Raw genomic sequence first — 55,828 nt, forward strand, 5'->3', positions numbered from 1 at the left:
CGAATTAATCGCTCCCAGAACAAAGACACCATCTTCAATAATCTAATCATCAGAATGGTAAAAGCAGATAAAATGTATATCTCAAATATGATATGATGTTAAGCGGACACCTCTATATATATATATAAATCGCAAACTTTTAAAAAAAGGTTATAAGATTCATTTTGGAATCGGTGTAGAGCGTATCCTCCCTATCATCTCTCCAGCGATCGAGCAAATCGATCTATTAAGACAAGGTAAAGTAAGAAGAGCTCGTCTATTCTACCTAAGAGGACGTCAGGGTAAAGCTGCACGTATCAAGGAAAAAATCAGAGTGAGAAAGTAAGATTTCACACGCTTGAAATCAAAAAGGAACCTAGCAATGGGTTCCTTTTCTGGTTTTTGATACTAACTTAAAGCTCAATAAACTTATTTAAGGATGGAAACTGTAAACTTTGATCCCGGCCTAGCACTAGGAAAAGTTGCACTCAAAATTATTCAACTCTTTTTGGCTTTCTGCGTGGCAGTTTTTGGTGGATTGACTTACCTCGCCTACCAGGGTGGACTTAATGACTGGGTTATTCAATTCAACTTTTCTTTTTGGAAATATCAACCTGAACCAGGCTCTATCTTCTGGTCTACGTTAGTTTTCGGAGCAGCTACGGGCATTTGTCTGACCGCATTTTTCCTTTCCAGATGGCTGGAAAAAAAGATCTGAATTCAAATTATCAAATTGAAGTTTTACTAAATCCAGATTTTTTATAGTTTTTAGGCTCAATTTATCAACATCCCCTTCTCTTAGCCTTACCGGACAATTTCCTATCTTTGCCCCCTGATCCAAGATTAATAAAGCCAATTCAGTTTTGGCTAATGAGATAAAACATGACGAAAGAAGTTCGCTTAAGATTTGCCCCATCACCTACAGGGCCATTACACATCGGCGGGGTGAGAACCGCCCTATACAATTACCTCTTTGCAAAAAAAATGGGAGGAAAATTCCTCCTACGAATTGAAGATACCGATCAAAATCGATTTGTGCCTGGAGCGGAAGAGTACATCAAAGATTCCTTGGAATGGTTGGGAATCACCTTTGACGAAAGCCCTTGGAAACCAGGAGACTCTGCTCCTTATCGACAGTCAGAGCGGAAAGCAAGCTACATGCAGTATGCGCTGGATCTAGTAGAAAAAGGTCATGCCTATTATGCATTTGATACTTCAGATGAATTGGAAGCCATGCGTGAGCGATTGACTGCTGCCCGTATGGTACAACCTCAATACAACAGCATTACCAGAACTCAAATGAAAAACTCGCTTACACTTCCTGAGGATGAGGTGAAAGCAAGATTGGAATCCGGTGAGCCGTATGTCATTCGTGTAAAAATTCCCAGAAAAGAGGAAGTACGATTAAATGACATGATTCGAGGATGGATCATGGTTCACTCCTCTACACTGGATGACAAAGTATTGATGAAATCAGACGGGATGCCTACCTACCACCTGGCGAATATTGTAGACGATCACTTAATGCGAATCACCCACGTGATTCGTGGTGAAGAGTGGCTTCCGTCCGCCCCACTTCACGTATTGTTGTATAAGTTTTTTGGCTGGGAAGATACCATGCCTGAATTTGCACACTTACCGCTATTACTAAAGCCTGATGGGAACGGTAAACTCTCCAAGCGGGATGGAGACAAATTGGGATTCCCGGTTTTTCCGATCAATTGGATCAATCAGGAAACAGGTGAAACTGCTGCAGGATTCCGGGAGCAGGGTTATTTACCAGATGCTTTTTTGAATTTCTTGGCTTTCTTGGGATGGAATCCCGGAGATGATCGAGAAATTTTCTCTCTTGAAGAATTGATAGAGGCCTTTTCGATCGAACGAATTGGAAAGGCAGGTACAAAATTCGATATCGCAAAAGCCAAATGGTTCAATGAGCAGTATATAAGAGCCATGTCAACAACCGAGTTGGCGGATTTTCTAATAGCAGATGCAAAGGCTGAAGGAGTTGAAGTTTCTAGAGAAAAGGCAGAAGCAATTGTCCAACTGACAAAAGATCGGGTTACTTTTCCAGCTGATTTTTGGAGTCAGAATAAATTTATCCTTCAGAAGTTGGAAGCTTTTGATCAAGCTATTGCATCCAAAAAATGGAATCAGGAGGCAGTAAAAGTGTTGACCGCCTATGCTGGTGAATTAGATCAGTTTGATGGCACTTTTGATGCTGGATCTGCGAAAAGTCTTTTGGAAGCAACTGCAGAAGCACAAGGAATCAAGCTAGGAAAAGTCATGCAAGCAGTTCGCCTGTCAGTAACTGGTTCGGGCGTCGGTCCGGATTTAATGGAAGTTTTTGCGATTTTAGGCACAAAAGAAGTAGCCAATCGGATCAGATTTGCGTTAGACACCTTAGAAATAATCGACTAATCATATGACGAAGAAGAAAAAAACGGAAGCAGATCCCAAAGTTCATGAGGAATTGAAGGGATTCAAAATGCAAATCAATTCCTTCGGCGAGATTTCATCTTCCTTCCCAATTGATAAAATCAATGAGTTTCTCAACAAGAATGTTGAAGATAAAAAGTTGAAAGATCGGGATGATTTGGATGAGTCAAAAAAAGGCAAAAAACCAAAATCTTAATTTATTTGAAAATTTAAAATTAAAAGCTCCGTTATGGGGCTTTTTTTATTATTTTGATAAACAAATCAGTATTTCAAAAACATGCGTATTATTTTTTTTTCATTGCTCTTCCTCCTTTTGTCAGAAACTTTGTCAAACGCACAATCCAGTGACTTCAGTGGGAATATTGTTGACGAAATTACTGGTGATCCAGTCGCAGGAGCTCATATTTTTGTGCCTAGTACCAGTTACCAAGCTTATACAGATAGCTCTGGGAACTTTATTATGCCAGAAATGCCATTGGGATTTTGGCAGATAAAATTCTTTCATCCAAATTTTCATTCGAGCACGGCCGACATTATCATCGAAAAGTCTCAAACAAATCAAAACTATCAGTTAAGGCCTTTGACTGATTTCGCTCCAATTCCACAAGAACTATCCAAAAAGAAAAGAGAAAAATACACCGAGCTTTTCATAAAAGTATTTCTAGGGTTAAAGGATAATGATAGCCCGGTTCTATTAGTCAACCCTGAAGTTTTACTTTTTGAGGAAACGGGAAAGAAAGTAAAAGTCTCTGCTTCTGAAGCTATATTCTTTAGAAATTTAGAATCAGGTTACCTGGTGACTAGCTATTTTGAGCCATTTCATTTAAATGAAAGTAAGGTGAGTCTTAAAGCAGATTATACTTACTTTGAAATTGAACAACTTACATCTCAGGCTAAGCAAGCAACTCGGTCGACTCAAATGGCTCTATTTGAAAATTCGATAGAGAATCAAATGGTCCGCTTGCTTTCTGGCGAAACAGCTAATTTTAATCCAGAGCCTCAACCCAAGGTTTACTATGGAGACAACCCCGGAGAATACAAACTGATCTTTACCAATCCTACCCAGCTTACTTTACCCAATTCCAAAAAAGTCACTTTTTCATATTCTGGTGAATATGTTTCGGTCAAGTCAAATGGTGCGTTAGTCCATCCGGAAGAACTCCAAATCTCAGGAGAAATTGAAGAGAAAAGCCCAGTTCTTCTTCTCCCTAGCAATTTTGAAGGAGAAAAAATCATTCGGCTGAAAAATCTCGAAAGGACAGCCGAGGGGATGCAGGAGCGAATATATCTCCATACTGACAGAGGATATTATTGGCAAAATGAGCCTATTTTTTTCAAGGCATATATTCGATATGGAGATGTAGCTTTTGCAGATGAGTTGAGCAAAGTCTTGCATGTAGAGCTGCTGGATGATGCTGGAAAATTAATTTTTCATCGGGTATTTCGAATCGAAAATGGTTTATCTCAGGGTGTTTTGGAACCTAAAGATATGCTGAATCAAGGCAACTATGTGCTCAAAGCCTACACCGCATGGAGCACAAATTATGGAGAGGATGGGGTGTTTTTCCAACCCCTTCAAATCATTGGTTTAGAGAATTTTCCTCCTTCAAGAACTTTGAAAGATATTTCACAGGGTGTTTCATTTTTTTCAGACAAACAAAACTATGGCCCAAATGAGGAAGTAGGCATCAATATCATGGTAAGAGATGACAAGGGAAACCCGATTAATGCTAATCTGTCCGTAGCTGTGTTAGATTTAAATCAGACCCAACCATCTTCCGAACCACAAGGTATAATGGAAGCCTTGGAATTGAAGAAACCTGACTTATCTAGTAAAAATTTTCTAATCGATAGTGAATTTGGTTTTAGTCTTATAGGAAAAATTTATGATCAAGATGGAAAACCTATTCGGGGGTCTGCCGAATTGCTTCTAAATGGGCTAGAAGACCGAGTACAAACAGCCACTGGATCTGATGATGGTGCATTCATGCTATCGGATAGGCAGTTTGAAGGTTCGTTTGAGATAGCAATGAAAGCGACCCCCAGAGATGGAAATGTTCGGAGTTCTAAAAGTCTTGAAATCAAGCGCTTTGGTGAGGAAATAAAAATCCCAGAATTTGAGTATCCAAAAACCATTTTAGCTGAAAACACTTTTCTGTCAAAACAAGAAATTATTTCCGGAATGCAAGGCGGCGAGGTATTGATGGAAGAGGCCGTAATCGAATCCACTCGGGAAAGAAAAGAAGGGCCAGTACCATATGGAACACCAGATAATATCGTGGATCCATCCGAACTACAATTAAATGGTGATTCCCAGCAGTTCCTTTTTCTATTAGCCTCAAAAATTCCCGGAATGCAAGTAGGGGGAACTCCAACCGCTGTAAAATTCCGAGGCGGGGAACCACTAGTAATGATTAATGGCATTCCTGCAGCTCTCGCCGGCACGCCTGTGATCGATGTGTTAGCACGGATCAACGTATTTGCTATAGACCGTGTCGAAGTGATACGGAGATTAGTCCCTACGCTTGGTGACCAAGGTAGAAATGGCGTGATATCGATCTTCACTAAAACAGGGAAAGAATATGAAGAAGCAATTATGGCTAACATGAATTCATTCCAATCCTTTTCTATTGAAGGATTTCCCAAAAAGGAATGGCTGCTTGAGAAAATCAAAAAAGCCACTGATACCAATCAAACTCAGCGACCAGTTCTATATTGGAACCCAAATCTAATCAGCACAGAAAACACGCTTAGTCAAAAAATCCTGTTTACCACAGGAAATCAAGCTGGACCAATATGGTTGGAGATTAAAGGAATTACAAATTTTGGTGAACCCGTCTATGGACATTTTGTTTTGAATGTAAAATAATTGAGTCTTTTACTTTTGAAAACAAGGCACTCAGTATATTTATTAATATGAAAAAACTATTTCTCTCTCTAGTATTATTTTTAGAAATATCCCTTTTGGTTTCAGCGCAAACCGTAACAATCACCGGGGTGGTCACCGATGCTGAAACTGGTGAGACTCTCCCCTATTGCAATGTCTTTATCAATAATACCACTATTGCTACTGTCACTGATTTGGATGGAAAATATACCATCTCAGGATTAGAACCGGGACCTGTGGAGATTGGCTTCTCTTTCTTGGGCTACGAAGCTATAACCAAGAATGTAACCCTGAATCCAGGAGGAACAACGACGGTCAATCACAACATGAACCCCTTTGCTCAAGAGCTTTCAGATGTAGAAATCAAAGCTTCAAGGGATAAATCCTGGGAAAGAGACCTTCGGAAATTTCAGAACTTATTTCTCGGAAATGATGAAGTAGCAGCACTATCCAGTATCGAAAATCCTTGGGTCATTGACTTTGCCGAAGGCGAGGATAAAAATTCTTTTTTGGCGTCAGCCTATGCCCCGATTGAAATCATTAATAAATACTTGGGCTATAAAATCAATTTTGATTTAAAGGAATTTTACAACTCACCCACTAATTACCGTATCGTAGGCGCAGCAAGATTTGAAGAAATGGTACCCGATTCTGAAACCCAACGTGCCGGATGGGAGCAAAACAGAGCTTTGGTCTATCAAAAATCTCCGATGAATATGTTTCGGGCAATGATCAAAGGGGAACAGGAGAAAGAAGGATTCTACCTCTATGGAGACAAACCGGGAGGATCACCAAGTATGAACATGCGGACAGATGTTTTTGCAAATGAGCTTGGGAAGTCTGTAGTGGCATACAAACCCGAAAACCTGATCAGTCCAGCTGATAAACCCGGAGAATACCTCATTAATATGAAGGGTAGGATTGAGATTCATTATCAAAAAGGTTATTCGCAAGTCAATACTTATGTGGATGCTCCTTACCCTGTTTCTTGGTTGGAAGTGAACAAATCCATAGTAAGAGTTCGCGAAAATGGAATGGTACTCAATCCACAGGAATTGGTCTTTTCAGGAGATATGGACAGAAAGCGGATTTCAACGCTTTTGCCTTTGGATTACGATGCAGAAAAAGCAATCCAGCTCCAAAATTTGGAGCGAACAGCTGCTAATTTTCAGGAAAAAATCTACGTTCATACCGACAAACCCTACTATTACGCTGGCGACCAGTTGTATTTCAAAGCTTATTTCAACTATGGGAACCCCTATCTAAGAGACGAATTGAGTAAGGTGCTACATGTAGAAATAATCAATGGTGATCGAGATTTTATTGTAGAAAAAAAGTTTAAAATCATGAATGGAATCGTAGTTGGCGATTTCAGATTACCAGATACGCTAAGCCAGGAAAAATATTACCTCAGAGCCTACACCAACTGGAACAGAAACTATGGGCCGAATCATTATTTCACAACAGCAATTCGTGTTTTGACTCCTTATCAAAGAGTTGTGGAAAGTGAAAAAGCATCTTTCCCAGGTATGGACCGTGTGAAAATCCTTTCGGATAAGCCTCAATATGGACCAAAGGAAAAAGTCACCTTAACGATCCAAGCGAGAAATGAAAGAAATCTTCCTGTTCAGGCAACGCTCTCGGTATCAGCTCTCGATCAAAATCAAATCATCCCAATCCGTGAATCGAAATCCATTCAAAAAGAATTGGCTTTAGAAAAAATCCCGGAAACCATGGGGCTGGATCGCTTTTCCTACGAAGTGGAAAAAAACTTAAATCAGAAGGGAATCATCTACGATGAAAAAGGTAAACCTACTTCTGGACAGGTGGTGATCTTTGTCAATGATTTTGAGGGAATGTTGGAGATGGAGACCAACCGGGATGGGGAATTTGCCATGCAGGAAATGGAATTTTATGGCAAGATGGATTTGGCGATCCAGGCAACTGACCGTAAAGGAAAACCAGTTTCAAATGTAGAATTGGTTGAGCCGCTTAAAGCTCCGGTTGCTTTACCGGCTGGCGCATATTTTCCAGAAGTAAAAACCGTAGCAGATCCCATTCGGTCTTTGGGAATGGACCCAGAATATCAGGAGTTAGATTCGGTGACTGTCGAGGAAAAAGGAACTCCAAAAACGCCTAAGGCAATTTATGGAACCCCAAGCTACGTCGTCAAAGGAGACAAATTACTCGGAACTGGCAATACCACAGACTTGGTAAATAGCCTTGCAGGAAACGTACCTGGGATGCGGGTGACCGTAGAAGGCTCCAGCGGAAGACAGCAAATCCGAATTCGATCAGGCGCCACTTCAGTATCAGGGAGTATGGAACCAATCGTCATGCTCAATGGAAGTATGATGGTCACCACAGGAAGTACAACTGCATCAGACAATTTGAAGAGCATTAACCCATTTGATGTAGATCGAGTAGAAATCGTATCAAGAACGGTATCCATGCTGGGCGATGATGGTCGAAACGGTGTAATTGCAGTTTATTTGAAAAACTTTGATCCAAACGCTCCGCAGATTGGGGAAGCCAAATCGACAGGTTTTAGAGAATTTGAAATCGAAGGGTTCCAGCCGACATCTTCTTTTTATCAAATGGACTATTCTCAAGAAACAGATCAAAGCTTAAAGGATCTCCGACAGACCTTGTATTGGAATCCCTACCTGGTAAATGATGACTCTGGGAATGTTACAATTTCGTTTTATACCAATGAAACAGGAGGACCCATAACCATCCATGTTCGCGGCTTGGGACTTGACGGTTTACCGGTATCCGGAAGCATCACGATCAATGCTAAATAAACCCAATCCCTCAGATAAATTATTACTTTTGGACATGCGATTGATTGGTATTTTCATTCTTTTATTGACTTCAATGTCGGCTAGCTTTGCCCAAACCAGCATTGGAATCCGAGGTGGGTACACGACTTCTTCTTATAGCTATCGTTCTACGCCGGGATCAAGAGCGAGTTCTGTGCCAGGCATTGGGAGGCAGACATTTGCCTTAGTGTTTGAGCATTTCAATTCGAAAAATGCTGGAATTGAGGCTAATCTTCAGTACCTGAGTATTGGATTTGCAGAAGAGAATGGGGTGGATGATCCTATCTTGATCAATGAAACTGAATTCAATTATTTGAAAATGCCTTTGGTTTCCAGTTTTTTTATAGGAAAGTCCGGACGCTTTCAAATCAAAATTGGTCCTCATTTCGGCTATTTATTAAACGCTCAGGATCTTCGAAGGGAATTTGAAAATTCAAATTCCACCATTCTTCCTACTTACGGAGGTGAGGACGATCAACCTAAAAAGTTGATGTATGGAATCACCGCAGGTGCAGGTATTTCCAAACTTTTCGGAAAAAGCACCCTAGCGGGAGAAGTCCGTTTTGCATACGATTTCACCAATCCTGAGAATCTGGACCGAGTATTCGAAATGTCCTCTACCAATCTGGAATTTACTTTGGCCTATCTTTTCCAGGTTAAAAAATTAAAACAGAAGGCAGTGGACAGTGGGCAGTAGACAGTGGGCAGAGCACTCAGATCGAAGTAAGTTTTCAGACTTCTGACTTTATATTTCAGAATTTTTTAAAAGACTTGTCCTATATTTTACTTTTTCTCCGACATATAGCTGTAAATGAATCGAACCTCACTTCAACAACTGCTCGAGTCCCACCATCGGGAAGCCTATATCTGGGCAAGGCAGTGTTGCGGTTTTGATTCTGAATTGGCTAAAGATGTACTCCAACTCACTTACTTGAAAATCTTGGAGGGAAAAGCAAAACTTAATGATGCTGCAAAAGCAAAGACTTGGCTTTTTTCCATCATCCGATATACTGCGGTAGATGAGCTCCGAAAAGGCGGGAGAATGCTCCCATTAGCTGAAGATCATGAGTTGATCGATCTTCCGGAGGAAGTTGATTATACCGATTACGATGCGATCATCAAATTGCTTCCAAGTATGCAGCAGCAAGTGATTTTGATGGTGTTTTATCATCAGATGACCATAGAACAAAGTGCAGAAGTGCTACAGATCCAACTCGGCACGGCCCGAACGCACTATGCCAGAGGCAAGAAAAAATTAAAAGAATTGATTTTAAAATCACAAACAGAAGCGAACCATGGAAAATGACGAATTGATCAAAAGCTTCTTTGAGGACATGCGAACCAAAGATCAAAATCTGGAAATTCCTGAATTCCCCAAGCCAAAAACCCGCTCCATTAATTGGATCATTCCAGTTGGAATAGCCGCGAGTTTATTTCTGGCAGGATTCCTCTTCTTTGAAAAAGAACCTGTGTCGGAAACTCCTGCCGAAGTGATCATAATCACCCTAGAGGAGGGCCCAAATGATGAACAGCAATTCAAAATCAAAGAAAGCTCCTACTTGGATACCTGGGAGTCTGGTACCTCCTCCTTGTTAACCGAATTCTAAACCAACATCTTATGAAACATTTACTGCTTATCGCGCTCCTGCTCTGCTCCACTCTAACTTTTGCTCAGGACATCTATCAGAAAAATCTGTATTCCGCAGACCGGATCATGGAGAACAGAGAGAAACTTGGACTAACTGATGCACAAGCTGCGAAAATCAAGAAAATACATACCGATAACGCAAGTGATTTCAGTACGTTGAAGTGGGATCTGGATGCAGCAACAGCCCGTTTGAAATCTATGCTTGAGGAATCGAAAATCGATCCTGTTTTAGTCAATAAGCAAATGGATGAAGTACTCCGATTAGAGGGGCAGCTGAAGAAAAAGCAACTAAATACACTAGTGGCGATCAAAAATGAGTTGACAAGTCCACAGCAAAAAATGTTGGAGTACGAAAGGGTCAAAGGTTTAGCAGGAACAGGGACTTTTTTTGCAAAACCCACTCCCAGCCCCCTAGGAACTAGCAATATTCGAATAGGTCAGCCAGCATACGGTTTCGAGCCTAAAGTCACTATCGAAGCAGAAAATGGTAACCCAGATACTACACCACTTTACATCATCAAAACTAAAGATGGGGAAGTAGAGAAAACTGATCTCAAGGATATCAATCCCAATGATATCGAATCCATTAGTGTAATAAAAGGCCCTACTGCTACATTTGAATATGGTGACAAAGGAAAAAATGGAGTAATCATCATCACTTTGAAAAAGAACAGCAAATACTACTTACAGAAAAAATAACTATGGTTTAAATCTAAAAAAGGAAGCTCAAATGGGCTTCCTTTTTTTTTGACACTAACTCTTTCTGAATTCCTTCCAGGTTTTCCAAGCGTAGTAAAAAACCAACCAGAAAACCGCAATTATAAATGCGAACTGGATGCCCACAAAAAGAAGATATCCGATAGTTTCCAAACTTGTCATACTCATTTATTTTTTGAATTAGGAATTTAGTGTTTTTTCTTTGATGAGCAATTAGGCTTCTTATTTCTAGTCACGACGCTGCGAGAAATCAAAACCCACCACCATCTCCGACTTGGTCCACCGAAAAAACCTCAATCCAAAAACCTCCAGCTGGCCTTATGATCTTTCTTAAGTGGTTTCCCAGTTACTTTCGCTCGTAAAATCTCCACTGGCATGGTATTCTGAGTCAGAATCAAATCATGAAATTCCTTCTCTCCCATTTTCCCTGAATCGACCATTTCCGCCCGCATCGCATAAAACTCCAAAGCGCCAATCATATAAGCAATCTGGTAAAGCGGTCCATAGCTTCCCTCAAAAGAACGTCGAACCTCAGCTTCCGCATTCGCTCGCTCATGCCCTACTTTGTCCACCAAAAGATCGATACATTCTTGTGGAGTCATATTTCCTAGATGATAATTCAACGAGAATATGATTCGTGCACAGCGGTGCATTCTCCAGAAAAGCATCCCCACTTTATCCTTGGCATCCCTCGGAAAATCCCGATCCCACAACACAAATTCCCAATACAGTGCCCAGCCTTCTGTCCAGAATGGCGTACGGAATATTCGACGATGCGTCATGTAGCGTTGGTTCATAAACTGTTGCAAGTGATGTCCCGGAATCAATTCATGCTGCACGGTCGCTCTCGAGAAATGTGGGTTATTTCCACGCATGGACATCATTTTGTCCTCAAAACTCATCTCCGTGGTCGGATAAGCAATCTGAATCACTTCCCCTCCTAGAAAGAAGGGACTCACCCGCTGACGCTCTGCCGAAATCATAATGGTTCTCCAAGTCTCTTTTGCCAAAGGAGGCACGGTTACTAGGTCGTTAGACTCCACATAATCCGTCGCTTCCTCTGCCAATCGAATCACCTCTGCTGGCCATTCTCCTTCTGGCAGATAGGTTTCCTTGACCATTTCCAAAGCAGCTTTCCAATCATTTCCGAAGCCCAACTCATTCGAAGCTTTGAGCATTTCCTTCTCGCACCAAGCAAACTGTTTTTCAGCTTCCTTGATCAATTCCTCCGGAGAATAAGCAATCATTTCAAATGCCAATTGGTTTTCTAAAGCTTCCCTACCGATTGGTCTTCCTATAATTCCACTTCCATCGTCTTTTACCGAATTGGTATAATGCTCACGCAAGCCTTTGGCATAGGCTTTCATTGATGCGTCTAGCTTTTTCCAAGAGGCAGGCATCCACCAAGTAAACTCAGGATCATAATCATAGTAATAGCTATAGGCCTCAGCAGTTACTTTATTCAAGGATTCAACCCCCTGCGCAGCAAGATCGGCTTTCTGCCAGCTGGTATATTTCGATTGAGCGGGTAAAGCTTTGAGCTGCTGATCGATTTGCAAAGCCACCTGATTCCAACTCGCAGCCAAGTCCTGTGCCTTAGGCCTCACGGCTCTTCTTCTTCCTTTTACAAACTCTTCCAAAGGAGGAGCAAAAGCTAAAACAGAAGAAATCTCTCCGAAAGCCCTTTTATCTAAGTCTAATTCCGCGAGTTCCTTTTCTAAATAGTTGCGAAAAAGCACATAATCGATCTTTCCGTCTTCGGAAAATGAATCATAATTATAGAATTGCAAAGACTTCATATACTCTTGGTTGAAGCGTTGCATCCGCTGAAAATACTCCGCTGAAAGGGGATTCGAGTATAAGCGACGCAAAGCGCCATAATCCGCCTGATAGGTGTTGATCAGTTGCACCAGCTCAGTGGCTTGCGCCAAAAAACCGGTAAAAACAAAAAGGATTACAAATAGAGTTTTTTTCATGACAGGAAGCCGCTTGGTGGTTTGTGCTCTAAAATACTAATTAAACCAAATAGTCACATTTTTAAATTAAACCACATAGTCACATAGAAAACATAGTTTTTAGATTATTATAGAAGAGGTATGAAAGTGATTTTCTTACTAACTTTTAAAGAAAACAATGATTCCATCTAAGAAAGCGCTAGATAATCTATCCTACAAGATTATGGGAGCCGCAATTGAAGTACATAGGCATTTAGGTCCAGGTCTATTAGAGAGCGTTTACCAAAAATGCTTGGCAATAGAATTTAAAAATCAAGAAATTATTTTCCGTCAAGAATTAAAAGTCCCTCTGGAATACAAAGGACAAAGGATAGACACTGAATTTAGATGTGATTTTCTTGTAGAGGAGATGATTGTTGTGGAGCTTAAATCGGTTTCGGAATTATTACCAATTCACCAAGCTCAAGTAATCAACTATATAAACCTTCTTAAGGTCCCAAAAGGGCTTTTGATAAATTTCAATGTTGGTAATGTTTTCCATCAAGGCCAAAAAACCTTTGTAAATAAATATTATGACGCTCTAGACCCATTTTAAAGGGATTGAGTTTAGAGTTAATTAGCTAAGCTATGTGACCTATGTGGCTATGTGGTTTTATTAAAAAGTATTTTACGGTTAAAATAATCGAAATACATACCCTCCCAGATCCTTGAACGTTCCAGTCATCCGAGTCGAGTCTTTTGAGGTTTTATTCAAGTATTCTTCCCAGCCTTTTGAATCTTCTAAATCAAATTTCACCTCTACCAGTTTCTCCTCAGAAAAACTATTCATCCCACGCTTTTCATCCACCAATCCCAAATAGCTGTTTTGTGATGCCTTATAGATCTTGGCCCAGCCTTGATCCGCGGACAACTCCAATCCCAGCTTTTCGGTTACAAAGTTCTCCATCGGAAGCATGTCTTTGTAGTACAACCAGGTAATGCTTGCATAAAAATTAAACTCAGCGCCCAAATTCGTCGCTTGTGGCGTGAGTCCTTTCAGCTCAGGAATAAATCGCTCATTCTCGGGATGCATTCGGAACATTTCAAATTCCAACAAATAGCCCTCTGGATCTACCGCAACAAAACCATCATGAGCTCCATCTGGCTTGACCTTTAAGGTATATTTGATTTCAACTTTTTCGTCTTGAAGATGCGTATACCAAGCTTCCAGATTATCTGTCAAAAGTGCTAAGGCAACCGACTTGTCTTCCTTGCCAGTATAGGCACTTCCTCCCATACTTCTCAAAACCAACTTCGAATCTCCTGCAATTTGAAAAGTTGCAGAATGATCATCTTCGGCAATCATTTTCAAGCCTAGTGTCTTTCCATAAAATAGCTTAGCCGCAGGCAAATCTTTGTAAAACCAACTCAATTCTTGCCCTTTAATTCCAAAGTCTTCCAAATCCCTGAACTCCGAATTTTGCGCCAGCAAGTCATTGATTCGGGAAGCTGGGTAGCCGAGGAGTCTACCAAAAGCTCTGGAAATGGCTTCTTTCTTAGCGCCAGAATAAGCTCCTTTTACAGCCAATTCATTTGCCTCGGCTTTTAGTAATTGATAAGCATCAAGACTTTTCCCTTTGTATAAAATCAGCACTTCCTTTCCCTCCACCACAGCCGAATCAAATAGACTTGTTCCAATCAATGCAGGCTCTCTGAAAATCTCAATTTCATATTTCTCGGCCAAGCGCTTTGCCTCCGGCAGAAACAAATCGAGCTCAGCCGAACTCATAGGCTCACTAAGCGCGATAGGTTTTACCCCTGCTTGGACCATTTCTGCAAAAGATTCCAACTGCCCTGACTCTCTTAGAAAATCCATTTTGGTACAAGAGGAAACAGCAAAAATGAAGAGAAGTAGTACTAGGGGAGTTGAGCTTTTCATAAAAGGAAGGATTCTAATTGAGTTCAAAGATAAGATTGAAGTTGCAGGAGTTTATTGAACCAGCGATTAAAAAAACCAAGCAAGAGCAACTTCCTAGTATAAATCCGCATCTAACAGTTGAAATAGAATTTGCTACCAACTTAAAAGTGACATTAAAATCATTTTCTTATATTCAAAGTGCTAAGAGTCAAAGTGATTCTAATTTTTCAAGAAAATCCAAACCACCATCATCTTTAAAAACCTCTTAAAATGGAACTAATCATCAAAAATCTTTCAAAAACTTATGCCAATGGCGTTAAGGCTTTGAATGACATTTCTTTAACTATTCCACAGGGAATGTTCGGCTTACTCGGACCAAACGGAGCAGGAAAATCAACACTCATGCGAACCATAGCAACCCTCCAGGATCCGGATTCTGGGACCATTTTTTTGGATGATATCAATGTCATCGAGAATAAGCAAGCCGTACGCGAACGCCTAGGGTATTTGCCACAGGATTTTGGACTTTATCCGCGGATCAATGCAGAAGTGATGCTGGATCACATCGCACAGATGAAAGGAATTGGAAGCAAAAGCGAGCGAAAAGCCCTCGTGGAAAACCTGCTTCAAAAAGTAAATCTTTACTCCCATCGAAAGAAAGGGCTCGGGACTTATTCAGGCGGAATGCGCCAGCGATTCGGGATAGCCCAGGCTTTGGTTGGAAATCCTTCTTTAATTATTGTTGATGAGCCAACTGCTGGATTGGATCCATCTGAGCGAAACCGATTCTATAATTTGCTCTCTGAAATCGGAGAAAATACCATTGTGATTCTTTCCACTCATATCGTAGAAGATGTGAATACCCTCTGCTCCAACATGGCGATTATCTGCCAAGGGGAGGTGCTCATGCAAGGAAAGCCGGCAGATGGGATTGCCTCGGTCAACGGGAAAATCTATAAGAAATCCATCGAGAAATCTGATTTGGGAATCTACAGAGAAAAGTATTCTGTGATCTCCACCAAACTTTTGGAAGGCAAGCTCAGCTTACGAATTGAAAGTGAAGAAAATCCTGGTGATGGATTCGTGCCAGTTCCGGCAGATCTGGAGGATGTTTACTTCAGCCATATTTCTAAGAAAGTAGATCCTATCACCATATAAGCCTGCTATGTTTTTAGATATATTCATTTTTGAACTGAAATATAGATTCAGTCGCCCGGCGACTTATATCTATTTTGGGATGCTGCTAATCGTACCCTTACTGTTGGTAGGATTTGGTAATACCCCAGCCTCGGAGAAGGTTTATCACAATGCTCCAATTGTGATCGCTAACCTTCAGTTATTGATTTCAATTTTCGGAATTTTGATTGCATCGGCTGTGATGGGAGTTCCCATCTACCGAGATCTAGAGCATAAAACAGGCACCTTCCTCTTTAGCTATCCGATTTCAAAGTTTGCCTACTTTATGGGAAGATTCTGGGGTTCCTTTGTGACCCTAATGTTTATCTCTTTCGGTAGCATTGTGGGATTTTATTTAGGGACGCTTCTCGGGCCTCTCTTTGGTACAGATGCGCTCCGTTACGGTCCAAATGTGCTGATGAATTACTTGCATCCTTGGATCACACTTTCCATTCCTAACCTTTGGTTGGCAGGTTCGCTGTTCTTTGCCTTGATTGTTTTTACCCGAAATATCAAATCCATCTATTCCGGGGGAATTGTGGTGTTCATCATTTACCTCTTGGCCAATTTTCTGGCGCAGGATATCGAAAACAAGAACTTGGTAGAAATTATGGATCCTTTTGGGATCAATACCTTCAATTTCCAAACGCGCTACTTGACTCCTTATGAGCAGAATAGTTTTATCCTTCCTATTGCTGGAAATCTCTTGATCAATCGACTTCTATGGATTGGGATTGGATTTATCTTTTTCATTGCCGCTTACATGCGATTTAGCTTTACCTATTTCTTCCAAACACAACAGAAAAAGTCAAAAGCTGAGAAAGAAGAAGCGAGCACTCCAATGCTTCAAAAAGTAATTGCAAAATCAAGCTTTGCCGGAAATTACCAATGGAACAGCTTCAAAACGCTTTCCAAAATCGAGTTCCAAAATATCTTCAAGGACATCTACTTCAAGTCGATCTTACTCGGAGGATTAGTGTTTTTGATTCTGGATTTTTGGATTGGAAATACACTCTATAGTGTTCCAAATTTCCCCTCCACTTCCTTTTTGATGGAGTACAAGACCTTTGATTACAATCTCTTTGTATTTATTATCATTGTGTTTTTTACCGGAGAGAGTTTACACCGAGATAAGTCTTCAGGCTATTCGGTCATCAATGATACCTTTCCTGTAAAGGACGGTACTGTAATCGCCTCAAAGTTTGCCGGAATGGCATTTATCTGTTTGATGCTGGCTACTATTCCAATTATTGTAGGATTGGCAGTGCAGACACTGAAAGGCTATTTCAATTATGATATCGGGGTTTACCTTGTCGATAGCTATTTGATTTCCCTTCCTGATTACCTCCAAATGGTGATGCTGGTATTTGCTGTCCACTTAGTGGTGAATAACAAATTTGCGGGCCATGCTGCTGCCATCGGAATTTGGCTGGTGATGATCGTTTTCCGTGATTTCGCAGGATATAATTTCAATATGTTCTTTTTCTCCTACAAGCCCGGCTACCGTTGGAGTGATATGAATGGCTTGGGACATTTTGGAGAACCTTTATTCTGGTTTAATCTTTACTGGACTGCGATCGGCCTATTCCTGATTCTTTTCTTCAGCATATTCTATAGCAGAGGCACAGAGAATTCCTTCAAAAACACCTGGAAAACTGCTAAAAGCAGAATGACCCAAAAAACCTCTATTGCGGCATATGTCTTCTTAATTATAGGTTTTGCTGCAGGAGCCTATATTTTCAATTCGGTCGTGTATGAAAATGGATTCATCACAGGCGACGAAGGGGAACTACGACAAGTGGCCTATGAAAAGCAGCTGAAGCAATATGAATTTATGCCTCAACCAAAAGTCACGAAAGTGAATCTCAAAGCGGATCTCTATCCAATGGAGCGAGATGCCTATTTCGAAGCGGAAGTTCAAATGGTTAACAAAACCAATGAACCCATCGACTCGGTGCATTTCAACAGCACGAGCTTAACGGATTTTGAGATTCTTTATCAAGGGGAACCGCTAGCCTACCGCTTTCCACTAGTCTATGATGCTCCCAAATTCCAGATTTTTGGGAAAAAGCCAAATCGTGAATGGTATAAAATAACCGCTTTACCTCAGACGATGATGCCAGGCGATACACTGAATCTTGTGGTCAAAAGCAAAGTCATCAATGATGGTTTCCCAAATTCCGGCTTCGGACGTGAGCTCGTGTACAATGGAAGCTTTATTGCTGGCGGAATGCCAGAGATTGGCTATTCTGCTGACGGGGAACTGAGCAGCGACGAGAAGCGCCGAGAATATGAACTTCCTGAAAAGCCTGAGGATCTTCCTCCACATGATGATCCTTATGGAAGAAACACACTCTTATTCGCTGATGAAGCAGATTTGATTCAGTTTGAGGCGACAGTAAGTACCATCCCAAGCCAGATTGCCATCGCCCCAGGTTACTTACAGAAAGAATGGATCGAAGGCGATCGCCGCTACTTCCATTACATTCAAGACACTCCAATTCAGGCTTTCTTCTCGGTTCTTTCTGCCGAGTATGAAGTGCTTCGAGACAAGACCACCTTGCCGTCCGGAAAGGAAATCGACATCGAAATCTATTACCAAAAAGGACATGAGTACAACTTGGATCGCTTTGTCAGTTCCTACAAAGACGGCTTGACCTACTTCTCTGAAACCTACGGTGATTTCCAATTCAGACAGATGCGGATCTTGGAATTCCCACGCTATGCCGGTTTTGCACAGTCTTTTCCGAATACGGTTCCCTTTGCAGAAAGCTTCGGTTGGGTGGCAGACTTCTCCGACCCGAATAGCTTTGACTACGTGTATTACGTGACTGCGCATGAGCTGGCACACCAGTGGTGGGGACATCAGATCACGCCAAACTATACACGGGGATCGAATTTGACTTCCGAAGCTTTGGCAGAATTCTCAGCCTTGATTCTTTCGGAACGCAAATACGGCAAAGAGAATATGAAACGATTCCTGAAGGACGAACTGGATGATTATCTCAGTGGTCGATCGAATGAAGGCAAAAAGGAAAATGTCTTTATCAACTGTAACCGTCCCTATCAGTGGTACAATAAAGGAAGTTTGATTCTTTATGGACTTCGTGACCTGATCGGTGCAGATGCGATGGACTCGGCGCTATATAATTTCAACAAGGAATTCGGATTACGTCAGGCTCCACCATTCCCAGGAAGTTCGGATCTCTATCGACACTTGGCAGCGAAGACTCCCGACAGCTTGATGTATTATTTGGATGATACCTGGAATAAGATCACACTTTATGATAATAAAGCTCAAGAGGTAAATGCCACGAAAATCGCCGATGGAGAATATGATGTGACGATCAAGTTTAGCTCTCAGAAATTATATGCAGATGGCTCCGGGATGGAAAGCAATGCCACTTACGATGGTGACTATATTGATATTGGGATCTTTGCCGCGGATGACAAAGATGAGCAAGGAAAAGATCGCGTAAATACGCTGTACTTGCAGAAATACAAAATCAAGCCCGGTGAAAACACGTTAACCATTAGAGTCAAAGGCGAACCGGCAAAAGCAGGCATTGATCCGCTTAATAAGCTGATTGATCGACTCCCGGATGACAATACAGTGACGGTGGAAATCGAGTAATAAAAAAAGCCATGTTCAATCAATGTTGAACATGGCTTTTTCTTTTGGCTTGGTTTATCTTTTTTTCCTAAGGATTGCCACTAAAACAAGAATAAATACTGCGGCTCCTACTATCCAAACCCAAGTCTGTTCATACCATTCAGGTTTACCGATATTTATATCAATATCAAGTCCACCATTCTGAGCATAAGTAGTTAAGCTTACAGACATTGCTAGAAAAAACATGAATATATTTTGCGAGTACTTGATCAGTTGATTTTTCATGGTTGTTTATTTAGATCTAAGAAAACCAAACCAAATGCCTTGATTGACAAATCTTAAGTCAAAAGCCAATAAAACACACACAATCTATTGATTATCTATTATTTAGATCTATCCCGGTTTAGATTTTAGGAAAATTCAGAGCGCTAACAATTTATAAAACCACAAAATAATCACCCTAAATGGGGAATATAATCCACGGGAATTTGAAATCCCCCATCTTGGGAAGTCTGGAATTTGACTAGACGTAATCCCGTACCGTAGTCGGGAATTATTACATCTTTAAAGGAGTTTATACTAATTATTTTTCCACTAGCCGCAGTAAAATCAGACTCTACTGATACTACCCTTACCATCAGCACTTAAGCTCCTTTTCCCTAAAAAGTTGCCATTTAGAAAGCTAATTTGTTTCGTTTGAACCAGTCCTTATCCTTAAATTGGGAATCAAACTGACAAACGCATTCCATTTTCGAATGAAGAAAACCACCCTCATTCTAGTCTTCTCCTTTTTTGCCCTTTTTTCAATTGGTAGCCTGGCCATGGTGAATTACAAGCCGGAACTTAAAAAACAATTAAAAGAAACTTATGGCAGCCTACTGGAATATAACAAGGAACCCAAAGCTCCTGAACCAGTAGAGCCTTTACCGGAAGAAACTTTTGCCGTCACCGACTTAAAGGTCTTTAAAGGAAGGCTTAGCAAAGATGCTTACGAGGACCACCTACAAGCTGCGGAGCTAAAAGGAATTGGCCTAATAGAGGATGAAAAAAGACTTTTTCAACTGGTAGAAAAAGGGGATTTGGTGGAAGCAAACTCAGGAGTAGGATACCATGTGGACGACCTCACTCATAGCCATCCCTACATCACCAAAGCTTCCAAAAAAGTCCTGGAGGAGCTTGGCAAAACCTTTCAGGCCCTTGCTGGGGGAGAGAACTTTTTTACTGTTACCTCCGTCACGCGCACTGAAGAACAACAAAAGAAACTGAGCCGGAGAAATCGAAATGCGACTGCCGGAGAAAGTTCTCATTCTTTTGGAGTTTCATTTGATATCTCCTATATCAGATTCAATGGAATAAAGGCCTACGATCAAAAGGCTATCAAACAATTGGAAACCGTACTCAATCACTTCCAACAGACTGGCAAAATTTACGTCATCAAGGAAAGAAAGCAGAGTTGCTATCACATAACGGTAAGGTGAGAGCCGGGACGGGAAATTAGCCAGACCGATTTATTCTTCCGAAAGAAGATTTAGCAAAGATTAGTATTGGAGAAATTAGCTAAGAGCAGATGATATGCTATATCTAATATGAGGTAGATATTGTTATAGGTCTCATCAGCGATTATTTTACTTGTTATATTTTGGCAAAAGTCAAAACATGAACCTCCTAAAAGAAGAAAAGAAATTCTGGCAACGCCATTTTCGTATCGAAAAATTAGAAGATATCCCTAAAAATTGGAGTGGGTATACCTCAATAGATTCTGAAAATGATGATATTTTTTTATATTTTCTATCCTTACGTGTTTCATCGATTTTGGAGATTCATCTAAAAGAAACACTAGTTACGGATGAAGGCGTAAAGCACATCTGTGCGTTCAAGGATTTGAAAATACTCTATTTGAGAAAACACAAAGAAGTCACCAAAAAAAGCATTCCGTATTTCAACCAAATGAAATCATTGGAAAGTTTGAATATCACTAAAACCAAAATCACGCTAGCAGATCTATCTGAACTGTTGGATAATCAAAGCCTGAAAGAAGTGTTTTTATCCTCCGCAGAATCTGATGAAAACTTGCTTGAAAAAGCATTTGTGCTAAAAGAACGCATGCCCAATTGTAATATATATTTAGACACGAGTTTTGTGACAGACACAAGCGGAGAATCTATTGATCCTATTTTTTAAAACTAATACGTGTTTTCATGTTACAGATAAGAACTTGAAAATGTGGCGTTTCCTTATTAAATAGCTCTTTTAAAGCAATAAAGATGCTTAAACCCGGATCGATAGCTCCGGAAATAGGGAGAATCACCAGAAACCATAACAGTAACCAATTCAGCAGCAAATCAAGGCCTATGAACTCAAAAGATTGGTATTCAGATGGGAAAACAGAATTGATCCTTGATCACAAGGTTTTCTTCAAACGAGCTGGAAAAGGAGAATCACTTGTTTGCATCCATGGATTCCCTTCATCTTCTTGGGACTTTGAGGCTATATGGCCATCCTTGACTGAGCAATTTGATGTCTTGGCTAGTGACTTAATTGGGCTTGGAAAGTCGGCTAAACCGCAGCAGCCTTTACCAATCAGTTTGCAGGCTGATATAATAGAAGGATTAGCCATAAAGTCTGGAATCAAAGCTGCTCATCTATTCGCTCATGACCTAGGGGATACGGTTGCGCAGGAACTTTTAGCTCGCCAATATGAAAAGTCATCCAAAATAAACTGGTTGTCATGTGTATTTATGAATGGAGGCTTATTTCCAGAAACTCATCGTGCGCTATTCATTCAAAAGTTGTTATTGTCTCCTCTCGGACCCTTAATAGTTAAATTGATGTCTGAAAAGTCACTAAAAAAGAGTATGACTAAAATTTTCAGCAAAGCTCATCCACCAACAGAGGAATTCATCCATGAGACCTGGAAATTAACTTCGGAAAATAACGGTTTATCCATGTTGCCGAGACTTATTCAATACATGGAGGAACGAAGAATATACCGGGAGCGGTGGGTTACGCCAATGGAAAATGCAGTGGTTCCAATACGATTGATCAACGGAATAGAAGACCCTATTTCGGGTAAACATGCGGCAGCACGCTTTGATGAAGTGGTTCCCAATGCAGATATTGTCCTGCTGGAAAATTCCGGACATTACCCCCATGTGGAAACTCCGAAAGAAGTTTTAAAGGCTTTTTTTGAATTTCATGATCTGCTGTAAATAAAAGCTACTGTAAACTTTTCTTGATTATCCGCAATGCTACCACAAGCCTTATTTTCTTTGCTTTTCTAGACGGATGTCGGATGACCGGTGACCGATGCGAACCAAATTCAGGTCTTACCCTAATTTTATAGGGGCTATCCCTATCAACTGGTGAAAAAGCGGAGAAACATAAAACAATTTTTACAAAAGCAGGGCTAGATGATAAGACGTCGGTCTTGATTGGGCTTTTTTTCAGAAATACCATTTGAGATTTTTTTAGCGATATTGGTAATACCATTAAAACCCGCAAAAGATGAATGACAACGCACCACAAGTAGATCCCTATTTAGCAAACCACTACATCCATCGAAGCAATTGGTTGAGAGCTGCAGTTCTTGGAGCAAATGATGGGATTTTATCTACCGCCAGTCTGGCCATTGGGGTTGCTGCTGCCAGCGATTTAAGAGATCCGATTGTCTTAGCAACCTTAGCAGGATTAGTGGCCGGAGCCTTATCTATGGCCGCGGGAGAATACGTCTCGGTAAGCTCTCAAACTGATGTGGAGAAGGCCGACATTCAACGGGAGAAAATAGAATTAAAAGAAATGCCAGCACTCGAATTACAACGGTTGGCAGAGATCTACGAGAAAAGAGGCCTCAAAAAAGAGACTGCGTTGACTGTGGCAAAAGAACTTACCGCAAATGATGCATTGGGCGCCCATATTCGGGATGAATTAGGACTCAATGAAGTTAGCCAAGCCAAACCAATTCAGGCAGCCATCGCTTCAGGCGCGGCCTTCAGCGTAGGCGGATTACTTCCATTTTTGGTCACCCTCTTTCTCCCCTTGAAAGGCATGGAATATTCACTTTATGGATTTGCTCTATTTTTCTTGATCATTTTAGGGGCTTTGGCGGCTAAAACCGGTGGCTCACCAATAGGAAAAGCGATCCTCCGAATTACATTTTGGGGGACAGTTGCCATGGGATTGACGGCCTTAGTTGGCCATGCATTCCATGTGAATGTGGGTTAAGAAAAAGATTTATATGATTATCCGCAAAGATGCCAGTAGGCTTATTTTCTTTGTTTTACTGGATGGAAGACCGATGACGGATGACCGAAGTGGCCTAGAACCTAGAGTTTAGCTGATTATTTACTGCTTTAAGATCTTTACTGGCAAAAAAGCGGATATACATAAAGATTTAAATATGAAATCGAGCATGTCACAAGCGGCACACAGTGGTATGATTATTAGCTTCGGCGAGATTCCTCCCGCTAAATATCGGGATGACCTATAAAAATCAAATTATATTCATATGAAATCGAGCATGTCGGAATCGACACACACGGGGATGATTGTAACCTATGCGAGATTCCATGTGGCCAAATAGAAAAATTATAAACACATGAAATGCCCATGAGAATGTCTTCTCACACAGGGGGATGATTTTCAAGGGCATTCCATCTGACCGGTAAAAATCAAAATATAAACAGATGAAATCAGTGACAGTCGTAGGTTCTGGAATTATAGGCTTGACCACGGCGAGAAGTCTTCAGGAAGCTGGGTTTCAGGTCAAGCTTATCGCCAAGGAAAAATTTGCAAAAACCCTTTCCAGCAAGGTTGGGGCAATCTGGTTTCCCTTTGAAATCGCACCCAAAGAAAAGACAAATAGCTGGGCTGCAATGGCCTTTTCCCGATACCAAGAGGAAATCAACCCCGAAAATGGCGTGACTTTTATCCCCTTCATCAATGCCTATACTTCCGAATCCAATAACGATTGGGTCAAGCAATTGCCAGCGGGGTCAGTGCAAGAAGTCGAAAAGGCTAAACTTCCAGATGGAATGGAGCAAGGGTTAATTGCTGAAGTTCCTTTGGTTGAGCCTCGTTTATATTTACCTCATTTATTTGAAGACTTTCTGGTACATGGAGGTACATTCCATCAGGCTGGGATTTCTTCTTTAGCAGAATTGGCAGCACTGGATCAGTTTGTGGTGAACTGCACCGGTCTTGGGGCAAAGGAAATTTGTCAGGATGAGGAGTTATACCCTATTCGTGGTCAGATTTTACGCTGCACAAAATTGAAAGAACAATCTTTTGCTGACCCCACCAAAAAAGGAGCACTCATTTATTTGATTAATCGAAGCGGGGATACGGTAATCGGCGGAACGGATTATGAAAATGACTGGAATGAAAAGGAAGACCTAAGCGATACTGAGCTCATTTTGGATCGGCTGAAAAAATCCGGAATCTCGCAAGTCCCCGAAATTTTAGAAGTGTTGGTCGGACTTCGTCCAAAGCGAAGCTCCGTTCGATTTGAGTTTGATCCGGATTTCCCCAATGTTTTTCATAATTATGGACATGGCGGAGCAGGATTCACGGTGGCTTGGGGATGCGCTTTGGAATTGGCTGAAATTATAAAAAAAGAAGCGCTAAGAACCTGATCTGTTTCCAAACAAACCAGCACCTTAGCGCTTTCGAAGTCTCTGAATTAATTCAGGCTGGCGATAAAATTATCCACCACCAAGCTCAAATATTCATTGAGCGCTTGTTGAGTTTTCTCCTTGAAAGCCGCAGGGTCAGCTTTTACCTGATGAGAAACTTCCAGCTCCTTGTTATTGGTATATGAAACACCGGCATAAGTCGTATTATAGCTCCGGTCTGGCGTCACATATTCCTTAAATTTCTTCTCCTCCATTACTCCTGGAATTTCTACTCCCCCTTTTGGGCTATAGGATAAAATAATATTTGCGCCAGCTCCATTCATACCGCCTTTCCAAACGATTCGTGCCACCACGGGAGAGACTTCTATTTTAGAGCCAAAAACCCCCTCAGCAGACTTTGCGATAGCAGATTCTGGCAATTGATAATTGACCACACCCTTCATTTTGGTCGCATCAGTAACATAAGAACTGTTACCCTCAATGGTCACAAATTGGAAACTGATGTTGGCTTCAAAAACTGGGATATCACCCATTTCTTTCGAAAGCTTAGGCGTAGTATCCAAAAAAGTACCTTTGGTTTTTCCTTTATTGTCAATCTTCTTAACATAATAATCAAATCCAGCAGGCACTGTAGAAACATAGCCAATCAATTGAGCCTTTGAAGGAGTACCTCCAGTCATTTTGGTCCAGTCGCTGTAAAATTCAGTTTTACCAGCCTCATCTGAACCTACAATTTCAATTCCCGCATCTTGGAGTTTTTTCACCACCATCGCATAGGCATTATTTGTGATTTCCTGCATGACGTCAATTTCCACTCCAACCATCCCAACAGCCATTTCAGCTCTTGTTTTACCTCCGGCACTAGCTTCTGAGCTAGCGGCAACCAATTGGTAATTCACGGAGAACTGATTGAGGTAAATTTTCTTTGGAGCATCCTTCAATTTTTTTTCACCGTAGCTATTGTCGCTAATATTTTTATCTGTCACGATTTGTGCCTGCGCCAAAGTGCAGACTAAGAAGGCAAGGATTAATAAATAGTTTTTCATATGATTATAATTTGTTTTTTAAAGACCATCCAGATAGCTATCAGGGACATCGGGACATCCCAATGTGTGACGTTCTTGTCATGCTCGATTTCATAGTCGAGATTTTTTTATTACAAATAACTCTCTTTCAACATCTTGTTTCAATAAGGTTGATTAGGTATTTTGCCATACCTAATGGTAGGTATTCGAGCTTAAATTTGCCACCTTGAGAGTAATCGGAATAATTATTATTTGCCTTTGCAGTTTCAGCTCTTATGGGCAAACTTCGCTAATAGACAGCCTCCAAAACATCCTTACTCAGCAGCCAGATGATTCTACCAAAGCATCTGTGATGGGCGATCTCTGCTGGCATTTGAAATATTCAGACCCACCTAAAGCCCTGGAATACGGCCACGAATCCATTCAGATTTCGAAGAAGAATGGCTACCAAGCCCTGCAGGCCTATGCTTCTAATAATGTTGGGGTAGTCTTTTGGGCAAAATCAGATTATGATTCTGCAGCCTATTACCTAGATCAAACGCGTGAATTGTATACCTCACTTGATAACGAACGGGGAGTAGCGGTGACCTCAGTGAACCTAGGACTTATCCTGCAAAACAAAGGAGATTATGATGCCTCCCTTGAATATCAGTTAGAGGCACTTCGGATTGTAACTAAAATAGATGACCAAGGACTTAAAGGGAGTGTCTTGACTAATATTGGAAATGTGCATTTCCTGAATGAGAAGTTCGATAAAGCCAAGGCTTACTATTTCGATGCGCTTCGCCTAAAGCAATCCCTGCCTGATGATGATTTCAGACAAAATATTCAAAAGACCTTACTAAACATTGGCAATGTCTATGGAAGACTGGACGCGCAGGATTCGGCCATTTATTATTACCAAGAAGCGCTCCCCTATGCTATCAAAGCCAATGACTCCAAAAGCCAAGCCTTGATCTATACCGACCTTGGACATGCTTACTCTAAAAAGAAGGAATACAATCTGGCCGGGGATTTTTTCAAAAAGGCACTGGCTGTTTATTCTGAGGGGAAATACGAAAATGATTACGATCAGTCCATTCTGCTCTGGTCTATGGGCGAAAATGAACTTCGGAGAAATAATATTTCTGCTGCCGTCACCCTTGCCGAGCAAAGTCTAGCCCTTTCCAAAAAAATTGAAAACCTCAATCGCCTGCGGGATAGCTATGGCCTTTTGGCAGAAGTCTATGAAGCCAACAATCAATTTGGGTCCGCACTGCAAGCCCATAAATTTCATAAAATCTACGAGGACAGTCTGCTGAATATTGATACCAATTCCAAGATCGCCGAACTGGAAACCAAATACGAAACCGAGAAAAAAGACCAACAGATCTTACTTTTAGACCAGGAAAACAGCCTTCAAAAAGCCAACAATGATCGGAATACCTTGCTCATAGTTGGACTGCTGCTAGTGCTTTTGTTGTTGATCCTGATCTTCTACCTCTGGCGAAAGCAATCTCGTATCAATCAGCAAAAAGTGCTGAGTGAGCAAAAAACCAGACTGCGGGAAGCGCAGATTCAGGCGGTGATTTCCAGTGAGGAAAAAGAACGCAAGCGCTTTGCATCCGACCTCCATGATAGCATGGGACAGCTGGTCTCAGCCCTAACCATGAATATCCAAGGCTTGAAAAATACGGGCAATGATCCACTGGTACGCCATGAGATTGTGGATAATTCTACCGTTTTGCTGAACGATATACAACGGGAGATTCGCAATATCGCTTTTAACCTCATGCCTCAAGTACTCACTAAAGAAGGCTTGATCCCCGCATTGGAGGAACTCTGCGGTCGGATATCCAAGTCAAATCAGGTCAAAGCTAGCATTCAGGCCTTTGGTATTGATACCCGGTTGAATGAAGTCTTCGAAATTTCCCTTTACCGCATCTTGCAGGAGTGGGTTTCAAATTTGCTGAAGTACTCGGGAGCGACCGAGCTGCTGATTCAGTTTGTTTCGCATGAAAATGAAATCGTCATTACGGTAGAGGACAATGGGACCGGATTTGACTTGAAGACCTTCGAAACCAGTAGCGGAAATGGCTGGAGAAATATAAATACCCGCCTCAATCTGATCAAAGGCACGCTTGACATCGATACCCAGCCTGGGCGAAGAAATAGCACCTTGATGCTTAGCATTGATTCAAAACTAGCCTTTACCCCAACTCAGGTAGCGGTGAATACCTAGTCATAGGTATTGAAATAGACATTAAACGCAGCTTAATTTGTAATAAAAAAAATGTTGCGTTTATTTAAAAGTATGGTAACTAATCTGGCTGTGAATAAGTCCCGAATACTTTTAGTAGATGATCATCGAATTTTACTGGAAGGTACTGCCAGTTTGCTGTCTGGTCTGGAGGATTATGAGGTAGCCGCGATGGCTAGCAGCGGAAAAGAAGCCATGGCACTCCTGAAATCTCAAGACTTTGACATCCTCGTGACTGATTATGAGCTCCCCGATTTTTCTGGATTGGATATCATCCGCGTTGCCCATTCCATCAATCCCGATATCAGGGTGATCGTGCTCAGCATGCACGATGATCCCTCAGTAGTCAGAGAATTACTCCAAGCGAATATCGATAGCTTTGTCTTAAAGAATGACGCGCATTCCTCCCTGCTTCGCGCACTGGAAAAGGTCAGCGCAGGAAAAAAATACTTCAGCGATGAAATCTCTGAGATCTTGGTGCGGCAGCTGAATTCACCCGAGGAGAAAAGTGAGCTTTCCCCTCGGGAAACAGAGATCATCAAATTGATTGTCCGAGATTTTTCGACCAAGCAAATCGCCGAAGTCTTATTTATCAGCGAAAAAACGGTCGATACTCATCGCAAAAATATTCTACGAAAGACGGGTTGCTCCAGCTTGGTAAGTTTGGTCAATTACGCGCATGCGCATCATTTAGCCTGAGTGTTTGCAAAATCCTGTCTAATAAATACCTAGTACGGGGTATTCTGGGAATAGTGTTTAGTTAGGAAATTGTAGATCCTCAAGAAAAACTTAATCTTTATTTCAAACTTTTAAAATTTAAAACTATGAACGGAAAAATTGAATTAACAGATTACATCTCAGATTTTGATGCAGCTCCTAATTCTGCTCCGGATGGAAAACCATATCCTGAGACTCTTTTATCCATCGTACTTACTGGAACAAATCAGTCGGGAGAAGTTCCAAACAGGGTAATCATTCGATTTAGAGACCCTGAAAAATTGTCTGCAAACCCAAGTATCAGTGGATCAGATATTATCCTTGATTTACCTAAACACGATTTTGCAATGGTACAGGATATGATCGAAAAGTCCATTTTAACCAAAAAAGATGCATTCAAACTTACCGCCAACTATCGGGTTATTGGCAGCAATACTTGGGTAAACCTAAGCTTAAGGTAAGTACCTTCTGCGATTAGAATTTTTCAGACCTACTATTTCAGCGTATGACTTTTGATAATCCCACTATGAAAAAGTGACATTTCTTCCTCTGTTTGTGGATTTAAAATGGCTGAGGATTGCATAGTGTTTTGTGCCAAGTTCAGAACCACGGTAACAAAGGAATAATGGGGTTTTTCCAGCCAAGAGAACATATAGATATTATCTCCAATTAGCTTGCTTTGGTAAGGAATAGTTTAATATAGTAATGAGAGCTACTAAGCTCCAACTAGGAGCATTAATCCATACATCACAACCTATTCCTTCCGAATCAACTGTACCGCATCCAGTCGTACTCTTGCTTTATTTATCAGAGCGGATAAGCTGTTTCGCTCTGCAATCGCTGCCTCAATTTCGTCGGTTCGAATGTCTTTGTTCTTTTTTTGTAAGGCCGTCAGCCGGTTGATTTCATGATCCAGCGTGCGTTTCATTCGATCTAAACCCTTGCTTATTTCTTGTTCGCCCAGTTTCTCAGCTATTTCTGTGGCGGATGAAATCATATTAGGCAGCATGGTATCTACAAACAGATCATTTTCCAATAAGGAGTCTAGGTTACCTGGCACAAGGTTTTTATTGAGCATGTCAACAGGATAGCTGTCTGTGACTTCTTGTCCCGCATGGTCGACCACAATTCTCAGTGGCGTATCTGCCAGGAAGCGGTCGATAGCCATGCGTTGCTTGCCGGCAGTTTCCAGGACAAAAATCAATTCTAGGAAAAGACCAGGCTTTCCAATTCCCCGAATCAAACCGCAACTTGCTGTTCCGATGGTGGAACTGAGCACCTTATCGATGGCTCCCGTTGCCATGGGATGATCCCAGGTAAGAAAACTTACATCCTCCCTGCTGAGAGCTCTTTTTCTATCAAACGTCACTTGTAAACCTTCCCGAGGAATGGCTGGAAACACCTCAGCACTATAGGATGCCGGATGCAAGAAGTACGTCCGGGAAGCAAGGTCTTCCATTTCTATGTCAAAATACCGGAAGACTTTAGTCAGATAAGTTTCCAGAGCGGGATCATTATCCTTTGTCTGAATTTCCTTGATCAGTTTCTCTGCTACTTTCGGACGAAATGAATTCATCTCCAGTAATTTATCACGTCCCTCGGCAAGGTTTTTCTTCAGTTCTTTTTGAAATGCTGCGGTTTCAGCGATCAATGCTTCAAATCCTAAATCGGTGGCTTCAACCGACGGCGAATTAGCAAGATGGAGCAATCGCTTGCTGAACAATTTGGAGATGATATTCCCTCCTTCAAGATTCGAATTAAAAGCATCCAAGCCTTCATGAAACCACCTGACAATGCGCTCTTGTGGGCTGCCAACCAGATATGGAATATAAATCGAGATATCCTCTTTCTGTCCTATTCGGTCAAGTCGTCCTATTCGCTGCTCCAGCAATTCGGGATGGAAGGGCATGTCAAATAACACAAGATGATGGGCGAATTGGAAATTTCGACCTTCGCTCCCTATTTCTGAGCAGAGGAGGATTTGAGCGCCCTCAGGCTCAGCAAACCATGCGGCATTCCGATCCCGCTGTACTAGGGTAAGGTCTTCGTGAAAAACGCTTGCCGTCAACTCAGGGAAATTACTTAAAGCAGATTCCAATGCCAGCACCTTTTCCTTCGTAGCGCATATCAAAAGTATCTTTGCATCCTGCAATTCCGTCATTTTCGCTACAAGCCACGCTACTCTCGGATCTTCGTCAAACCAAAATTCCTGCTCAGGTTTTGGTTCTGAAGTATGTTCCAAATCTGCGGAAAACTCCTTCCTCATCCGATCAATCCATAAGTTCTGGTTTTCCTGCTCCTGAATGGGAATCAGATGCGCTAAACGCTTTGGAAATCCGCTCATGGCGGATCGGGTATTTCGAAATAAAACTCTACCCGGACCATGCTGATCGAGCAAATCTTCGATTAGATTGTGCCTTGTCAATGCGTCTTTTTTGGCCAGTAAGGCAATTCTTTCTTTGGAGAAAATAGCTTCTAACAGGCTTATTTCTTCTGCTTTTAAATCCTTGCCTTCAGCTAATTTTTCGACGATCACAGCAATGTCTTTAGAGCCTTCCGATTCATGGATGAAATCATCGTAATTATTGTATCGATTGGGGTCAAGTAATCTAAGTCGTGCAAAATGGCTTTCTACGCCCAATTGTTCCGGTGTAGCCGTGAGAAGTAGCAAGCCTTTAGCTACCTGACTCAACAATTCCACGATACTATACTCGGGGCTTACTTCCTCTACCGACCATTCGAGGTGATGGGCTTCGTCTACCACCATCATGTCCCAACCAGCAGAAATGGCTTGTCGGGTTCGCTTTGATGAACCTGCCAGAAACTCAATGCTACAAATCACCAACTGATCATCTAGAAAAGGATTTCCTTCAGGCGCACCTTTCTCAAGAGACTTGCAGCGTTCCTCATCGAAAATATTGAACCACAAATTGAATTTTCGCAAGACCTCTACAAACCATTGATGAATCAAGGATTCGGGAACAAGGATAAGCACTCTAGCTATTCGCCCAGTCACCAATAAACGATGGAGAATCAAGCAGGCCTCAATGGTTTTTCCCAATCCTACCTGATCGGATAACAACACACGGGGAGCAAACCGCGAACTCACCTCATGAGCGATATACAATTGATGGGGAATCAAATCTATTTTTCCCCCAACGAATCCATGTACCGGAGATATTCTTCTTTGATAATTGTGATTAAGCGTTTCTCTGCGCAGTGCAAACTTTTCAGGCGAATCAACATCCCCCGCAAATAGCCGATCATCTACCGTATGGGAAGTAGTGACCTCACCAAGCTCGCTTTCAACCAACTCCCTTCCGTTCCCGATGTAAACATACAGCCCATCTTCGAGTTTTACTTCTTCAATCAAAATGGATTGTCCTTGCTGATCTACGATGGTATGACCTGGTTTGAAAATAGTTCGGAGCAAAGGAGCATTTTCTGCAGAATACAGACGCACTTCTTCTGCTACCGGAAAGGATATCCGAACTTTACCTTTGCTGACTTCAGTCACTATGCCGACCCCAAGCTCAGGTTCTCCGGAACTGGTATATCGTTGGTTAAGAATAAATTCTCCCATTTACTATGGTTCTTGTTAAGATGATTAAACTAATTCCACCCAAAAGGATGATCCTTTTTGAATAAAAGAGTTGATAGAGTTATTGGGTGGTCTTATCCAACCAAGATGAATTTAATTCCTTGCTGGTAAGACTTTTGTGTATGAAAAAAACAGCAGACCTGCGTCTATCATTTTTTAATTGAAACAAAGATAAAAAAAAATGAGCCAAGCTTTTGGTTGAGCGCTCTTGTCAAGGCGTAGTAAAATAGCTGTTGTGTCCCCTGAGAAACGTCACTTCCCCAATGAAACTGAGCTAAAAAGCCTGTACCCGAATATTGCGGTTCATCCCCCAGCTCAAAAAAAGAGCTTGGGGAGGATTCTGCGATAGTGAGAAGATGACCTCCTTAATTCAAATGATTAAAGATTTTTAAAATGCCGGTTCACCATTGTAATTCCCCGGGGGATCATAATTACATACTAAAATGTATTTCCCGTTTGGATTGACCGCTACAGCACAACCAACTTTTGTGGTATTCCTCCAGACGATCTGAGTATAATGACCACAGACTTTATTTGGGATACATTTCCTAGTCCGCATGTCAAAATCTGCCTTTTCACCTCCCCAACCATTTAAAACTCGCAAGTCTGGACTATCCCCACTTACAAATCCTCCGGCAAGATTTTCTCCGGAACCAGAATGCTCCAAAACCCAATCATTCCCCTGATTTTTCAAAGCAAGTTTATTGGCCCAACTCTTTGCTTTTGCCTCTAATTCTGAAGACCAAACCAAAGGAGGAACCCCCACTTCCCTTCTTAAAGAATTATGAGCATCCAATACTTTCTGCTGATTGAAGATTGAGTTTGTATTCCCCTGAGTACTTGCGCTTGGCTGCGGACTTCTCGCTTGAGCTGAACCTCCGGAAACATTAGAAATCTCCCACATTGCACTTACCCAACCTTCAGCTATGGTAGTGCAGTTTAGACCATTCTCCATATTAAGGTAGAGCGTTGGTTTCCAAACATTCCCTATTCGATAAGAATTGCTTCCTTCTATTTTATTAAGTGTCCACAAAGCGCTTTGCCATCCATTTTCGATCTGACTGGATCTCAAAATTCCAGATTCTATGTTGAGATAAGTCCCGTCCCAGGCATTCTTAATTCGGTATTGATTATTACCCGCATTTACAAATTCCCACTGAGCACTTACCCAGCCTTCCAAAATATCACTCACCTGAAGCGATCTATTCTCAGTGTTAAGATATTTGTTAGTCCATTGATTCTTTATCCTTACATTTTGCTGGGCTGACAAAGTGAAGCTCAAAAAACAAAAGATAGCTAGCGTTAAAAATGAAAGTTTCATAAAGTTGAAGTTTAAACCTTTTAAAAAAAAATTTTAATTGACTGTTTTTAAGGTAGTTATAATTTTACAAATACCATAATTTTTCGAAAAACAGTCTTGACTTGAATTATTGATACTTCTTATCGTCCCGGTTTTCTATAAATTTAGTCAAGGCAGGAACAGAAAGTTCAATGATTTATGTCTGTCTGCGATAAGAAGGTCTACACGAACCGGAATAAAAACCCACACGACTACTGCCCCAATGATCATCGATGGTGTAGTGAAAAACAATGTCACCCCAACGGTAACTTTTGCCAATTTGAATCCCAAATCCTTGGAAATTTGGCATATATTCATTTTTTTGAAGCTACTAATTTCGGCTCATTTAAATGGGAAAATTTTCCGAAATCCTCTATCATTTTAAATCGATAGCTCATATCCAACTAAACTCAAGCTGTAATCAAGAATATTTAGTACATTAAAGAACCTAATTAATCCAGCAAATGAAGCTTTACATACAACATATGGTATGCCTCTGTTGCAAAATGACCGTTGCATCTGTCCTGGACCAAATGAAGATCTCCTACAGCAATATAGAATTGGGTGAAGTGGAGTTGGTGGACCCCATCAGCGAGAGCCAAGTAGAAAAGATAAGAGAAGTTCTTCATGAATATGGGCTTGAACTAATGGAGGATAAAAAGGCAATATTGGTCGAAAAAATAGTCGCCATAATTGTAAATATGATCCATGAATCAGAGGAACTCCCAATCACGAATTTTTCTGTGTATTTAACTAACCAACTAAATCAGGATTATCATACTTTATCTGCTCTATTTTCTAAAACAAAAGGGGTCACAATTGAGCATTTTATTATTTTACATAAAATTGAAAGAGTAAAAGAACTCATCATGTATGATGAATTAAGTCTAACAGAAATATCCTATAAATTACATTACAGCAGTGTAGCACATTTGTCTAACCAATTCAAAAAAGTTACAGGAATTACACCTACCTATTTCAAAAAAATTAAAAATAAGAAACGTAAATCTTTAGAAGACCTATAGTTTTTTTCTTCGTTTTTTAATCATGTAATTCTAAGACACAATTGTGTAACGCAGTTGGGCAATTAAGTATTCATCTTTGTATAGCAAGAGATATTTATTCATTCTTTTAAAAAAACAAAGATGAAAAATGATTCGGAATTACAAGCAGATGTTCTAAAATCCCTTAAATGGGAACCCATACTGAATACAGCAGAAATAGGAGTTACTACCAAAGATGGTTTAGTTTCTCTGACGGGAATTGTTGATAGCTATGCCAAGAAACTGGAAGCAGAAAAAGTAGCAAAAAGTGTAATTGGCGTTAAAGTTTTGCTGGAAAAAATTGAAGTGAAACTTCCAAAATCAGGAATAAGAAACGATGCTGAAATTACCGGTGAAATATTGATCGGTTTAAAATCAAACTGGATGATTCCTGAGGATAAGCTAACCGTGAAAGTAGATAAGGGCTGGGTTACTTTAGAAGGGGAACTTCCCTGGGATTATCAACGAGTTGCTGCAAAAAATGTCGTAAATTACCTTAAAGGCATTCTAGGCGTAACCAATAACATTAAAATCAAATCAGAATCTCAGATTACGATTGATCAAAAAGCTATCAAGGATGCCATTGCAAGAAGTTTGTCGATAAAGGACAATGAGACCGAGGTAATAGTGGACGGAACAACTGTCACTATTAGAGGTACGGTAAATTCCTGGTACCAAAAAGAAGTGATAGAACGCATCACCTGGAAAACTCCCGGGATTTGCAATTTGAAAAATGAATTAGTTGTTAATTACTTTTATGTTTTAGTAGTCTAAAACATATTAAACAGAGAAGTAACTATTTTATCCATAAAATCTTCCCTCAATACCTATATGATATAGGTCATAATCTTTGAGGGATTTGGAATACGCTTTATCATAATTGGTTTAAACAGCCTTTTTTATATAATTAAAAAAGAAATGAATTAAAAGAATTTACCAATGAATCGGCATGGCGTTTTGATTTTTGAAAAACAAAATAAAGCAATGTTGAAATTGATCTTAAATATTATTGAAAAATATCTTTCCTTAAAAAAATAAGAATTATGAAAACAGCAGAACAATGGGATGAGGAAATTAGGAATATCACTAATCTAATTTATCAGAAATACCCCGAGCTTGCGAAATTCATTCCTGAAATACCATTTAAGGATTCGGGAACAGATGAAGTAACTACAAAAGGACTTGAGAGTTACTATAATTCGCTGGAAGAGCTTGTCCGCGAATATGCTAAAACGCATGATGGTAAAGTGCCTCAGAAATACAATGAAGCGCACAATTTTCCAGGATATCCGCCCTATCCACCATCTGAAGACATTTACAACCACGCAAAGAAGGAAATGGGTTTGAACCCTGAAGACCCTTCGAAAAGCAAAACCCCAAACGAGGGCAGAGGCCATTTGAATGAGAAAGATTTCCAAGACGATATGTCTGGGGATGATTTGGATGTGCCGGGATCAGAATTGGATGATCAGCAAGAAAGTGTGGGTAGTGAGGATGAGGAAAATAACTACTACAGCTTGGGTGGAGACAATCACAATGATCTGGACGAAGATAAAGGCTAAGCGAAAACCAACTATTAAAAAAAGAAAAATGATAATTCAACTCAATACCGATAAAAACATAAGTGGAGACATGCGATCTGAACAGTATTTCTCCACTTTAATAGAAAGCGATTTAGAGCAGTATCAATCGCAGATTACGAGAATAGAAGTTCACTTGTCGGACGAAAACGGAGCTAAAAGTAGCTTGAAAGATAAGCGATGCTTGTTGGAAGCCCGGCTCGAAGGCAGGCAACCGATTGCCGTTTCCCATCAGGATGATACAGTGGAATTAGCGCTTTCAGGCGCTCTGGACAAACTCAAGCATTCCCTTGAAACCATTCTGGGACGCGAAAAGAATTATTGAATTGGATTTGTTTGAATGTCGGATGACCGATGTGGGATGACCGATGTCGGATGACCGATGTCGGATGTCAGATGTGGGATGTCCGATGTCCGATGTCGGGTGACCGATGTCGGGTGGACCGAAGATTCAGGTTTTACCGAATTTTATTAGGGTGTTTTATTTTGCTGGAATAAAAGCGGATATACACATCAAATTTTTCGAGTTATCATTGATTCATAACATCAGAACCATGAAAAAAATACAGCTTGCTCCAAAATTGCTAGGCTTAGGCTTGGTTGCCCTTGCAGCCTATTCATTCTTTAATCGTCCGAAGAAAATGACTTTTTCGGGTTCGAGTATGGTGCCTGAAGCAGAAGGCTCCATCAGAATAAAGCGCGATAAAAATAAAAATCATACCATAGAAATAGAGATAGCTCACTTAGTCCCTGCGGATCAACTGACTCCACCCAAGGAAATCTATGTGGTCTGGATGACCACCCAAGACGGGGAAACCAAAAATATCGGTCAGCTACGAATCTTTACCGGCTTCTTTTCCAAAGCCTATATAGGATCCTTATTTACAGTGACTTCCTCCAAACCAAGTTCATTTTTTATTACCGCAGAAGACAAGGGGGATGTAACATCTCCGGGAGAGGTTATTTTGAGGACTTGATGGTTAGAAAGGATTTTTTAGCTTTTTACTCTGGTCGAAAAGCTTGGGTTTTGGCCGTGCGCTGTCTAAAGGGTTTTAGAATGATGCGTAAGTAGTTATCCACAACCGGTTTTTTAGTTTTTTTTAAAAAATACCTTGTACTGGGTATTGTTAGTTAAATTCAAATTCTTCTTATTGTAATCGATTTCCAAATAAATCTTCACTTAAACAAGAAAAAAACATGCGTTTATTAGGCATGATTATAATATCTACATTTTTTCTAATGTCATGTGAATCAGAGCGTGAAAAAGAAAATAGGTTAAAACTTGAAGAACAGGCAAGAACAGAACTTGCTGCAGAAAACCTACCCATTTCAGATGAACTTGAATGGGAAAACCAACGGGTAGCCGAGGAAAATAGGCAGGCTGCTGAACTCGAAAGAAAAACCAAAGAACTATACAATCGATACATAAACAACTCCCTAAGTCAAGGTGCTACCCCTTACTCTTCCTGCTTCGGTGGGAATAAATCCTGCACAAATAACGGCTGTTCTGAAATCAAAGTGAATGCACCAAAAGACTCCGACGTAATTGTGACAATCAAAAGCGAAAATCAGGTAGTCCGCCACGCCTATATCAAAAAAGGCTACACTTATACATTTCAACTTCCAAACGGTACTTATCAGCCTTTTTTCTACTATGGAAAAGGCTGGAATCCTGAAAAAGAGATATCCTCACAGAGTTGTGATGGACTTAAAGGTGGATTCATAGCAGACACACAGGTAGGCAAAGATGACCCCCAAACATTAAATAATGATATACTCACCTACTCATTGATTCTCCAAAAATCAGGTAATTTCTCGACTAAACCGAGTAGTGAAAATGAAGCATTTTAAACTAAACCCATTTTAAATTATGGCAATCAACTTACAGAAAGGTCAAAAAATTGACATCGGATTAAGCAAAATTACAGTAGGACTTGGCTGGGACCCAAACGAAGGAACTGGACACGACTTTGATTTAGACGCATCTGCAATAATGATTAATCAAAGTAGAAAACTCATAAGTGAGCAGCATTTTGTCTTCTACAACAACTTAAAATCTCCTGACGGATCTCTGGAACATACTGGAGACGACCCAGATGGCAAAAGTAGCGATGGTGATGATGATGAGGCAATAAAAATAGATTTGAATAAAGTAAGTTCTGATGTTCAGGAAATTCTATTTGTTGTAACCATTGAAGATTTTCAAGCTAGAAGACAAAATTTTGGTCAAGTAAGGAACTCATACATTAGAATAGTTGATGATTTGCAAAGTGTTGAAATAGCAAAATACGAATTAGATGAAGATTTTTCAATTGAAACAGGTGTAGAGTTTGGAAGACTATACAAAAGAAATGGACAATGGAAATTTGAAGCCTCTGGCATTGGCTACCAAGCCGATTTAGGATTCTTTCTTGAAAAATATTTTACTGGAAAAATTATAAAGTAAGCATAAGAATATGGCAATAAATTTAAAAAAAGGTCAAACAATTGACCTGCGCAAAAATGATAAGGGAGAAAGTATCTATGACCTTTCTTCTGTCACAATGGGTTTAGGATGGGATGTTCGTAAAAAAGAAAACGGTTTTTTAGGAAAGCTTTTTGGAGGCGGTAAAGAGGAAGAGTATGATCTGGATGCAATAGCATTTTTACTTGATAGTAATGGAAAAGTTGCAGATCTAGGTAAAACTGTTCAGGCTAATAACGGCAGACAAATTGGACTTTATGGGGGGGATATAATTTTCTTTAATTCTATGAAGCATCCATCAGGTCATATATGGTTAACTGGGGACAATAGAACAGGAGCTGGCGATGGTGACGATGAGCAGATAATTGTAAAACTAGATTCACTTGACGAGAAATATCAAAAAATACTTTTTGTAGTCTCCATTTATCAAGGAATGCAAAATAACCAACATTTTAGTATGGTTGAAAATGCATTTATACGAGCTGTCGATGCAAAAGGTAAAGAGATTACAAAATATAGTTTGTCAGGAGATGCGTCACTAAATGGGATGTGTTCAATGGTTTTTGCTGAGGCATACAGAAAAGATGGTGGATGGAAATTTCGAGCAATTGGCGAACCACATCAAACAGATAATTTTATTGAAATCCTAAAAAAATACACTTACAACTAAATAAAATATGAGAAGATTACCAGTTTATCTATTATTGGACACGTCAGGTTCTATGATGGGAGAACCCATCGAGTCCGTTAAAAATGGTGTGCAGGTAATGATTAGTTCATTACGTCAAAATCCGCAAGCAATTGAGACTGCATTTCTTAGTGTTATAACTTTTGACAGTACAGCAAAACAAATTATTCCATTGACTGATTTATCTTCATTTCAAATGCTGGATATTCAAGCAACAGGCACAACTGCTTTAGGTGATGCTTTAAAAGTTGTAAGTAAATGCATAGATAATGAAGTGGCTAAAACAACGGCAGAAACAAAAGGCGATTGGAAACCACTTGTATTTATTATGACTGATGGCATACCCACAGATGACTGGCAAAGTGGTTTAATTGAATTTAGAAAACGGAAAGTGGCATTTACAGTAGCTTGCGCAGCAGGAAGCGGAGCAGATACAGATGTATTAAAACAAATTACAGAAAGTGTTGTGAGTTTAGACACTGCTGATAGTCAGAGTATTTCTAAGTTTTTTGCTTGGGTTACAGCTTCGATTGGCATATCATCTACAAAAGTAGAAGACTCAGGAAAAGAAGTAACGGGCTTAAATGAATTACCCCCGCCACCTTCTGAATTGAATATTGTAGTTTAAAAATAGAAATAAGAGATGGGCAAATTTGGGTTTTCTTTTTCTTGGAAACGGCTGCTTGGTATCACCAGTGCAAAGCAAAGTTTTGCGCGAAAGACTGGTGTACCAACTTCAAAATCAGGTATTGAAAGGAAAATAGGATCGTTGATACTCCAAGTGATATTTGGTAAAAAGTAATGAAAATAGATATCTCACCGTACAAACATTTCTCATTTGACTTGTGGCTAACGCTGATAAGATCGAATCCTCTTTTTAAAAAGCAAAGAGATATACTCTTTAGAGAATATTTTTCAATAGAAGGCAGTATAGAGAAAGTGAGCGAAATGATTCGATACTACGATTTACTTTGCAATAAAATAAGTGAGAAAACGGGAACACATTTAGAGAATTTTCAAATATACTATCTGATTCTAAATGCATTGGATGTAAATATTGCAGAGATAAACGTCAACCAACTGAATGAATTCTATTTAGCATCCGAACAGCTTTTCATGAAATATAGGCCTGAACTTATCTTCCCTGAAATTGATCAAATGTTCAAGAAAATTCAGTCTAAGGGAAAAACAATAAGTATATTGAGTAATACAGCATTCATAAATGGATCAACATTAAGGAAGCTGATATCCTACTACGAATTATCAGATTTCTTTTCGTTTCAGTTGTATTCAGACGAGATGAAAATTTCAAAACCAAATATTCAGGTTTTTAAAGATGCTTTTGAAAACGCATCACAGTATCATACACTTTCAAAGAAAGAAATGGTTCATATCGGAGACAATCGAAATGCAGATTACTATGGGGCACTCAATTTTGGACTTAATGCTATTCTAATTTAAGATTATAATGAATTTGAGCTACAGTCATCACAAAATATATAAAGCAGATAGCTGCCCATTTAGCGAAGCGGAGTACAGTTGGTTCAAATTTGGGGACACCCAGTATGCAGAAAAATTTGCGATTGAACTCTTCGAGGGATTTATTGCGGTACATGGGGATCTAATACTTTCCAAGTCTGACATAGTAATACTTCCAAGCCCCTACTTCTCAATACCCACTGCATCTAATTTTTTGTGCGCCTATTTCAAGAAAGCACTAAACCAATTTCTTTTTGAAAATGATAAAAAGGCATGCACTGAATCGAAAATACATAGAAATCAAACCTATACACAAGATTATGGTAGTATGAGTTTTGAAGAGCGAATTCAGCTAATTTCTAAAGACACATACTATTTAGATAAAAACTTCATCGAAGGAAAATATTGTATATTTTTAGATGATATAAAAATTACAGGAAGTCACGAGCTGGTAGTTCAAAACACACTCCAACACTCCAACTTTAAAGACGATCACATTTTCGTTTATTTTGCAGAATTATGCAATAAATCTATTCACCCAAATATCGAAAATCATTTTAATTACTTTTCTGTAAAAGGTGTGTTCGAAATCATTGATACTATTAAGCGAGACACATTCAGATTTAATACACGAATAGTGAAATATATATTAAAAATGGATGAATATGAGTTATCTATAGTTATTGATAAAATCTCAGATTCTATTTTGATTAAATTACTTCATCTTGCAATCAGTAACAATTATCATCAAATTCCAGAATACCAAAAAAACATAAATATTTTAAACCAAAAACCATGGCAATTAATCTTCAAAAAGGACAACGAGAAACCATCAATGCTCCAAAATTCACTGTTGGCTTAGGATGGGATACAAACTCATCGTCGACAGGTTCAGCTTTTGACCTGGATGCTTCAGTATTTGTATTAGGTGAAAATAAAAAACTGTTATCTGACAAACACTTTATTTTCTATAACAACCTTAAATCTCCAAATGGTGCAATTGAACACACAGGGGATAATCTCACGGGTGATGGTGATGGTGACGACGAACAGGTTAATGTCGATTTATCAAAAATAGAAAATGAAGCTTCTGAAGTAAGCATTGTTGTTACTATACACGACGCATCATCAAGAAATCAGAATTTTGGCCAAGTTAGAAATTCGTTCATTAGAATATTAGATACAAATACTGGAGAAACTATTTTAAAATTCGAACTGGATGAAGATTTCTCAATTGAAACAGCGGTGGAATTTGGACGAATTTACAAGAGAAACAATGAATGGAAATTCGAAGCGGTAGGAATGGGAATGAAAGGTGGACTACAAGACTACTTAAATAGATATAATTAAAATATCATGGCTATCAATCTACAAAAAGGACAAAGAATCAACCTAGAAAAAAGTAACGGCTCTAAATTACTTAACATTTGCGTAGGAGTAAACTGGGGAGCAATAATCAAGAAAGGCTGGCTTGGAGGCACAACCAAAGAAGCTGTTGATTTAGACGCCAGTTGCGCGATATTTGATGATTCGAAAAATTTAATTGATGTCATCTATTTTGGTCAGTTAAAATCAAAAGACAACTCTATCGCTCATAGTGGAGACGACTTGACAGGAGATCTAGACGGCGACGATGGTTTGGATAACGAAATTATCACTGTAGATTTTTCTAAGCTTAATTCTAAAATCCATTACGTTGCTTTTGTCTTAAATAGTTTTAGGGGACACGATTTCGGAACAATTCCATTTGCATCTATTCGTATTTATGAAGGTACTTCGAAAAAAGTAAATGAAGTTTTTGCTACCTATAATATAGCAAAAGGAGAAGGGTTTGCTGGACACGTTTCAATGGTTATGGGATTATTTTACAAAAGAAATGGAGAATGGAAATTCAATGCAATCGGAGAGCCAACTAAGGACAAAAAATTGGAGGACACAATTAAAACAGTGACTCAGACCTATTTATAGTTATGAGAAGATTGCCAGTTTATTTCCTCCTAGATACATCAGGTTCAATGAACGGAGAACCCATTCAAGCGCTAAACAATGCTTTAAGTGGCATGATCAATACGCTCCGTTCTGACGCACAAGCTGTTGAAACACTTTGGATTAGTATTATTACTTTTGATAGGGTTGTCAATGAATTAATACCTCTCACCGAATTGCCAATGTTTCAATTGCCTGAAATTGTCTGTCCACAAAGTGGACCAACAAGTACAGGTAAAGCATTGGAACTATTATATGAAAAAGTTAATAAAGATATAAGAAAGGGAACACCAACACAAAAAGGTGATTGGCGGCCTTTACTCTTCATATTCACTGATGGGAAACCTTCCGACTTACAGTTGTATGCTGAAATGCTTCCAAAAATAAAATCCATGAATTTCGGAGCAATTGTTGGATGCGCAGCTGGATCTTCGGCGGACAACTCAAAACTAAAGGAATTAACAGACACAGTTGTTCACTTAGACACAGCAGACAGTTCCACTTTAAAGCAGTTTTTCAGATGGGTATCGGATACAATTGAACAAGGGAATAAAAGTATGGGTACAACTGATAACGTGGCTATGCCACCTCCACCTTCTGAAGTTCATTTAGTAATATGAAAATAGTTACACTATACATAGTTAATATATTTATAGTTGGGTTATTCCTTTACTCTAAGCTAATACCCTACCAAAACCAATTGAATGAACAATACAAAAAGGTTTTCAACTTTTTCAGTAGTGTGTTTAATCCAATTTTAAATATTCTAAAAAGAATTATCAAGCCTTTTCAAGTTGGAAAAGGTTTGTCAGTTGATATGACTCAAATAATATTGTTGATTCTATTATTAATAATCGTAAACACCTTTTAAATCTATGAGAAGACTGCCAATATATTTTTTAATAGACATCTCTGAGTCAATGATTGGAGAACCTATTCAACAAGTTGAAGAAGGTCTATCAACAATTATTCAAGCATTAAAAACAGATCCAAATGCCATTGAAACCGTTTGGGTTTCAATAATAGTCTTTGCTGGACAGGCAAAAACTATTGTACCTCTCCAAGAGATTATTAATTTTTACCCTCCAAAATTTCCTATTGGAAGTGGTACATCCCTAAGCAAAGGGTTAGGTCATTTAATGTTTGAACTACGCAAAAACATAGTAAAAACAACTGCCGAAAAAAAAGGGGACTGGAAGCCAATTGTCTTTTTATTTACGGATGGTGTTCCAACAGATGAAACAAAAACTGCTATTTTAGAATGGAGGCAAAATTGGCAAAGAACTTCTAATATGGTAGCAATATCATTTGGGGAAGAAACTGACACAAATTTATTAAGTGAATTGACAGAAAATGTTTTGCACTTTAAAAATACTGACGCTACAGCTTACAAGCAATTTTTTAAATGGGTCACAGATTCCATTAAAACAAATAGCGTAAGTGTTGAGAATAATTCTACGGGTTTTGAATTAGCTAAATTAGATGGTGAAACCATTTCAAAAATTAACTTGACCAAAACAAAACACCTAACTCCATTAGTAGATAATAACTTTGTGGTATTGGCTGCAAAATGCCAAAACACAAAACGGCCATATTTAATAAAGTATAAAAAGCGAATTGTTTCTAACAATCTTGGAGGACTTGACATTAACACCCTTTCATATAGATTAGTTGGTGCTTTTCAAGTTGATAACACTTATTTTGAATTGTCCGACAATTCAAACATTGATATAAAAGTAAATACAGAAGAGCTTAACGGCGCGCCAACTTGTCCTTGTTGTGGTAATCAATTTGCCTTTGCAGTGTGTATTTGTGGTAAATTACACTGTATTGGAGATGAAGAAATTAGCACTTGCCCTTGGTGCGGAAATCAAGGTACTTATGGTTCAGGAGAAGGTGGTTTTGATGTTAACAGAACACAAGGATAAGGTATGGTGGACATCAAAATGTATATAAATTCACTATTTAATGCTAAAAACATTTTAATTCCTACAACTAAACAAAATTTACTTGATGAATTTGTAAGATCAGTAGATTGTCAAGAGGCGGTTAATAGCATAATAGAAAATCAAAATTTCATAATGGAAAAATGGAAAATAAAAAATAGAGTTGCAGACATTATTTCGCATCAAATCGTAATACCCAACGGGACCATTGGTAAACATTATGAAGCTAAAATAGATTTTAATAAATTAAATTTTACTGATTTATTATTTGAAACCTTTGAAGGTTTAGAAGAATTAGGATTATCATTTAATAAAGTTAATAGTGCCATTGAAGGCACACCTACTCAAAGCGGAGATTTTAAAATTAAACTAATTTTTAAAATCAAAGGTGAATCCGAATCAACTTCACCAAACGAGAAACTTATTTCTTTAATTATAAATCCAGACCCTAAATCATTGTGGAAAGATATTCCTAGCGATACTAATGATTTATTTTGGAAGAAAGATGATGTTACAGAGGCAGCGAGTTTAGGAGATCGGCATATTGTGGTTGCATCTAAAAGAGGTCGTTCGCACGAAAATGTTGGCTCCTTTAGAGATGATGATTTTGCATATAAATACTTTGAAAAAACAGGATGGTCAGTAGTAGCTGTTTCTGATGGTGCAGGAAGTTACTCACTTTCTAGAATAGGATCTCAATTAGCTTGTAATGCAGTGTTAGATTATTTTGAGAATCACCATGATGTAGAGCAAAACAAAGAATTTGAATCGAAACTTATTGCTTTTAATGAATCAAAAGATGAAATGCTATTGAAAGAAATAGAAATTGCTTCAAAACAAAATCTTTATAAAGCTACACTTCACGTTCATAATAAAATAAAAGAACACGCTGAAATAACATCAAAAGAACACCCAGAACTTTTTAATAATCCTAAAGCAAAAACACTATTAGATTATTACCACTCTACTTTGATTTTTGCTTTGTTTAAAAAATATGAATTTGGTTATGTTCTTCAAACATTTGGCGTGGGCGACTGCCCAATTGCAATTATGAATAAAGATCAATCTCAAACTACCTTACTTAATTGGTTAGATGTTGGTGAGTTCGGTGGTGGCACAAGATTTATCACACAACCAAATATATTTCATTCTAAAGAACATCCTATGGCATCAAGGTTTAATTTTCAAATCGTAACTGACTTTTCATATTTGTTTTTAATGACTGACGGCATTTATGATCCAAAATTTGTAGTAGAAGCTAATTTAGAAAAGAACGGAAAATGGATTGAATTTATGGAAGACTTACAAGGGAATAATGAAGATAATTTGAAAGTTGATTTTGATTATTCAAATACTGAAATCTCAAATCAACTTTCAAATTGGATGGATTTCTGGAGTCAAGGTAATCATGATGATAGGACATTAGCAATAGTTTATTAAAATCAACTTATGAGTACAAAAACAGTATCATCAATAATTAACACAGGTAAAACATATCAGTATATTGATAATGGAGAACCTATGAGAGGTGGTATGAAAGACGTTTATTTTAGTCCAGATAAATCATATGTAGTAGCCTTTTACAGGGACCCTCAAGATTTTAATTCTAAAGAACGATTAAAGAAAATAGCTACTCAATACTTTGATAGTTTTTTTGTTCGAGACTCTTTAAGCGGCAACTACTACAAAGAACTTTATAGTTGGCCTACTGACGTTGTTGAGCTTGAGAAAAAGATTGGAATTATAGTTCCTTGTTACAATCAAAATTTCTTTTTCAAAAAAGGATATGCAAACAATGATCTATTAAAAGGCAAAGAAAAAAACGGGAAATGGTTTGCAAGTGCAAAATTTAGAGCAAATCATTCAAAGTCTAAGCTTGAAGATAAGGAACTTGGTAATTGGTTAAGTTATTTTCAAGTATCCGTTAATATTGCAAGAGGTGTCAAAAGGTTGCATTCTGCCGGCCTTGCTCATTCAGACTTATCTTATAACAACGTTTTAATTGACCCAGTTAGTAAAACTGCTGCAATTATAGACATTGACGGATTGGTGGTACCTGGCTTATTTCCCCCTGATGTTATCGGTACAGCGGATTTCATAGCTCCTGAAGTTATGGCAACAAAACATTTAAGCAAAACTGACCAAAATAGGAAATTGCCCAACAGATTAACAGACCTTCACGCTCTAGCTGTTCTTATTTATATGTATTTGCTTTACCGACACCCTTTAAGAGGCGGTAACTATTTTGGCCAGATGGAAACAGAAAAGGAAGAAGATTTATTAATGGGGTCTAAGGCATTATTTATAGAACATCCTACGGACCATAGTAACAAAAATTTCAAAAGGGAATATGGTGATAATCTTCAGAAATTTTCACCTTGGACAGACTTAAATAAAACAAATTATAAGATTACTGGCCCATATTTAAAAGAACTTTTCGATCAGGCTTTTATTAAGGGCTTGCATAACCCAAACCAGCGACCAACAGCTGATGCTTGGGAACAAGCACTTATAAAAACAAATGATTTAAAATTACAATGTAGTAATGCTACATGTGATCAAAAATGGTTCATCTACAATAATACTAAAAATACGTTTTGTCCATTTTGTGGTACAAAATACATTCATTCAATCCCTGTTTTGGATTTTTTCTATCAATTCAAACCAAACGTTTGGAAACCAGAAAATCAAAGATTAGTAGTTTATAACAATTCAACTTTGCACCAATGGCACTCCAATAAAAATATTATTAGAAATGAAAGACTAACCGAAGCTCAAAAGGCAAGAATGGGTTACTTTTCTTTTCATAATAATAAATGGATTTTTGTAAATGAAAAATTAGATTCTCTTAAAGATGTAACAGAAGATAAAGAAATACCCATCAACACTATGGTTGAATTAACAGATAGTAAAAAACTTCTATTATCAAAAGAAGATGGCGGGCGAGTAGTAATAATAACAATGGCAAACAAGTAATCAAACAATCAAAAAAAAATAATTATGATAATTCTTGTCTCAATTTTAATGATTGCACTTTGTTGTGTAATTATTTGGCGTGCAAGTGATGGCTTTGAAGCTGCTTCTGAATATTTAGGCAGAAACCTTAGTGAAGGGGTTAGAGGGGCAACCATAAATGCAATTGGATCTTCCATGCCTGAACTATTTACCACACTTTTTTTCCTCTTTATACTAAAGGACAAGGATGGATTTGCAGGAGGTATTGGGACTACTGCGGGGAGTGCTATTTTTAATGGAATGATTATTCCAGCAGTAGTAATATTGATAGTTGTTCTAAAAAGGTTAAATTCTTCTGTAGTTGTTTCGAGAAAAGTTCTTTTTCGAGATGGTATCTCATTATTATTATGTGAATTTATTCTAATTTTCCTGATAGGAGGTGACACATTAACTTGGGTTCACGGTTTCATTTTAATGTTAATGTATGGTATTTATGTATTTTATATGCTCTACACTATGAAGCCGAGTGAATTAAATGAACAAGGCCAGGATGATGATGGAAACACTCAAGAAGAAGAAAGTACGTTGGATGAAAATATAAAGACCAATTCATTTTTTAAAAACCTAATAACTCTAGATCTGGAGCCGATATTTATTAAGGGTGAATATTCTAGTGCCAATTCTTGGAATTTATTACTTTTCTCAATGCTAGTTATAGGATCAGCATGTATGCTATTAGTTAAATCTTGTGAATGGCTTGGTGATTCATTAAATGTTCCAATTTATTTTATCGCTGTAATTTTGGCAAGTGCTGCTACAAGTGTTCCAGATACAATACTTTCTATGAAAGACGCTCAGAAAGGCAATTATGACGATGCTGTTTCAAATGCATTAGGAAGCAATATTTTTGATGTATGCTTTGCCTTAGGTTTTCCATTATTCATTTTCACCTTGATTTATGGCCCAATTACAATGTCTCCTGAAACCGTAACAAATGTTTCAGAATTAAGAATATTATTGTTTATATTAACAATTCTAGCTTTTTTGATTTATGTAAGTAGAAGTAAAATGGGAGGCATGAGTGCTTTCTTATTATTGCTCATATATTTTACATTTACATTATTTATTTTGGGAAAAGCAGTTGATTCTGATTCAACAAATCAAATTAGCGTCTATTTAAATCAAATAAATTCTGTTGTTGATGAGTTAAGATTTTGGAAATAGAACTCCCCGTCTCGGGGTAGTCAGATAGTTCGTCTAAGCGAAGTTTATAACTACGCTTTAATATCAATTAGAATTAATAATCCTCCAGTAATCGGGAGTGAAAAAAGATTCAAAAATTATATAGCTATGAATAAAGGAGGATTTTCTTGGAAAAGATTAAGCGGAATTTCTGGAGCAAAAGCCAAAGTTTCACGAAAAATTGGAATCCCATTGACAAAAAGTGGTCGAAATCAAAAAATTGGAAGAATTGTTTCAAAGGGCTGTTTAGGAATGTTTGGGCTTATCATTATTCCAATATTAGTTCTTGTCATTGTTATTCTATATTAGATCAAGGACAATTTTAGAGAATGTAAAAACCACCCTGCCCCAATGGGTGTAGTTTGGCGTTTGACTATCATAAATTTGTAAATACACCTTAATATCTTTTAGAAACCCGTACAACTGTCGGGAGCAATTTGGATTTGAAGACGGAAGTAATTCTTTCTATTTTCACTGGTATTAAGATCACACATGAAAAAAAATCAGCTTTTTAAACCTGCTTATCCTCGTACTGTCCATCTATGTCTTAGGGGCATTGGTGATTGATGCTCTTTTTGTACTTCCAGAGGAAATAAGCCGTTTGCTCCAAATTTTTGACGTAGTAATCTGTGCCGTATTTTTCCTGGACTTCTGTATTCAATTTTACAAGGCTGAGAATAAGTTGAAATTTATGCGCTGGGGTTGGATTGACTTAGTGGCAAGTATTCCTATGATGGACGCCCTACGGCTAGGAAGGCTGGTCCGGCTGATTCGTATACTTCGAGTCATTAAGGCATTCAAAAGCCTAAAGGATTTCATGGATTCCTTTTTCCTTGACAAAGCCAAAGGGACTTTGAATTCAGCATTGCTTATAGCCATACTGATGATTATATTCTCCTCTATCTCAATGATCCAGGTTGAGACTGATCCAGAAAGTAACACTACAACCGCAGGAGATTCGCTTTGGTGGGCATTTGTTAAGATTACCACCGTAGGATATGGAGATTTATTTCCAGTGAGACTTGAAGGCAGATTGATTGCGATGGTTTTGATGACCACCGGTGTAGGATTATTTGGAACGTTCACAGCGTATGTCGCCAGTTGGTTTGTAAAAGAGTAATGTTATGAAAAAGATAATTTTATTTTTCCTGCTTTTCCTGGTTGCGGCTGTTGGATATGGTCAAACGATTAAGATGTACCCCGTCTGGGAGTAGTCAGATCGTTCTTAGTCCCCCGTCTGGGTGTAGTCAGATCATCGTCTAAGCGTAGTTTGTAACTACGCTTTAATATTTTCAGGATTTTATTTCTAAGTAAATCGGTAAAAGGCGCAAAAAAATTATTTTTTGAAATATTGTCGATTAGTCCCGAAGTTAGATGCAAAGGCCTCCATCTTAATCCAAGCATCATTTTCAACTCCTGATTTCTTCCATTCCAAGAGCCAATCCGACCCTTGAGTATTAAGTACACCATTCGCTGCTTCGTTTATTAGCTTAGCTTGAATCTGGACTTTATCATCAATAATTGAAACTATTAGCCTGTACTTAATCCATCTTACATCTTTCCATTCCGTTGTAATTGTTTGAAAATCGGAATTAGAATCCGCTAATTGATAACCGTCTTGGATAAGCTGTTTTCCTGCAATTTGAAATAGGTTTTCTTTTTCAGAAATGACTACCAGAGTGTTTGCTCCTTTGAAAGGTTCACTTTGACCAAAAGTTAATAAAGGGAAAAACAAGAGGATGAAAAGTAAATTTTTCATTTTTGGTAAAATTGAAATTTTGAGATTTATATTTTTTGCTTCTGATAAAGATAAAAACTAAATCAATATCAGCGCGGTTTTAAAATTTAACCTCCTCGTCTGGGTGTTTCAGATCCTTTTGCTTGGCGTAGCTTACCGGCTCATCTAAAAAGGCCTACAGGATACTTTCTTTAACATTCAAGGCGCATCAGGTGTTTGGTCTGTGGTTTAGTTCTTCAGCCGACACATAAACCGTTTTACTCAAGCAAAAAAGCAACCCATGACAAGTAGATTAGATTTAAGACCAATTATTAAAACAAAAGAGTTCGAGAAAAGCACAGATGAAGAAAAATTTCAGACTCTCACCCTGCGCCCTATTCTAAAACTTCAAAATGACCTTTTACTTGGGCTTTTCAAAAATCACATTACTGAATCTAAGATCATGTATTATTCTTTATCACCTGAAAACAAGGTTCTCTTTATAGAAAACAGCTTACAGAAAAACATCGTGTTAAAGAACAAATTGATCGGAGTTACCCTTGGCATGCTCACTATTGAAGAATTAGCTGTGTACAGCGCAAATACCAACCTGTACAATAAAAGAATCATGAGCCTTTTAATAGAGCGAATCAGAAGCCAAATCAGCCTACTCGGCTGAGTGTGTTCAGATCGTTCTTGGCGATGAGTGTAGTTTGCCTACCCATCGTCTGGGTGTAGTCAAATCGTTCTTCTAAGCGTAGTCCGCGACAATTGTCGGGAGCAACTACGCTTTTATATTTTTGAGGAATTTGTAATTCCTTCTCTCCTTTCTGATTATGCTTTTACACCTTAAAAAACGACTAATTAGAGGTTTGGAACGACTATCTCGAGGTTCGGAACGACTATTTCTAGAATCAGAACGTCTATCTCGAGGATTCGAACTACTAATTCGAGATTCAGAACGACTATCTCGAGGTTCAGAACTATTATCTCGAGGATCAGAACATGTATCTCGAAGATCAGAACGTGTATCTCGAGCATCAGAACGACTAATTCGAGGTTTAGAATTACTATTTCGAAGATCAGAACTACTATCTCGAAGATCTGAACGAGTATTTCCAGACCTTTTACCTCGATGGAATCATTCCAAAAAGAAATAAAAAAAATACCGCCTGCTCAAGAAGCAGACGGTATCTGAATTTCAATCAATTCTTAATCAATTTAATCGTCTAGCCCCGTCTAGGTGTAATCAGATTATTTCTTAAAGCTTTGTCTAAGCGTAGTTCGCCCCCTCCTTTTGCTATAGGATAAAAGACCCGTACCTACCCGCTAACCCATAGCAAGTGGAAGCTCTTAGCCAATCAAACCTTGGCAATTCCGGAGAAATAACAAGATCCTCATATTTACAATTTAGCGTACTTTTAACTCAAATTTGGCCCAGAGTCGAATCCAAAGAACTTTACAACCCATACTTTATGAAATCGCTACACCGCCTCCTCGGAATTGCACTTTTGGCCACTGCTTGGAATCAAGTGCAAGCCCAAAACTTTCAACAGGTCCTCCAATCAGAAATCACGGAGTCGAATCCGGGAATCTTATTCACTGTTGAATCCGGAGATGAAAGTTTTTCCTGGTCAGGAGCGGCAGGAATAAACGATCAGTCCCTCGGTGACTCTTTGCAAATCGAAGAAACTTTCCGCATCGCTAGCGTCACGAAGACTTATGTCGCAGCAGGCATACTCCGACTGATGGAAAAGGGCGTTCTGAAACTTGATGACCCAATTTCCAAACACATCTCTCAGGAACATGCGGAGATTCTGTCTCAGGATTATGACTTGGATCTAATTACCATTCGGCAAATTTTAAGGCATTCAGCGGGCTTTTTTGACCACACAAATGCACCTGAGTTCTTTGAAATAGTCCTCGGAACTACAGATCACGAATGGACCCGAACCGAACAATTGAAGATGGGTGTGGAAAAAGGAGATCCCATTGGCCCTCCGGGAGAGCAGTTTAGCTATTCGGATACAGGCTATGTGATCTTGGGTGAGTTGATCGAAAAGTACACTGGCAAAAGCCTGGACGCTGGTCTTAAGGAATTGCTCGGAATAGAGGCACTCGGACTCGAGCGAACTGACTTTGAAAGAATGGACCCAATAACTGATCAGCTGCGGATTCATCAATATTTCCAAGGACGCGACACGTATGAATTCAGCCCCACGATGGATTATTATGGCGGGGGAGGAATCCTGTCAACTTCACAGGAACTGGTAGATTTCTTTCAGGCCCTTTTTCAGGGAAAAGTCTTTGAGAAAGCTGAAACACTGGAAATCATGCTGGAGCCGGTGACCTACGAAACCAAGGCAAGAATGGATTACCAAATGGGCATGTATAAAATTAAGATCAATGGATTCGAGGCTTTTACTCATTCCGGTTTTTGGGGAACCCAGGTGATTTATATCCCCGAATTAAATCTCTACATGGCTGCAAACTACTCAGGAGGCTGGAGAGGAAGCGCGGTAGCTCCGATTTTTGCAAAGATCCTGCTGGAAAAAGGGGAAAACTAGGCCAATAAATGGATTTAATTTTAGGCCATAGTGAATGGAAGCGATTAGCAAATCACACCATGTTGATTCCGGAGGAGGGGTTAACGTGATTTTGAGAAAAATTCTAAAAATCTCAGTTCCTCCCGACTGGGCGTAGTACAATCATTGCCTAGGCGTAGTTTGCCTCACCTACTCCTGACAATTGTCGCGGTCCGGCCCAAGGCTAAAAACACCCGCCGCGGCGGGCTATTTTTTTAACGCCTTGTTCTGCTTTTATAGTATCAAGAAAGCTATCTCATAAAAGAATACCTTCAAATATCTCATTTTGCCTTATATTGACTCACCTTATAAAATCAATAACGCACAATTATGAAACTCCTCAAGCAGGCCGCACTTTTTCTCCTTTTTCTAGGAATGGGAGCTCACCCCCTACTCGCACAAGTCAAACCTATTTTTGAAAACGGGGAAGCCCAAATCATCCCGGAACTGAAAGATTCCGCCAACTGGATCCGTACTGATCTCTGGGTGGAAACGGAATTTGACACCGACGGAGACGGTAAAAAAGACCGGATGCATGTGGATGTAACCCGGCCGAAACAAACCGAGACGGAGGGACTTAAGCTTCCTGTGGTCTATGCCAGCAGCCCCTATTATGCAGGCACGGCAGGAAACGCTCCTCTCTTTTGGGAGGTAAAACATGAATTGGGTGACTCAGCTCCTCCAAGAAACCAATTCGAGGTCGTACGCACAGGTGAGCGGCCGATCATCTCTAATTCCGAAATTATGCTATGGGTCCCTCGTGGCTACATTGTGGTTCACTCCTCCTCTCCGGGCACCGGACTTTCCCAGGGATCGCCAACCGTCGGTGGAGACAATGAATCCTTAGCACCAAAGGCCGTGATCGAATGGCTCACCGGCAAAGACAATGGCTATACTACGCCGGATGGAAATGAAAAAGTGTACGCATTTTGGTCCACCGGGAAAGTGGGAATGACAGGAACTTCCTACAACGGTACGCTTCCTCTGGCAGCAGCAACTACTGGCATAAAAGGCCTTGAGGCCATAATCCCCATCGCTCCTAATACATCCTATTATCATTATTACAGATCCAATGGACTCGTCCGATCACCGGGAGGATATCTGGGAGAAGACATCGATGTATTGTATGATTTCATCCATAGCGGCGATGAATCCAAAAGAGCCTACAGCAATAAAACAGTCCGTGATACAGAAATGGCCCAAGGCATGGACCGAGCCAGCGGCGACTACAATGACTTCTGGGCTGGCCGTGACTACCTCAATGACATGGGCCCAATGAAAGCAGCACTGTTGATGTCGCACGGTTTCAATGACTGGAACGTGATGCCGGAGCACAGCTATAGAATTTATGATGCAGCTCGCGCCAAAGGAATTCCAGCTAAAATCTTTTATCATCAAAACGGGCATGGCGGGCCTCCTCCATTTTCGATGATGAATCGTTGGTTTACCCGCTACTTGCATGGAGTGGAAAATGGTGTGGAACAGGAACCAAAAGCCTGGATAGTCCGTGAGCAGGATGAGCGTAGCAATCCAACCCCTTATGCGGATTTCCCGAATCCTCAAGCTTCCCCAGTAAGTTTTTACCTGAGTGCTGGAGCTCCTGCAGCAGGTGGAATGGGACTGGAGAAAATGACTTCCGGAAAGCATGAAACTTTGGTTGATAACTATTCCTTTCCAGGATCTGCGCTGGCGCAGGCAGATTACACCGAGCATCGCTTGCTCTATCTTAGCCCTGTACTCAAAGAGCCGGTTCATATTTCAGGAATTCCAAAAATTACTGTCAAAATAGCAGCCAATAAACCTGCAGCCAACCTTTCAGTTTGGTTGGTTTCCCTGCCTTGGACAGAAGGGAGAAATGCAAAAATCACGGATAATATCATTACCAGAGGCTGGGCAGATCCACAAAACCACGCTTCCATCCGTAAAGGAGAGCCTTTGGTGCCGGGGAAGTTCTACGAGGTAAGCTTTGACTTGCAGCCGGACGATCAGATCATCGCAGCAGGCCAGCAGATTGGTTTGATGATCTTTTCCTCAGATGCCGAGTTCACAATTTTACCTAAGCCCGGCACAGAACTGACGATAGATCTAGATGGAACTGTATTGACCGTTCCAGTGGTGGGAGGAAAAGCTGCTGTGGAGAAGGCGGTGAAATAGTCTGGTGTGGAGAAAATGCCGGATAAACTCGATGATATTCAGATCAGAGCTTTGTATATTTTCAACCAAGGAAAACCAATTCGACCTATTTAGGAATTACTTGTCACTACTTGTTCCGAACAATTTCAAGAAGCGGTCAATTAATATTTGACTAAGTTCAAAATCCCATTGAGTCATTAAATATTAAATATGTATATCCGCAAAGATGCCAGTAGCCAAATAAGTTAGAAGTGACAGCCAGTGACAATCGCTTTCTTGCGATCTTAACGGGTACTAAATTAGGTCAAAATAAACGGTTTTGACCA

Annotated in this window: 52 protein-coding genes and 2 pseudogenes; 46 read left to right on the plus strand and 8 right to left on the minus strand. The window is 39.5% G+C overall.

All coding sequences use genetic code 11. The features are described from left to right. The 11 genes and pseudogenes from P8O16_RS04075 to P8O16_RS04125 form a co-directional block, all read left to right on the plus strand. Positions 1 to 96: pseudogene (locus P8O16_RS04075) on the plus strand (IS1595 family transposase); the annotation flags it as partial. A 70-nt stretch (positions 97 to 166) separates the two neighbouring features. Continuing rightward, a pseudogene (locus tag P8O16_RS04080) lies at positions 167 to 325 on the plus strand (50S ribosomal protein L19); the annotation flags it as partial. Positions 326 to 418: 93 nt separating this feature from the next. Continuing rightward, the gene (locus tag P8O16_RS04085) at positions 419 to 697 is read left to right on the plus strand and encodes a hypothetical protein (RefSeq protein ID WP_300311135.1); all 279 of its coding nucleotides are present in this window, start codon (positions 419 to 421) and stop codon (positions 695 to 697) included. A 164-nt stretch (positions 698 to 861) separates the two neighbouring features. Then, positions 862 to 2,400: a glutamate--tRNA ligase gene (gltX, locus tag P8O16_RS04090; protein ID WP_300311137.1), complete on the plus strand. Its 1,539-nt coding sequence runs from the start codon at positions 862 to 864 to the stop codon at positions 2,398 to 2,400. A gap of 4 nt (positions 2,401 to 2,404) precedes the next feature. Then, a complete protein-coding gene (locus P8O16_RS04095) occupies positions 2,405 to 2,614 on the plus strand; it encodes a hypothetical protein (RefSeq protein WP_300311139.1) in 210 nt (69 codons plus the stop codon). A gap of 81 nt (positions 2,615 to 2,695) precedes the next feature. Continuing rightward, a complete protein-coding gene (locus P8O16_RS04100) occupies positions 2,696 to 5,287 on the plus strand; it encodes a carboxypeptidase regulatory-like domain-containing protein (RefSeq protein WP_300311141.1) in 2,592 nt (863 codons plus the stop codon). Between the two features lie 47 nt (positions 5,288 to 5,334). Then, the gene (locus tag P8O16_RS04105; RefSeq protein WP_300311143.1) at positions 5,335 to 8,109 is read left to right on the plus strand and encodes a carboxypeptidase-like regulatory domain-containing protein; all 2,775 of its coding nucleotides are present in this window, start codon (positions 5,335 to 5,337) and stop codon (positions 8,107 to 8,109) included. Continuing rightward, positions 8,099 to 8,824 (plus strand): outer membrane beta-barrel protein, encoded by a 726-nt coding sequence (locus P8O16_RS04110; RefSeq protein WP_300311145.1) that lies wholly within the window; start codon positions 8,099 to 8,101, stop codon positions 8,822 to 8,824. Before P8O16_RS04105 ends, P8O16_RS04110 begins: the two co-directional genes overlap by 11 nt. Positions 8,825 to 8,938: 114 nt before the next feature. Then, positions 8,939 to 9,433 (plus strand): RNA polymerase sigma factor, encoded by a 495-nt coding sequence (locus tag P8O16_RS04115; RefSeq protein WP_300311147.1) that lies wholly within the window; start codon positions 8,939 to 8,941, stop codon positions 9,431 to 9,433. Then, positions 9,423 to 9,734, plus strand: coding sequence for a hypothetical protein (locus tag P8O16_RS04120; RefSeq protein ID WP_300311149.1), 312 nt, complete (start codon positions 9,423 to 9,425; stop codon positions 9,732 to 9,734). Before P8O16_RS04115 ends, P8O16_RS04120 begins: the two co-directional genes overlap by 11 nt. 11 nt (positions 9,735 to 9,745) lie before the next feature. Next, a complete protein-coding gene (locus P8O16_RS04125) occupies positions 9,746 to 10,474 on the plus strand; it encodes a periplasmic heavy metal sensor (RefSeq protein WP_300311151.1) in 729 nt (242 codons plus the stop codon). 311 nt (positions 10,475 to 10,785) lie between these two features. Here the strand turns inward: P8O16_RS04125 and P8O16_RS04130 are convergent, their stop codons facing one another. Beyond that, positions 10,786 to 12,468 carry a DUF885 family protein gene (locus P8O16_RS04130; protein ID WP_300311152.1) on the minus strand — a complete coding sequence of 561 codons (1,683 nt, stop codon included), beginning with the start codon at positions 12,466 to 12,468 and terminating at the stop codon, positions 10,786 to 10,788. 157 nt (positions 12,469 to 12,625) lie between these two features. On the opposite strand from P8O16_RS04130, the gene P8O16_RS04135 reads away from it, so the two are divergent. Next, positions 12,626 to 13,042, plus strand: coding sequence for a GxxExxY protein (locus P8O16_RS04135; RefSeq protein ID WP_300311154.1), 417 nt, complete (start codon positions 12,626 to 12,628; stop codon positions 13,040 to 13,042). A gap of 78 nt (positions 13,043 to 13,120) precedes the next feature. On the opposite strand, the gene P8O16_RS04140 is transcribed toward P8O16_RS04135, so the two are convergent. After that, complete coding sequence (locus P8O16_RS04140) at positions 13,121 to 14,365, minus strand: VOC family protein (protein WP_300311156.1); 1,245 nt, start codon at positions 14,363 to 14,365, stop codon at positions 13,121 to 13,123. 35 nt (positions 14,366 to 14,400) lie between these two features. On the opposite strand from P8O16_RS04140, the gene P8O16_RS04145 reads away from it, so the two are divergent. Genes P8O16_RS04145 through P8O16_RS04155 form a run of 3 tightly spaced genes read left to right on the plus strand, consistent with a single transcriptional unit; the run spans position 14,401 to position 19,154 of the window. Continuing rightward, positions 14,401 to 14,613 carry a hypothetical protein gene (locus P8O16_RS04145; RefSeq protein ID WP_300311158.1) on the plus strand — a complete coding sequence of 71 codons (213 nt, stop codon included), beginning with the start codon at positions 14,401 to 14,403 and terminating at the stop codon, positions 14,611 to 14,613. 1 nt (position 14,614) lies between these two features. Next, on the plus strand, positions 14,615 to 15,502 hold the full coding sequence (locus P8O16_RS04150) for an ABC transporter ATP-binding protein (RefSeq protein WP_300311160.1): 888 nt from the start codon (positions 14,615 to 14,617) through the stop codon (positions 15,500 to 15,502). A 7-nt stretch (positions 15,503 to 15,509) separates the two neighbouring features. Then, entirely contained in the window at positions 15,510 to 19,154 is a 3,645-nt protein-coding gene (locus P8O16_RS04155) for a M1 family aminopeptidase (RefSeq protein WP_300311162.1), read from the plus strand. Positions 19,155 to 19,208: 54 nt separating this feature from the next. On the opposite strand, the gene P8O16_RS04160 is transcribed toward P8O16_RS04155, so the two are convergent. Continuing rightward, the gene (locus P8O16_RS04160) at positions 19,209 to 19,379 is read right to left on the minus strand and encodes a hypothetical protein (RefSeq protein WP_300311164.1); all 171 of its coding nucleotides are present in this window, start codon (positions 19,377 to 19,379) and stop codon (positions 19,209 to 19,211) included. A gap of 509 nt (positions 19,380 to 19,888) precedes the next feature. Here P8O16_RS04160 and P8O16_RS04165 point away from each other — a divergent pair. The 5 genes from P8O16_RS04165 to P8O16_RS04185 all read left to right on the plus strand — a co-directional run bounded on the left by P8O16_RS04165 (position 19,889) and on the right by P8O16_RS04185 (position 24,763). Beyond that, the gene (locus P8O16_RS04165) at positions 19,889 to 20,611 is read left to right on the plus strand and encodes a DUF5715 family protein (RefSeq protein WP_300311166.1); all 723 of its coding nucleotides are present in this window, start codon (positions 19,889 to 19,891) and stop codon (positions 20,609 to 20,611) included. 178 nt (positions 20,612 to 20,789) lie between these two features. Then, positions 20,790 to 21,314, plus strand: a complete 525-nt coding sequence (locus P8O16_RS04170) for a hypothetical protein (protein ID WP_300311168.1) — start codon at positions 20,790 to 20,792, stop codon at positions 21,312 to 21,314. 170 nt (positions 21,315 to 21,484) lie between these two features. Then, on the plus strand, positions 21,485 to 22,342 hold the full coding sequence (locus tag P8O16_RS04175; protein ID WP_300311170.1) for an alpha/beta hydrolase: 858 nt from the start codon (positions 21,485 to 21,487) through the stop codon (positions 22,340 to 22,342). Positions 22,343 to 22,637: 295 nt separating this feature from the next. Next, the gene (locus P8O16_RS04180) at positions 22,638 to 23,354 is read left to right on the plus strand and encodes a VIT family protein (protein ID WP_300311172.1); all 717 of its coding nucleotides are present in this window, start codon (positions 22,638 to 22,640) and stop codon (positions 23,352 to 23,354) included. A gap of 461 nt (positions 23,355 to 23,815) precedes the next feature. Continuing rightward, positions 23,816 to 24,763, plus strand: a complete 948-nt coding sequence (locus P8O16_RS04185; protein WP_300311174.1) for an FAD-dependent oxidoreductase — start codon at positions 23,816 to 23,818, stop codon at positions 24,761 to 24,763. 47 nt (positions 24,764 to 24,810) lie between these two features. Here the strand turns inward: P8O16_RS04185 and P8O16_RS04190 are convergent, their stop codons facing one another. Further along, positions 24,811 to 25,809 carry a hypothetical protein gene (locus P8O16_RS04190; protein WP_300311176.1) on the minus strand — a complete coding sequence of 333 codons (999 nt, stop codon included), beginning with the start codon at positions 25,807 to 25,809 and terminating at the stop codon, positions 24,811 to 24,813. A 205-nt stretch (positions 25,810 to 26,014) separates the two neighbouring features. Here P8O16_RS04190 and P8O16_RS04195 point away from each other — a divergent pair, with 205 nt between their 5' ends. The 3 genes from P8O16_RS04195 (at position 26,015) to P8O16_RS04205 (ending at position 29,205) form a co-directional block, all read left to right on the plus strand. Beyond that, the gene (locus P8O16_RS04195) at positions 26,015 to 28,009 is read left to right on the plus strand and encodes a sensor histidine kinase (protein WP_300311178.1); all 1,995 of its coding nucleotides are present in this window, start codon (positions 26,015 to 26,017) and stop codon (positions 28,007 to 28,009) included. Between the two features lie 72 nt (positions 28,010 to 28,081). Beyond that, positions 28,082 to 28,726: a response regulator transcription factor gene (locus P8O16_RS04200; RefSeq protein WP_300311180.1), complete on the plus strand. Its 645-nt coding sequence runs from the start codon at positions 28,082 to 28,084 to the stop codon at positions 28,724 to 28,726. A gap of 125 nt (positions 28,727 to 28,851) precedes the next feature. After that, a complete protein-coding gene (locus P8O16_RS04205; protein WP_300311182.1) occupies positions 28,852 to 29,205 on the plus strand; it encodes a hypothetical protein in 354 nt (117 codons plus the stop codon). A gap of 293 nt (positions 29,206 to 29,498) precedes the next feature. Here P8O16_RS04205 and rapA read toward each other — a convergent pair whose 3' ends face one another. From rapA to P8O16_RS04220, 3 genes are all read right to left on the minus strand, one after another. Next, entirely contained in the window at positions 29,499 to 32,327 is a 2,829-nt protein-coding gene (gene rapA, locus P8O16_RS04210) for an RNA polymerase-associated protein RapA (protein ID WP_300311184.1), read from the minus strand. A 406-nt stretch (positions 32,328 to 32,733) separates the two neighbouring features. Further along, positions 32,734 to 33,666, minus strand: a complete 933-nt coding sequence (locus P8O16_RS04215) for a CAP domain-containing protein (RefSeq protein WP_300311186.1) — start codon at positions 33,664 to 33,666, stop codon at positions 32,734 to 32,736. Between the two features lie 147 nt (positions 33,667 to 33,813). After that, positions 33,814 to 34,002, minus strand: coding sequence for a hypothetical protein (locus tag P8O16_RS04220; protein WP_300311188.1), 189 nt, complete (start codon positions 34,000 to 34,002; stop codon positions 33,814 to 33,816). Between the two features lie 215 nt (positions 34,003 to 34,217). Between P8O16_RS04220 and P8O16_RS04225 the strand changes: the two genes are divergently transcribed. From P8O16_RS04225 to P8O16_RS04320, 20 genes are all read left to right on the plus strand, one after another. Beyond that, positions 34,218 to 34,709, plus strand: coding sequence for an AraC family transcriptional regulator (locus P8O16_RS04225; protein ID WP_300311190.1), 492 nt, complete (start codon positions 34,218 to 34,220; stop codon positions 34,707 to 34,709). Positions 34,710 to 34,829: 120 nt separating this feature from the next. After that, the gene (locus tag P8O16_RS04230; RefSeq protein WP_300311191.1) at positions 34,830 to 35,501 is read left to right on the plus strand and encodes a BON domain-containing protein; all 672 of its coding nucleotides are present in this window, start codon (positions 34,830 to 34,832) and stop codon (positions 35,499 to 35,501) included. 269 nt (positions 35,502 to 35,770) lie between these two features. Beyond that, the gene (locus P8O16_RS04235) at positions 35,771 to 36,289 is read left to right on the plus strand and encodes a hypothetical protein (RefSeq protein ID WP_300311193.1); all 519 of its coding nucleotides are present in this window, start codon (positions 35,771 to 35,773) and stop codon (positions 36,287 to 36,289) included. Positions 36,290 to 36,317: 28 nt separating this feature from the next. Further along, positions 36,318 to 36,632, plus strand: coding sequence for an HPF/RaiA family ribosome-associated protein (locus P8O16_RS04240; protein WP_300311195.1), 315 nt, complete (start codon positions 36,318 to 36,320; stop codon positions 36,630 to 36,632). 229 nt (positions 36,633 to 36,861) lie between these two features. Further along, on the plus strand, positions 36,862 to 37,284 hold the full coding sequence (locus P8O16_RS04245; protein WP_300311197.1) for a hypothetical protein: 423 nt from the start codon (positions 36,862 to 36,864) through the stop codon (positions 37,282 to 37,284). A 235-nt stretch (positions 37,285 to 37,519) separates the two neighbouring features. Continuing rightward, complete coding sequence (locus P8O16_RS04250) at positions 37,520 to 38,158, plus strand: hypothetical protein (RefSeq protein WP_300311199.1); 639 nt, start codon at positions 37,520 to 37,522, stop codon at positions 38,156 to 38,158. A gap of 16 nt (positions 38,159 to 38,174) precedes the next feature. Further along, positions 38,175 to 38,753, plus strand: a complete 579-nt coding sequence (locus P8O16_RS04255) for a TerD family protein (protein ID WP_367182796.1) — start codon at positions 38,175 to 38,177, stop codon at positions 38,751 to 38,753. Positions 38,754 to 38,763: 10 nt separating this feature from the next. Then, on the plus strand, positions 38,764 to 39,441 hold the full coding sequence (locus P8O16_RS04260; protein WP_300311203.1) for a TerD family protein: 678 nt from the start codon (positions 38,764 to 38,766) through the stop codon (positions 39,439 to 39,441). 7 nt (positions 39,442 to 39,448) lie between these two features. Continuing rightward, a complete protein-coding gene (locus tag P8O16_RS04265; RefSeq protein ID WP_300311205.1) occupies positions 39,449 to 40,087 on the plus strand; it encodes a VWA domain-containing protein in 639 nt (212 codons plus the stop codon). A gap of 173 nt (positions 40,088 to 40,260) precedes the next feature. Further along, the gene (locus P8O16_RS04270; protein ID WP_300311207.1) at positions 40,261 to 40,920 is read left to right on the plus strand and encodes an HAD family hydrolase; all 660 of its coding nucleotides are present in this window, start codon (positions 40,261 to 40,263) and stop codon (positions 40,918 to 40,920) included. A gap of 7 nt (positions 40,921 to 40,927) precedes the next feature. Then, a complete protein-coding gene (locus P8O16_RS04275) occupies positions 40,928 to 41,800 on the plus strand; it encodes a phosphoribosyltransferase family protein (RefSeq protein ID WP_300311209.1) in 873 nt (290 codons plus the stop codon). Then, the gene (locus P8O16_RS04280; protein ID WP_300311211.1) at positions 41,734 to 42,288 is read left to right on the plus strand and encodes a TerD family protein; all 555 of its coding nucleotides are present in this window, start codon (positions 41,734 to 41,736) and stop codon (positions 42,286 to 42,288) included. Before P8O16_RS04275 ends, P8O16_RS04280 begins: the two co-directional genes overlap by 67 nt. Before the next feature lie 6 nt (positions 42,289 to 42,294). Beyond that, on the plus strand, positions 42,295 to 42,906 hold the full coding sequence (locus tag P8O16_RS04285) for a TerD family protein (RefSeq protein WP_300311212.1): 612 nt from the start codon (positions 42,295 to 42,297) through the stop codon (positions 42,904 to 42,906). Positions 42,907 to 42,908: 2 nt separating this feature from the next. After that, positions 42,909 to 43,544, plus strand: coding sequence for a VWA domain-containing protein (locus tag P8O16_RS04290; RefSeq protein WP_300311213.1), 636 nt, complete (start codon positions 42,909 to 42,911; stop codon positions 43,542 to 43,544). Positions 43,545 to 43,799: 255 nt separating this feature from the next. Then, complete coding sequence (locus tag P8O16_RS04295) at positions 43,800 to 44,852, plus strand: TerY-C metal binding domain-containing protein (protein WP_300311215.1); 1,053 nt, start codon at positions 43,800 to 43,802, stop codon at positions 44,850 to 44,852. A gap of 3 nt (positions 44,853 to 44,855) precedes the next feature. After that, positions 44,856 to 46,310: a PP2C family serine/threonine-protein phosphatase gene (locus P8O16_RS04300; protein ID WP_300311217.1), complete on the plus strand. Its 1,455-nt coding sequence runs from the start codon at positions 44,856 to 44,858 to the stop codon at positions 46,308 to 46,310. 9 nt (positions 46,311 to 46,319) lie between these two features. Continuing rightward, positions 46,320 to 47,846 (plus strand): hypothetical protein, encoded by a 1,527-nt coding sequence (locus P8O16_RS04305; RefSeq protein ID WP_300311219.1) that lies wholly within the window; start codon positions 46,320 to 46,322, stop codon positions 47,844 to 47,846. A gap of 24 nt (positions 47,847 to 47,870) precedes the next feature. Continuing rightward, positions 47,871 to 49,049, plus strand: a complete 1,179-nt coding sequence (locus P8O16_RS04310) for a hypothetical protein (protein WP_300311221.1) — start codon at positions 47,871 to 47,873, stop codon at positions 49,047 to 49,049. 126 nt (positions 49,050 to 49,175) lie between these two features. After that, on the plus strand, positions 49,176 to 49,376 hold the full coding sequence (locus P8O16_RS04315; RefSeq protein WP_300311223.1) for a hypothetical protein: 201 nt from the start codon (positions 49,176 to 49,178) through the stop codon (positions 49,374 to 49,376). A 208-nt stretch (positions 49,377 to 49,584) separates the two neighbouring features. After that, a complete protein-coding gene (locus P8O16_RS04320) occupies positions 49,585 to 50,187 on the plus strand; it encodes a potassium channel family protein (RefSeq protein ID WP_300311233.1) in 603 nt (200 codons plus the stop codon). 216 nt (positions 50,188 to 50,403) lie between these two features. Here the strand turns inward: P8O16_RS04320 and P8O16_RS04325 are convergent, their stop codons facing one another. Beyond that, positions 50,404 to 50,826 (minus strand): hypothetical protein, encoded by a 423-nt coding sequence (locus tag P8O16_RS04325; protein WP_300311225.1) that lies wholly within the window; start codon positions 50,824 to 50,826, stop codon positions 50,404 to 50,406. Positions 50,827 to 51,085: 259 nt separating this feature from the next. Between P8O16_RS04325 and P8O16_RS04330 the strand changes: the two genes are divergently transcribed. The 3 genes from P8O16_RS04330 (at position 51,086) to P8O16_RS04340 (ending at position 55,523) form a co-directional block, all read left to right on the plus strand. Then, positions 51,086 to 51,463 (plus strand): hypothetical protein, encoded by a 378-nt coding sequence (locus P8O16_RS04330; protein WP_300311227.1) that lies wholly within the window; start codon positions 51,086 to 51,088, stop codon positions 51,461 to 51,463. A gap of 796 nt (positions 51,464 to 52,259) precedes the next feature. Continuing rightward, a complete protein-coding gene (locus P8O16_RS04335; RefSeq protein WP_300311229.1) occupies positions 52,260 to 53,351 on the plus strand; it encodes a serine hydrolase in 1,092 nt (363 codons plus the stop codon). Positions 53,352 to 53,699: 348 nt separating this feature from the next. After that, on the plus strand, positions 53,700 to 55,523 hold the full coding sequence (locus P8O16_RS04340; RefSeq protein ID WP_300311231.1) for a Xaa-Pro dipeptidyl-peptidase: 1,824 nt from the start codon (positions 53,700 to 53,702) through the stop codon (positions 55,521 to 55,523). Positions 55,524 to 55,828 lie beyond the last annotated feature (305 nt).

It is taken from the genome of Algoriphagus sp. (assembly GCF_029254265.1).
Lineage (GTDB): Bacteria > Bacteroidota > Bacteroidia > Cytophagales > Cyclobacteriaceae > Algoriphagus.

Coding starts and splice junctions, on each gene's coding strand:
- P8O16_RS04085 (WP_300311135.1), top strand. CDS start 419: ATGGAAACTGTAAACTTTGATCCCGGCCTAGCACTAGGAAAAGTTGCA.
- gltX (WP_300311137.1), top strand. CDS start 862: ATGACGAAAGAAGTTCGCTTAAGATTTGCCCCATCACCTACAGGGCCA.
- P8O16_RS04095 (WP_300311139.1), top strand. CDS start 2,405: ATGACGAAGAAGAAAAAAACGGAAGCAGATCCCAAAGTTCATGAGGAA.
- P8O16_RS04100 (WP_300311141.1), top strand. CDS start 2,696: ATGCGTATTATTTTTTTTTCATTGCTCTTCCTCCTTTTGTCAGAAACT.
- P8O16_RS04105 (WP_300311143.1), top strand. CDS start 5,335: ATGAAAAAACTATTTCTCTCTCTAGTATTATTTTTAGAAATATCCCTT.
- P8O16_RS04110 (WP_300311145.1), top strand. CDS start 8,099: ATGCTAAATAAACCCAATCCCTCAGATAAATTATTACTTTTGGACATG.
- P8O16_RS04115 (WP_300311147.1), top strand. CDS start 8,939: ATGAATCGAACCTCACTTCAACAACTGCTCGAGTCCCACCATCGGGAA.
- P8O16_RS04120 (WP_300311149.1), top strand. CDS start 9,423: ATGGAAAATGACGAATTGATCAAAAGCTTCTTTGAGGACATGCGAACC.
- P8O16_RS04125 (WP_300311151.1), top strand. CDS start 9,746: ATGAAACATTTACTGCTTATCGCGCTCCTGCTCTGCTCCACTCTAACT.
- P8O16_RS04130 (WP_300311152.1), bottom strand. CDS start 12,468: ATGAAAAAAACTCTATTTGTAATCCTTTTTGTTTTTACCGGTTTTTTG.
- P8O16_RS04135 (WP_300311154.1), top strand. CDS start 12,626: ATGATTCCATCTAAGAAAGCGCTAGATAATCTATCCTACAAGATTATG.
- P8O16_RS04140 (WP_300311156.1), bottom strand. CDS start 14,365: ATGAAAAGCTCAACTCCCCTAGTACTACTTCTCTTCATTTTTGCTGTT.
- P8O16_RS04150 (WP_300311160.1), top strand. CDS start 14,615: ATGGAACTAATCATCAAAAATCTTTCAAAAACTTATGCCAATGGCGTT.
- P8O16_RS04155 (WP_300311162.1), top strand. CDS start 15,510: ATGTTTTTAGATATATTCATTTTTGAACTGAAATATAGATTCAGTCGC.
- P8O16_RS04160 (WP_300311164.1), bottom strand. CDS start 19,379: ATGTTTTTTCTAGCAATGTCTGTAAGCTTAACTACTTATGCTCAGAAT.
- P8O16_RS04165 (WP_300311166.1), top strand. CDS start 19,889: ATGAAGAAAACCACCCTCATTCTAGTCTTCTCCTTTTTTGCCCTTTTT.
- P8O16_RS04170 (WP_300311168.1), top strand. CDS start 20,790: ATGAACCTCCTAAAAGAAGAAAAGAAATTCTGGCAACGCCATTTTCGT.
- P8O16_RS04175 (WP_300311170.1), top strand. CDS start 21,485: ATGAACTCAAAAGATTGGTATTCAGATGGGAAAACAGAATTGATCCTT.
- P8O16_RS04180 (WP_300311172.1), top strand. CDS start 22,638: ATGAATGACAACGCACCACAAGTAGATCCCTATTTAGCAAACCACTAC.
- P8O16_RS04185 (WP_300311174.1), top strand. CDS start 23,816: ATGAAATCAGTGACAGTCGTAGGTTCTGGAATTATAGGCTTGACCACG.
- P8O16_RS04190 (WP_300311176.1), bottom strand. CDS start 25,809: ATGAAAAACTATTTATTAATCCTTGCCTTCTTAGTCTGCACTTTGGCG.
- P8O16_RS04200 (WP_300311180.1), top strand. CDS start 28,082: ATGGTAACTAATCTGGCTGTGAATAAGTCCCGAATACTTTTAGTAGAT.
- P8O16_RS04205 (WP_300311182.1), top strand. CDS start 28,852: ATGAACGGAAAAATTGAATTAACAGATTACATCTCAGATTTTGATGCA.
- rapA (WP_300311184.1), bottom strand. CDS start 32,327: ATGGGAGAATTTATTCTTAACCAACGATATACCAGTTCCGGAGAACCT.
- P8O16_RS04215 (WP_300311186.1), bottom strand. CDS start 33,666: ATGAAACTTTCATTTTTAACGCTAGCTATCTTTTGTTTTTTGAGCTTC.
- P8O16_RS04220 (WP_300311188.1), bottom strand. CDS start 34,002: ATGAATATATGCCAAATTTCCAAGGATTTGGGATTCAAATTGGCAAAA.
- P8O16_RS04225 (WP_300311190.1), top strand. CDS start 34,218: ATGAAGATCTCCTACAGCAATATAGAATTGGGTGAAGTGGAGTTGGTG.
- P8O16_RS04230 (WP_300311191.1), top strand. CDS start 34,830: ATGAAAAATGATTCGGAATTACAAGCAGATGTTCTAAAATCCCTTAAA.
- P8O16_RS04235 (WP_300311193.1), top strand. CDS start 35,771: ATGAAAACAGCAGAACAATGGGATGAGGAAATTAGGAATATCACTAAT.
- P8O16_RS04240 (WP_300311195.1), top strand. CDS start 36,318: ATGATAATTCAACTCAATACCGATAAAAACATAAGTGGAGACATGCGA.
- P8O16_RS04245 (WP_300311197.1), top strand. CDS start 36,862: ATGAAAAAAATACAGCTTGCTCCAAAATTGCTAGGCTTAGGCTTGGTT.
- P8O16_RS04250 (WP_300311199.1), top strand. CDS start 37,520: ATGATTATAATATCTACATTTTTTCTAATGTCATGTGAATCAGAGCGT.
- P8O16_RS04260 (WP_300311203.1), top strand. CDS start 38,764: ATGGCAATAAATTTAAAAAAAGGTCAAACAATTGACCTGCGCAAAAAT.
- P8O16_RS04265 (WP_300311205.1), top strand. CDS start 39,449: ATGAGAAGATTACCAGTTTATCTATTATTGGACACGTCAGGTTCTATG.
- P8O16_RS04270 (WP_300311207.1), top strand. CDS start 40,261: ATGAAAATAGATATCTCACCGTACAAACATTTCTCATTTGACTTGTGG.
- P8O16_RS04275 (WP_300311209.1), top strand. CDS start 40,928: ATGAATTTGAGCTACAGTCATCACAAAATATATAAAGCAGATAGCTGC.
- P8O16_RS04280 (WP_300311211.1), top strand. CDS start 41,734: ATGGCAATTAATCTTCAAAAAGGACAACGAGAAACCATCAATGCTCCA.
- P8O16_RS04285 (WP_300311212.1), top strand. CDS start 42,295: ATGGCTATCAATCTACAAAAAGGACAAAGAATCAACCTAGAAAAAAGT.
- P8O16_RS04290 (WP_300311213.1), top strand. CDS start 42,909: ATGAGAAGATTGCCAGTTTATTTCCTCCTAGATACATCAGGTTCAATG.
- P8O16_RS04295 (WP_300311215.1), top strand. CDS start 43,800: ATGAGAAGACTGCCAATATATTTTTTAATAGACATCTCTGAGTCAATG.
- P8O16_RS04300 (WP_300311217.1), top strand. CDS start 44,856: ATGGTGGACATCAAAATGTATATAAATTCACTATTTAATGCTAAAAAC.
- P8O16_RS04305 (WP_300311219.1), top strand. CDS start 46,320: ATGAGTACAAAAACAGTATCATCAATAATTAACACAGGTAAAACATAT.
- P8O16_RS04310 (WP_300311221.1), top strand. CDS start 47,871: ATGATAATTCTTGTCTCAATTTTAATGATTGCACTTTGTTGTGTAATT.
- P8O16_RS04315 (WP_300311223.1), top strand. CDS start 49,176: ATGAATAAAGGAGGATTTTCTTGGAAAAGATTAAGCGGAATTTCTGGA.
- P8O16_RS04325 (WP_300311225.1), bottom strand. CDS start 50,826: ATGAAAAATTTACTTTTCATCCTCTTGTTTTTCCCTTTATTAACTTTT.
- P8O16_RS04330 (WP_300311227.1), top strand. CDS start 51,086: ATGACAAGTAGATTAGATTTAAGACCAATTATTAAAACAAAAGAGTTC.
- P8O16_RS04335 (WP_300311229.1), top strand. CDS start 52,260: ATGAAATCGCTACACCGCCTCCTCGGAATTGCACTTTTGGCCACTGCT.
- P8O16_RS04340 (WP_300311231.1), top strand. CDS start 53,700: ATGAAACTCCTCAAGCAGGCCGCACTTTTTCTCCTTTTTCTAGGAATG.